The organism is Larkinella harenae (genome assembly GCF_054780515.1).
On sequence record NZ_BAAGWE010000001.1, the window covers coordinates 1786827 to 1843950 of the forward strand.

55 protein-coding genes (2 of these 55 only partly in view) are annotated in these 57124 nt (G+C 52.8%); 22 read left to right on the forward strand and 33 right to left on the reverse strand.

The features are described from left to right. The 18 genes from ACYVH9_RS07195 to ACYVH9_RS07280 form a co-directional block, all read right to left on the reverse strand. Positions 1 to 175: the start of an aldo/keto reductase gene (locus tag ACYVH9_RS07195; protein WP_460635619.1), read on the reverse strand. 764 nt of this gene lie to the left of the window's left edge; 175 of the gene's 939 nt are visible here — the first part of the coding sequence; the start codon lies at positions 173 to 175; its stop codon lies off the left edge, out of view. 8 nt (positions 176 to 183) lie between these two features. Continuing rightward, positions 184 to 1245: a hypothetical protein gene (locus ACYVH9_RS07200; protein WP_460635620.1), complete on the reverse strand. Its 1062-nt coding sequence runs from the start codon at positions 1243 to 1245 to the stop codon at positions 184 to 186. Further along, on the reverse strand, positions 1242 to 2087 hold the full coding sequence (locus ACYVH9_RS07205) for an SMP-30/gluconolactonase/LRE family protein (RefSeq protein ID WP_460635621.1): 846 nt from the start codon (positions 2085 to 2087) through the stop codon (positions 1242 to 1244). Before ACYVH9_RS07205 ends, ACYVH9_RS07200 begins: the two co-directional genes overlap by 4 nt. 62 nt (positions 2088 to 2149) lie before the next feature. Then, entirely contained in the window at positions 2150 to 3622 is a 1473-nt protein-coding gene (locus tag ACYVH9_RS07210; protein ID WP_460635622.1) for a M81 family metallopeptidase, read from the reverse strand. A 1-nt stretch (position 3623) separates the two neighbouring features. Next, positions 3624 to 4013: a RidA family protein gene (locus ACYVH9_RS07215; protein WP_460635623.1), complete on the reverse strand. Its 390-nt coding sequence runs from the start codon at positions 4011 to 4013 to the stop codon at positions 3624 to 3626. Continuing rightward, the gene (locus tag ACYVH9_RS07220; RefSeq protein WP_460635624.1) at positions 4010 to 4654 is read right to left on the reverse strand and encodes an RraA family protein; all 645 of its coding nucleotides are present in this window, start codon (positions 4652 to 4654) and stop codon (positions 4010 to 4012) included. Before ACYVH9_RS07220 ends, ACYVH9_RS07215 begins: the two co-directional genes overlap by 4 nt. Beyond that, on the reverse strand, positions 4651 to 5919 hold the full coding sequence (locus tag ACYVH9_RS07225; protein WP_460635625.1) for an MFS transporter: 1269 nt from the start codon (positions 5917 to 5919) through the stop codon (positions 4651 to 4653). The genes ACYVH9_RS07220 and ACYVH9_RS07225 overlap by 4 nt, the downstream gene beginning before the upstream one ends. 13 nt (positions 5920 to 5932) lie before the next feature. After that, positions 5933 to 7012 carry a pyridoxal-phosphate dependent enzyme gene (locus tag ACYVH9_RS07230; protein WP_460635626.1) on the reverse strand — a complete coding sequence of 360 codons (1080 nt, stop codon included), beginning with the start codon at positions 7010 to 7012 and terminating at the stop codon, positions 5933 to 5935. Continuing rightward, positions 7009 to 7824 carry an SDR family NAD(P)-dependent oxidoreductase gene (locus tag ACYVH9_RS07235; RefSeq protein WP_460635627.1) on the reverse strand — a complete coding sequence of 272 codons (816 nt, stop codon included), beginning with the start codon at positions 7822 to 7824 and terminating at the stop codon, positions 7009 to 7011. Before ACYVH9_RS07235 ends, ACYVH9_RS07230 begins: the two co-directional genes overlap by 4 nt. Continuing rightward, positions 7814 to 8734, reverse strand: a complete 921-nt coding sequence (locus ACYVH9_RS07240) for a succinylglutamate desuccinylase/aspartoacylase family protein (RefSeq protein WP_460635628.1) — start codon at positions 8732 to 8734, stop codon at positions 7814 to 7816. The genes ACYVH9_RS07235 and ACYVH9_RS07240 overlap by 11 nt, the downstream gene beginning before the upstream one ends. 1 nt (position 8735) lies before the next feature. Then, entirely contained in the window at positions 8736 to 9518 is a 783-nt protein-coding gene (locus tag ACYVH9_RS07245; protein ID WP_460635629.1) for an SGNH/GDSL hydrolase family protein, read from the reverse strand. Positions 9519 to 9536: 18 nt separating this feature from the next. Next, positions 9537 to 10643, reverse strand: a complete 1107-nt coding sequence (locus tag ACYVH9_RS07250) for a sialidase family protein (protein ID WP_460635630.1) — start codon at positions 10641 to 10643, stop codon at positions 9537 to 9539. A gap of 60 nt (positions 10644 to 10703) precedes the next feature. After that, positions 10704 to 12494, reverse strand: coding sequence for an exo-alpha-sialidase (locus tag ACYVH9_RS07255; RefSeq protein ID WP_460635631.1), 1791 nt, complete (start codon positions 12492 to 12494; stop codon positions 10704 to 10706). A 21-nt stretch (positions 12495 to 12515) separates the two neighbouring features. Beyond that, the gene (locus tag ACYVH9_RS07260) at positions 12516 to 13658 is read right to left on the reverse strand and encodes a sialidase family protein (RefSeq protein WP_460635632.1); all 1143 of its coding nucleotides are present in this window, start codon (positions 13656 to 13658) and stop codon (positions 12516 to 12518) included. A 29-nt stretch (positions 13659 to 13687) separates the two neighbouring features. After that, complete coding sequence (locus tag ACYVH9_RS07265; protein WP_460635633.1) at positions 13688 to 15436, reverse strand: sialidase family protein; 1749 nt, start codon at positions 15434 to 15436, stop codon at positions 13688 to 13690. A 57-nt stretch (positions 15437 to 15493) separates the two neighbouring features. Then, complete coding sequence (locus ACYVH9_RS07270; RefSeq protein ID WP_460635634.1) at positions 15494 to 16405, reverse strand: dihydrodipicolinate synthase family protein; 912 nt, start codon at positions 16403 to 16405, stop codon at positions 15494 to 15496. A gap of 90 nt (positions 16406 to 16495) precedes the next feature. Beyond that, positions 16496 to 17968, reverse strand: coding sequence for a RagB/SusD family nutrient uptake outer membrane protein (locus ACYVH9_RS07275; protein WP_460635635.1), 1473 nt, complete (start codon positions 17966 to 17968; stop codon positions 16496 to 16498). Positions 17969 to 17981: 13 nt separating this feature from the next. Then, positions 17982 to 21170 carry a SusC/RagA family TonB-linked outer membrane protein gene (locus tag ACYVH9_RS07280; RefSeq protein WP_460635636.1) on the reverse strand — a complete coding sequence of 1063 codons (3189 nt, stop codon included), beginning with the start codon at positions 21168 to 21170 and terminating at the stop codon, positions 17982 to 17984. Between the two features lie 197 nt (positions 21171 to 21367). Here ACYVH9_RS07280 and ACYVH9_RS07285 point away from each other — a divergent pair, with 197 nt between their 5' ends. Continuing rightward, positions 21368 to 22066, forward strand: coding sequence for a FadR/GntR family transcriptional regulator (locus ACYVH9_RS07285; RefSeq protein WP_460635637.1), 699 nt, complete (start codon positions 21368 to 21370; stop codon positions 22064 to 22066). Here ACYVH9_RS07285 and ACYVH9_RS07290 read toward each other — a convergent pair whose 3' ends face one another. Beyond that, a complete protein-coding gene (locus tag ACYVH9_RS07290; protein ID WP_460635638.1) occupies positions 22067 to 22462 on the reverse strand; it encodes a response regulator in 396 nt (131 codons plus the stop codon). A gap of 563 nt (positions 22463 to 23025) precedes the next feature. Here ACYVH9_RS07290 and ACYVH9_RS07295 point away from each other — a divergent pair. Next, positions 23026 to 23175: a hypothetical protein gene (locus tag ACYVH9_RS07295; RefSeq protein WP_460635639.1), complete on the forward strand. Its 150-nt coding sequence runs from the start codon at positions 23026 to 23028 to the stop codon at positions 23173 to 23175. Here the strand turns inward: ACYVH9_RS07295 and ACYVH9_RS07300 are convergent. The 3 genes from ACYVH9_RS07300 to ACYVH9_RS07310 all read right to left on the reverse strand — a co-directional run bounded on the left by ACYVH9_RS07300 (position 23172) and on the right by ACYVH9_RS07310 (position 25847). Further along, positions 23172 to 24158: a 2-hydroxyacid dehydrogenase gene (locus tag ACYVH9_RS07300; RefSeq protein ID WP_460635640.1), complete on the reverse strand. Its 987-nt coding sequence runs from the start codon at positions 24156 to 24158 to the stop codon at positions 23172 to 23174. The genes ACYVH9_RS07295 and ACYVH9_RS07300 overlap by 4 nt on opposite strands. 208 nt (positions 24159 to 24366) lie before the next feature. After that, on the reverse strand, positions 24367 to 24564 hold the full coding sequence (locus ACYVH9_RS07305) for a hypothetical protein (RefSeq protein ID WP_460635641.1): 198 nt from the start codon (positions 24562 to 24564) through the stop codon (positions 24367 to 24369). A 368-nt stretch (positions 24565 to 24932) separates the two neighbouring features. Continuing rightward, the gene (locus ACYVH9_RS07310) at positions 24933 to 25847 is read right to left on the reverse strand and encodes a ClpXP adapter SpxH family protein (RefSeq protein WP_460635642.1); all 915 of its coding nucleotides are present in this window, start codon (positions 25845 to 25847) and stop codon (positions 24933 to 24935) included. 240 nt (positions 25848 to 26087) lie between these two features. Between ACYVH9_RS07310 and ACYVH9_RS07315 the strand changes: the two genes are divergently transcribed. Then, on the forward strand, positions 26088 to 26390 hold the full coding sequence (locus ACYVH9_RS07315; protein ID WP_460635643.1) for a winged helix-turn-helix transcriptional regulator: 303 nt from the start codon (positions 26088 to 26090) through the stop codon (positions 26388 to 26390). A gap of 20 nt (positions 26391 to 26410) precedes the next feature. Here ACYVH9_RS07315 and bla read toward each other — a convergent pair whose 3' ends face one another. Further along, positions 26411 to 27160 carry a subclass B1 metallo-beta-lactamase gene (gene bla / locus ACYVH9_RS07320; protein WP_460635644.1) on the reverse strand — a complete coding sequence of 250 codons (750 nt, stop codon included), beginning with the start codon at positions 27158 to 27160 and terminating at the stop codon, positions 26411 to 26413. Positions 27161 to 27323: 163 nt separating this feature from the next. Between bla and ACYVH9_RS07325 the strand changes: the two genes are divergently transcribed. The 9 genes from ACYVH9_RS07325 (at position 27324) to ACYVH9_RS07365 (ending at position 34280) form a co-directional block, all read left to right on the forward strand. After that, on the forward strand, positions 27324 to 27701 hold the full coding sequence (locus tag ACYVH9_RS07325; RefSeq protein WP_460635645.1) for a hypothetical protein: 378 nt from the start codon (positions 27324 to 27326) through the stop codon (positions 27699 to 27701). Then, positions 27631 to 28563 (forward strand): M20/M25/M40 family metallo-hydrolase, encoded by a 933-nt coding sequence (locus tag ACYVH9_RS07330; RefSeq protein ID WP_460635646.1) that lies wholly within the window; start codon positions 27631 to 27633, stop codon positions 28561 to 28563. Before ACYVH9_RS07325 ends, ACYVH9_RS07330 begins: the two co-directional genes overlap by 71 nt. A gap of 294 nt (positions 28564 to 28857) precedes the next feature. After that, positions 28858 to 29868, forward strand: a complete 1011-nt coding sequence (locus ACYVH9_RS07335) for an aldo/keto reductase (RefSeq protein WP_460635647.1) — start codon at positions 28858 to 28860, stop codon at positions 29866 to 29868. A gap of 71 nt (positions 29869 to 29939) precedes the next feature. Beyond that, positions 29940 to 30860, forward strand: a complete 921-nt coding sequence (locus tag ACYVH9_RS07340; RefSeq protein WP_460635648.1) for a helix-turn-helix domain-containing protein — start codon at positions 29940 to 29942, stop codon at positions 30858 to 30860. A gap of 40 nt (positions 30861 to 30900) precedes the next feature. After that, complete coding sequence (locus tag ACYVH9_RS07345) at positions 30901 to 31749, forward strand: HD domain-containing protein (protein WP_460635649.1); 849 nt, start codon at positions 30901 to 30903, stop codon at positions 31747 to 31749. Between the two features lie 15 nt (positions 31750 to 31764). Further along, on the forward strand, positions 31765 to 32781 hold the full coding sequence (locus ACYVH9_RS07350) for a glycerophosphodiester phosphodiesterase family protein (RefSeq protein ID WP_460635650.1): 1017 nt from the start codon (positions 31765 to 31767) through the stop codon (positions 32779 to 32781). 149 nt (positions 32782 to 32930) lie between these two features. Then, entirely contained in the window at positions 32931 to 33560 is a 630-nt protein-coding gene (locus ACYVH9_RS07355) for a Crp/Fnr family transcriptional regulator (RefSeq protein ID WP_460635651.1), read from the forward strand. 79 nt (positions 33561 to 33639) lie between these two features. Further along, the gene (locus tag ACYVH9_RS07360; protein ID WP_460635652.1) at positions 33640 to 34089 is read left to right on the forward strand and encodes a DsrE family protein; all 450 of its coding nucleotides are present in this window, start codon (positions 33640 to 33642) and stop codon (positions 34087 to 34089) included. Positions 34090 to 34109: 20 nt separating this feature from the next. Next, the gene (locus ACYVH9_RS07365) at positions 34110 to 34280 is read left to right on the forward strand and encodes a DUF1059 domain-containing protein (RefSeq protein ID WP_460635653.1); all 171 of its coding nucleotides are present in this window, start codon (positions 34110 to 34112) and stop codon (positions 34278 to 34280) included. Between the two features lie 60 nt (positions 34281 to 34340). Here the strand turns inward: ACYVH9_RS07365 and ACYVH9_RS07370 are convergent, their stop codons facing one another. After that, on the reverse strand, positions 34341 to 35711 hold the full coding sequence (locus ACYVH9_RS07370) for a Gfo/Idh/MocA family protein (protein ID WP_460635654.1): 1371 nt from the start codon (positions 35709 to 35711) through the stop codon (positions 34341 to 34343). 167 nt (positions 35712 to 35878) lie between these two features. On the opposite strand from ACYVH9_RS07370, the gene ACYVH9_RS07375 reads away from it, so the two are divergent. Next, positions 35879 to 36670: a 3-keto-disaccharide hydrolase gene (locus ACYVH9_RS07375; protein ID WP_460635655.1), complete on the forward strand. Its 792-nt coding sequence runs from the start codon at positions 35879 to 35881 to the stop codon at positions 36668 to 36670. Between the two features lie 30 nt (positions 36671 to 36700). Here the strand turns inward: ACYVH9_RS07375 and ACYVH9_RS07380 are convergent, their stop codons facing one another. The 3 genes from ACYVH9_RS07380 to ACYVH9_RS07390 form a co-directional block, all read right to left on the reverse strand. After that, entirely contained in the window at positions 36701 to 37399 is a 699-nt protein-coding gene (locus ACYVH9_RS07380; RefSeq protein ID WP_460635656.1) for an NAD-dependent epimerase/dehydratase family protein, read from the reverse strand. A gap of 9 nt (positions 37400 to 37408) precedes the next feature. Continuing rightward, complete coding sequence (locus ACYVH9_RS07385; protein ID WP_460635657.1) at positions 37409 to 39871, reverse strand: TonB-dependent receptor; 2463 nt, start codon at positions 39869 to 39871, stop codon at positions 37409 to 37411. A gap of 314 nt (positions 39872 to 40185) precedes the next feature. Further along, positions 40186 to 40644: a lipocalin/fatty acid-binding family protein gene (locus ACYVH9_RS07390; RefSeq protein ID WP_460635658.1), complete on the reverse strand. Its 459-nt coding sequence runs from the start codon at positions 40642 to 40644 to the stop codon at positions 40186 to 40188. A 100-nt stretch (positions 40645 to 40744) separates the two neighbouring features. Here ACYVH9_RS07390 and ACYVH9_RS07395 point away from each other — a divergent pair, with 100 nt between their 5' ends. Continuing rightward, positions 40745 to 41518 (forward strand): TlpA family protein disulfide reductase, encoded by a 774-nt coding sequence (locus ACYVH9_RS07395; protein WP_460635659.1) that lies wholly within the window; start codon positions 40745 to 40747, stop codon positions 41516 to 41518. Positions 41519 to 41541: 23 nt separating this feature from the next. Here ACYVH9_RS07395 and ACYVH9_RS07400 read toward each other — a convergent pair whose 3' ends face one another. Then, entirely contained in the window at positions 41542 to 41979 is a 438-nt protein-coding gene (locus tag ACYVH9_RS07400) for a DUF6526 family protein (RefSeq protein WP_460635660.1), read from the reverse strand. 68 nt (positions 41980 to 42047) lie between these two features. Between ACYVH9_RS07400 and ACYVH9_RS07405 the strand changes: the two genes are divergently transcribed. Continuing rightward, positions 42048 to 43379, forward strand: coding sequence for a DEAD/DEAH box helicase (locus ACYVH9_RS07405; RefSeq protein ID WP_460635661.1), 1332 nt, complete (start codon positions 42048 to 42050; stop codon positions 43377 to 43379). Between the two features lie 11 nt (positions 43380 to 43390). Beyond that, on the forward strand, positions 43391 to 44533 hold the full coding sequence (locus ACYVH9_RS07410) for a DEAD/DEAH box helicase (RefSeq protein WP_460635662.1): 1143 nt from the start codon (positions 43391 to 43393) through the stop codon (positions 44531 to 44533). Between the two features lie 143 nt (positions 44534 to 44676). On the opposite strand, the gene ACYVH9_RS07415 is transcribed toward ACYVH9_RS07410, so the two are convergent. Then, on the reverse strand, positions 44677 to 45168 hold the full coding sequence (locus ACYVH9_RS07415) for a DinB family protein (protein ID WP_460635663.1): 492 nt from the start codon (positions 45166 to 45168) through the stop codon (positions 44677 to 44679). Positions 45169 to 45291: 123 nt separating this feature from the next. Here ACYVH9_RS07415 and ACYVH9_RS07420 point away from each other — a divergent pair, with 123 nt between their 5' ends. Beyond that, entirely contained in the window at positions 45292 to 45693 is a 402-nt protein-coding gene (locus tag ACYVH9_RS07420) for a hypothetical protein (protein WP_460635664.1), read from the forward strand. A 37-nt stretch (positions 45694 to 45730) separates the two neighbouring features. Here ACYVH9_RS07420 and ACYVH9_RS07425 read toward each other — a convergent pair whose 3' ends face one another. After that, positions 45731 to 47872: an alpha-amylase family protein gene (locus tag ACYVH9_RS07425; RefSeq protein ID WP_460635665.1), complete on the reverse strand. Its 2142-nt coding sequence runs from the start codon at positions 47870 to 47872 to the stop codon at positions 45731 to 45733. Between the two features lie 496 nt (positions 47873 to 48368). On the opposite strand from ACYVH9_RS07425, the gene ACYVH9_RS07430 reads away from it, so the two are divergent. Further along, positions 48369 to 48620, forward strand: coding sequence for a hypothetical protein (locus tag ACYVH9_RS07430; RefSeq protein ID WP_460635666.1), 252 nt, complete (start codon positions 48369 to 48371; stop codon positions 48618 to 48620). A 119-nt stretch (positions 48621 to 48739) separates the two neighbouring features. Further along, on the forward strand, positions 48740 to 49495 hold the full coding sequence (locus tag ACYVH9_RS07435) for an SDR family NAD(P)-dependent oxidoreductase (RefSeq protein WP_460635667.1): 756 nt from the start codon (positions 48740 to 48742) through the stop codon (positions 49493 to 49495). 41 nt (positions 49496 to 49536) lie between these two features. Here the strand turns inward: ACYVH9_RS07435 and ACYVH9_RS07440 are convergent, their stop codons facing one another. Together ACYVH9_RS07440 and ACYVH9_RS07445 are read right to left on the reverse strand one after the other, a co-directional pair. Further along, on the reverse strand, positions 49537 to 50883 hold the full coding sequence (locus tag ACYVH9_RS07440; RefSeq protein ID WP_460635668.1) for a hypothetical protein: 1347 nt from the start codon (positions 50881 to 50883) through the stop codon (positions 49537 to 49539). A 76-nt stretch (positions 50884 to 50959) separates the two neighbouring features. Then, entirely contained in the window at positions 50960 to 51145 is a 186-nt protein-coding gene (locus tag ACYVH9_RS07445; protein WP_460635669.1) for a hypothetical protein, read from the reverse strand. A gap of 142 nt (positions 51146 to 51287) precedes the next feature. Here ACYVH9_RS07445 and ACYVH9_RS07450 point away from each other — a divergent pair, with 142 nt between their 5' ends. Then, positions 51288 to 54392, forward strand: a complete 3105-nt coding sequence (locus ACYVH9_RS07450) for a SusC/RagA family TonB-linked outer membrane protein (protein WP_460635670.1) — start codon at positions 51288 to 51290, stop codon at positions 54390 to 54392. A gap of 12 nt (positions 54393 to 54404) precedes the next feature. Then, the gene (locus tag ACYVH9_RS07455; protein ID WP_460635671.1) at positions 54405 to 55853 is read left to right on the forward strand and encodes a RagB/SusD family nutrient uptake outer membrane protein; all 1449 of its coding nucleotides are present in this window, start codon (positions 54405 to 54407) and stop codon (positions 55851 to 55853) included. Positions 55854 to 55963: 110 nt separating this feature from the next. Here ACYVH9_RS07455 and ACYVH9_RS07460 read toward each other — a convergent pair whose 3' ends face one another. Next, positions 55964 to 56353 (reverse strand): hypothetical protein, encoded by a 390-nt coding sequence (locus ACYVH9_RS07460; RefSeq protein ID WP_460635672.1) that lies wholly within the window; start codon positions 56351 to 56353, stop codon positions 55964 to 55966. Positions 56354 to 56855: 502 nt separating this feature from the next. Between ACYVH9_RS07460 and ACYVH9_RS07465 the strand changes: the two genes are divergently transcribed. Then, positions 56856 to 57124, forward strand: the 5' end (the start) of a protein-coding gene (locus tag ACYVH9_RS07465; RefSeq protein WP_460635673.1) for a hypothetical protein. Its footprint extends 307 nt past the window's final position; 269 of the gene's 576 nt are visible here — the first part of the coding sequence; it begins with the start codon at positions 56856 to 56858; the stop codon falls past the right edge of the window.

The window sequence follows — 57124 nt, forward strand, 5'->3', positions numbered from 1 at the left end:
GCCGGGCCGTATCGAGCGTATTAATGCCCGCTTCGGCGGCATACCTCAGCATTCGAAAGCTCTCCTGGGAATCAGGAATACCACCGGAGTTGGAAATACCGTAGTTGAGTCCCAACTGTACCGTTCCCAAGGTAAGTTGCGAAAACCGGTAGCTGCGAAAGGTTGTGTAATTCATGAGTTGGGTTACTTGACACTGATGACAGAAGGGGTTCGAATTCCAGGCTTGATTTCTCCACTGACATACACCCACTGATTGTTCCAGAACACAACCGGTAGCGTAACCCGTGCCGGAATCCGGGTTTGCTGACCGAGGTATTCCCAGCGGTCAGTTTGCGGGAAATAGTACAGCAGACTTTGAATAATTCCGGGATGTGTTGCTGGCGTTTGGTAAGCCGCCGTGACTGCATCAACACCCCCCCAGACCAGAAAGCGGTCGTTGTGCAGCACCGGTAAAACCGTTCCACCCGCCGACAAACCGCGGGGCATGGTGGCTAGCTTTTCCCAGTGGCTGGTCCACTTTCCATCTTCCGATTTGAGTTGTAACCGGTAGGAATCCAGTAAAATAGAGCGGTAAGTAGCGCCTTTGGAATTTGTGGCTACGGTTTCTCCGCCAAACAGGTAGAAATGATTATCATAAACGCTGCAAACCGGAAATAACCGTTCCGGCCCCGGCCAGGCTTCCATTTCCATCCAGCCTTGCGACGGATTTTTTAAATCCAATAAAAAGCACTTTTTCAAGGCGGGGCCGGTGGGAGACGAGCTGCCCCCAGCGATGAGAATAACATCACCCAGCAGCGTGCCAGCCAAGTTAGCCAGCGGAATCGGGAGGTCTGGATAACGGGCTTGCTTTAATCGCTGACCGGTCCACTCGTACCCTACAACGCGACTCAGGTGGCCCTGTTCGTTGCTGCCCCCAATCAGAATCACGGTATGCTGGTACGAAACCGTAACCCCGTACCCCGAAGGTTCCGGCAGTTTTTCGGTGGCTTTTTGCCACGATTTCCCGTCGGCCAGCACGTAAATGTCGTCGTACCATTTCTTTTTTCCCCCTTCCCACGGGAATCGTTCGGGGAAATTGGCTCCGCCCAGGGCCAGCAACGCGCCGTGGCTGGTTCCTGCGTACATGCCAGCCCAACCCTTTCCGCCCGGAAGAGCGGGTAATTCGTTCCATTCCAGCGTCGATTGGGCGACGGTTTTGAGGGCAATTACCATAATGAGTACTAAAAAAGGAATACGTTGTTTCATGATTGTTCGGATGGAAAATAAACCGTTACCAGCACGGCACCACCCGGGCCCGGTTCGCCGGAGCCGCCGGTAACCAGCAGAACTTTTCGGTCGGGGGCATCGGAAACCAGACAGACGTTGCTGGTCAGCGGCAGCGTCGTGTCGATGGAAAAGAGCCAGTGCCCCTGCGCGGAAAGTACCTGGAGCGCTTGCATGCCGTAATGCGCCACCCAGATGCGGCCCTGCTGATCCAGGGCCAAGCCGTCGGGCAGGTTATGGATCGGGTTGGCCAACGAATGGTGGGGAAGATTGACAAAGACCTGCGGTTTCCCCCGTGCCAGTCCCGGTTCGGATAATTCGATAACCAAAATACGGTTTTGGTAACTCTCGGCGACGTACAACCGTTTTTCGTCCGGGGAAAGCACCAGGCCGTTCGCGTAGTCAATGCCGTTGGCCACCAGCCGTTCGGTGCCGTGAGAATCTTTAAAAAATACCTTCCCGTCAACGCGGATTGAATCGGTGAAATACAGATTTTCCTGCGAGTCCAGGAGCAGATCGTTGGGTGATTGAACGATTGCGCCCGCGCAAAACCGGTGAAGGACCGAGCGCTGAAACCGTCCGTTGGTATCAAACTCATGGATGGCGGCCTGTTGTGGGTCACACACCCAATGAAGGCCATCGGACCGGATAAACTGCCCATTGGGGCAACCGTATTTTCCCCAGACCGACTGCTTGCCCTGCGTATCCAGCCGAATAATTTCGCCACCCGTCAATGTCGTTATGTAAAAATTTCCCTCCCGATCCACCGCCGGGCCTTCGGTGTAAAACGGAAAATTAAACAGCTTTTTAACGGTATAGTGCATAGCGTTTACGGTCTTCGGTTTACCGGTGCTGACGCATTTAGCACCGGTAAACCGTAATCCAATTATTCAAATGGAAACAGTGGTTTTCGACGGTCTTGGTACGCAAATAACGTCATGTCGGCTTGCGTGACGCCGGGGGTATCAACCTGCACGATGGACGGGCAAACTGGGGCGTAGGCGGCAATTGGCGCGTTGACACCCTTGGCAACAATCACGGCAAATGATTCCGGATCGAGGACGAACGCCGTCATCTGACGGAGACTGTAGGGCGGGGTGCGCCGGGTGGTCAGCATAATTGTATTTCCGGCCCGGGTTCGTACGATGGCGGTTTTTCCCATGTCGTAATTCACAAATCCGCCGTGTTTGGGGGTCGACTCGGTAAATTTGCCGTTGGAAAGTTGCTGGAGTGTCACCTCGGTTTCGTACGTTTTCCCAGCGGGTCCCATCCCCAACCGAAACCAGTCGCCCGGTTGCTGACTGCTCGCTTCGCTGACGGCCAGCGGATCGTATAAACAGGTAAAAACCGGTGAAACGGATGCTTCTTCCAGAGCCTTCAGCAAGTGAATGCTATTGCCGGGGGCGCCACCGCCGACGTTGTCGCCCATGTCCAGCATCAGCACCGGCTGGGGCAATGTTGCCAGCGTCGGTACTACCGCAGCGATGCTCGTTTTTGACCCGTTGAACGTTTCTTTGCGGTGCAGCATATAGTCGGAAAGCTGCTGGCCTGCTGCCTGAAGACGGTTTCGGACGTCCGCCTTGTTCCGTTCATCCGCCACCAGGATAAAAGCCGATCCCATTTCCGGTACATCGGCATACGGGAAACCCAGCAACACGCTGGCCGACAGCAATGTTTGCGCTTCCCGAACCGTCTGAACCTGCTCATAAAGGCTTCGGCAAGGGTCCTGGGTCGTGTATTGCTGCTCAATGCTGATGGCCAACGGGAGCTGAACCAGTTGCTGTACCGGCCGGATCGTACCCCGAAGGGTTTCCACTAACAGTTCGGCGGCTTTCTGGCCCGTTGCCCGCTGATCGATGTGCGGGTTCGTTGCGTAAGCGACCAGCGCATCGGTTGCCGTTGTCATGGCCGGGCTGACGTTGGCGTGCGGGTCAAGCGTACCAATGAGTGGAATTTCGGGGCCCAGTTTTTCCCGGAGCACATTCAGCCAATGACCGTCCATATCGGGATAGAACTCCGCAACGCCAGCCCCGTGCGGCACCACCACGCAGCCGTCCACCGGCAATACCGCGTCGAGGGCCGTCATCATTTCGTTCAGCAACGCTTCGTAGGTCGCTTTTTGAATGACCCCACCCGGGGTGGCGGCTGCGTACCAGACCGGCACCAGCTCCATATCCGCGCACCGGTCGATGACGTCGATGATCCCGCTGATTTCGTGGTGAGCGCCCTGGTATTCCCGGCGGATGGCTTCTCCCGGCAACCAGTACCCGTTCCGGAAATCGTCCAGCGTAGTGGGCGTTTCGATGAAAGTGTTGGTTTCGTGGTAGATACCCAGCAGGGCAATTCGTTTCTTTATCATTTCAACGGTTTTTGCCGACATAAATAACCGCATCCACCTCAAACTTCAGCAGGTCGCCGAGGCAGCCGATGAGCGTGGTTCGGGCCGGGTAGGGCGCGTTGAAATAGTCGCGGTAAATGGCGTTGAATTCGGCCAAGTATTCCTGTTTGCCCACGTAGTTGCGAACCTGAACGGCGTCATCCAGACTGGCTCCGGCGGCTTCCACAATCCGCTTCAGGTTCCCGAACGACCGGCGGCATTCGCCTTCGAACGTATCGTTAACAATCGCGCCGGTATCATCGACCGAGGCTTGGCCGGACACAAACAGGTAGTCACCCGATACAATGCCGGGAGAAAAGGGGAGGTGACTTTTGGGGAGATTAGCTCCCGAAACAACTTCTTTTTTGCTCATAATACACCAAATTTCTGGTAAGCTTCTTCGGCTTTCATGCCGTTTTTAATGGCATTCCGCGTGATGTTCTCGGCGGAAACTTTCTGTAGCGCAGCGGCAATAACCTGTTCTTCCACCTCTTTGGGAATCACGACAATGCCGTCTTCATCGGCCAAGACCAGATCGCCGGGGCGGAAGGAAACGCCGTCAATTTCGACGGTTACATCCAGATCAATGACCCGCTGACGGTTTTGACTGTCGTAGGGATTGCGCGAGGTAGCAAATACGGGAAATTGCATCGCCCGCATTTTGTCAATATCGCGAACGCCACCGTGGACAATAACGCCCACACAACCGCTGTTGCGGGCAGCTGTCGATAGCAGTTCACCCCAGATACCGGAACGGTTTGAACCGCCCGCTGCCGCAATCAGAACGTCATCGGGTTGGCAGGAGTCGACGGCTTTCAGCTCCAGCTCGTAGGGATTCGGGTCCCGGTCGAACATATCCGCCCATAGCGTCGTTTTGCAGCGTCCAAACAATGTAGGAATACCGGTGTAGGCGTGAAAAGGGATGCGGGTGGCTTGGTTTGTATAACCGAGTTGGTCGAGCACATCCGACAGAACGGCTACGTACAGCTCTTTTTTTAATTCTTCAAAGTTCATTTGACTAACTGTTTATCAGGTAATTCGGTCGATTCAGGGGTGTTCTCTTCGTTGGGTTTGATGGTGTACAACAAACCGGCGGAAATCAGCAGGGTGAGGGCGGCAAACTGAAACATCCGGCTGAGGTTGATGTCGGCATCCCGCAGGATACCACCAGCGTATAATCCAATACCTCCCACAATGCAGGCCACCAGATTCAGCACGCCGTAGCCCGTAGCCCGGTAGCGCGGATCGGCAATCAGGCAGAGAATCGGCATCATGTTGGCGTCGAGGAAGGTGCGGGTAAAGGCGTAAATCATGAAACAACCAATGGCAATCGGGAGAATGCTGGTGCTGCTGGCCAGGAAAATACCCGGCGCGGCTACCACCAGCCCGATGAACGGAACCAGGATGCGGCCACGCGGGTTGGTTCGGCTCCAGCGGTCGGCCAGAAAACCGCCCGTCAGGACGCCCACCAGCGAAGCCGTGTGAAAATAACCGGTGGCATACAACCCCGCTACGGTTTGCGACAGGTTAAACTCTTCCTTGTAATACGTGGGTAGCCAACCGACCACCAGCCAGCTCACAATGCCGCCCAGTCCCCAGAGCATCAGCGCGATCCGGTAGGATTTTCGCCGAAACAGGTCTGTCAGGGCCGCTTTGAAGCTGATCGGTGGTACTGTGGACGTGGATGGTGTCATTTCCGGTTGGTTCGAAGAGGGATCGCGGAGCACCAGCGCCAGCAGCACCGCATAACCGATCCCGATCAGACCAAAAACTCCAAAAGCGTAGCTCCAGCTGTGGTTTTCGGCCAGCCAGCCACCGATGAAGCCCAGGCTTTGACCCACCATGATACCGCCCATGTGGATACCTGTGGCCAGCGAACGGGTGGAACCCCGGTGGTAATCAACAATAAGCGCCAGAGCCGCCGGAATGTAGCACGCTTCACTGATGCCCATCAGGGCGCGGGTCAATAGCAATTCTTCGAACGTCGTGGCCCGGGCCGTAAACCAGGTAACGATGGACCAGACGAACAGACTGCCGATGATGACGCGGCTGCGGTTAAACCGGTCGGCCAGGTAACCCGCCAGGGGACTCAGCAACCCGTAAATCCAGAGAAAAACCGATGTCAGGAGCCCAAATTGCCCGTCGGTCATCGGTATTTCGGCCAGAATGGAGCTGCGCATGGTAGTGATCATCATCCGGTCCAGGTAATTCAGGCAACCAACCACACAGAGCAGTCCGACGACCAGCCAGGGATAAAAAGACGATTTGGGTGCAGGCATAGCGAATACGGTTTTATAAAAACGGCTGAATACGTTCAACCGTCTGGGTTACATCAACGGTGGGCACGGCGGGTAAGCCAAACGTTTGCTCCACGGAAATCATATCTTTAAAACCGCTGCCCGTGACGAGACAAACGACGGTTTGGGTCGGGTCAACTTCGTTCCGGCGAACGGCATCTTCCAATCCGGCCAGGGCCACCGCACCGGCAGGTTCACTAAAAATGCCTTCCTGCTGCGCCAGCGCTTTCTGCCACGCAAAAACCCGTTCGTCCGGCACAACGTAGCCGTTGCCGCCCGTTTTTCGGCAGTTCGCAATGACGTGGTTGCCGTCGATGACGCCAGCCACCTGCAAACCGCTGACGCGGGTGGTGGATTGGGAAACCGCCCGGGCCTGCCCCTGTTGGTTCCGCAAGGCGCTGGCGATGGTGTCGTTTCCTTCGGGCTGGACACAGTTGACTTTGGCCCGCCCGTTTTCGGCCAGAACACCCCGCGTAATAGCCAGCGTTAACCCTCCTCCGCCCGCCGGAGCGAAAATATGATCAATTCTGCCATCCAGCGTTTCCAGAATTTCGGCGGCTATTGTCTGCACGCCCTGCATGGCCGACGGGCAGTACCGATACGCGCTGATTGGCAAGGGAATACCGTGTTGATTACACAGCTTTTCGAGGTCCTTGAATACGGTTTCGGTAACGCCCGGGTCCTTGCCAAAACCGCTGACCATAAAAAGGGTGGCCCCGTACAACTGCATCTGCCGGATTTTGGGCAGGGGAGCGCCGTCGACAATAACCAGAAAACAGGTCATTCCGGCGGCTGCACAATAGGCCGATAAAGCCGCTCCGGTATTGCCGCTGGAGGTGGCCACGCAGACTTTCTGGCCCCTGGCCTGCATTTCACTGACCAGAACGGCCGCAAAACGATCCTTGTACGAGCCGGTCGGGTTGAGGTTTTCCAGTTTGAAATACAGGTTTTTGATACCCAGCGAGGCCCCAATAGTCCGCGATCGGACCAGCGGAGTTTGTCCTTCGCCGAGCAGCACCTGGTGTTCGGGAGGTACCCGTGGTACGTGGTTGTCGTAGGTCCAGATGGTCTTCAAAACTCGTCGGGAAATTGTAAGTTTTTGATGGAATAAGGATTGAAATTGGCTTTGAAACCGCCATCGAGCGTCAGCGTAGTTCCGCTGATGTAGGAAGCCCCCGGGCTGCTCAGCCAGAAAATGGCTTCGGCCACTTCCTGCGCCTGACCACCCCGCGCCAGCGGAATGAAATCGGTGAGCTCGCGCGTCAGGCGGGCGCTGATGTTGGTGCCATCCGGGTTGGTATAATCATTGCTGAGCTCGGTTTCGATGTAGCCCGGTGCTACACCAACTACCCGGATACCGTTGCGACCGTACGTGATCGCTAGCTCCGCCGTCAGGCTTTCCAGGGCTCCTTTGGCCGCAATATAGGCCGGTCCGCAGCCGGAAGGTCGGTCGGCCATGACGCTGGACAGGTTCACCACAACCCCGCCCTGGTCCTGTTTCTCCATAACCCGGGCCACCTGTTGGGTCAGAAAAACCGGTGCGGTCAGGCAGACGCGCAGGGTTTTCTCCCAGGTTTCGAGCGTCATGGTGCGCAGGGTTTCCAGCGTTCGCCAGGCGGCATTGTTCACCAGCACGTCGATCCGTCCCCAGTGCTGAACGGTTTGCCGAATCAGTTCTTCCCAGTAAATAGTTTGCTCCAGATCACCCGCGATGGTCAGGCAATCGATTCCGTAACGGTTTTTCAAGGCGTCGGCCAGCGTGTTCAACGGCTCCCGGGCGATATCGGAGAGCACCAGCCGGGCGTTCGCGCAGGCGAATCGGGTTGCCGTGGCTTGACCGATTCCACCGGCTGCCCCGGTAATGATAACCACGTTGTTAGTCTTCATACAAAATCCGTTTTCCGGCTTTTTCGATGGGCAAAATACCCCCCAGGGCATCGCCTTTGGTTACTTTTACGGTTGTGCGGAGCAGAAAGGCCAGTCCGTTTTCGGTGGCCAGCACCTCGGTTTTTTCGCCCGATAGAGGGTCGGTCACGCTTCCCCAGCGTTCGCCCGCTTTTACCCAGTCACCGGTTTTTACAGCAGCGGCAAAGATTCCGCTGGCGGGCGAGGGCATCTTGGCTTGCAGGTGCCCGCTGTCGGGCCGGTGATCTTCTACCCAAAACCGTTCGGCTACTGGCTGTGTCTGCCCCGGTTCGTCGATCAGGCCCAGGATTTTGAGCAGGTTGATAAAACCGTCCTGATAGGCCGCAACGACCGGTGGCCGAAGGCCGGTTCCGCCCCCGTATTCGAGGTAAATAGCCGGGATATTGGCGTCGCGGGCGACCGAAAGCGTCCTGCCGCCGGGTCGATAATCGGTCCCCCAGATCATCGGCAGGTTGTAGGCCAGTGCCATTTGTTGTTGTTTCTCCAAGATTTCCGGCGATGGATGCAGCATGTAACCTGCCATCGGAAAAATATCGTAAGCCAGTCCGCCAGTATGCATATCGACCAGGTAATCGGCCTGCCGGATGAGCGTGGAAAGACTATCGGCGGTTTGTTCCGAAACCGTACCATCGGCTTTTCCCGGACAGATCCGGGCCAGATCCAGGCCGTCGGCTCCGCAGCGATTAGCCTGCTGATACGCGCTCTCGTTCACCACCGGAACGATGGTTACGGAACCCGAAGAGAGCTGGTTGCCCAGTTCGTGCGCCAACGCGCTGGCGGCCAGAATCGGTTCGTATTCGTCGCCGTGTACGCCCGCAACCAGCAGAACGTGAGGCCCCGGCAACGGACCTTTTAGTTGTTTTACGTTCATTTCAATGTTCTCCTTCGTAATACGGCCCTCCGCAGGTGGGTTCTTTCGGGTCAAAAATTGAAAGCGATTTGAACAGCAGCCGGGCGATTTCCTGGTGGCCCCGTCCGTTGGGATGCAGCGGATCATTCAGCCACTCCCGGTTTACGTTTACATCGGCGACGGTTTGCCAATGGCGGTTGTGATCGACCAGAACGACCTGTTTTTGCTCGGCTATCGTCCGAATGACTGGAATATATGCCGGGAGCGTTTTGCGATCGGGCGCTTTTTCCAACATGATCGGGTTTGGTGTATGCAGAACCGGTACGGCTTTCAGCGCCCGAATCTGTTCAACAATGGTGTTCAGGTTTTGCGCAAAAAGGTCCGGCGTCATCCCGGCCCGTGCGCAGTCGTTGGTGCCAATCATCAGGGAGACCACCGCCGGTTTGAACTGCGCGACCCGCCAGTCAAAATCGCTGAGGATATTCGGAATGGCGTTGCCGCTGATACCGGTGTTGATCACCAGATCGCGCACCCGCTTCAGTTCCCAGCGAATTCGTTCGGCGAAAATTTCCGGGTAGCTACGAAAACCGTGCGTGTGCTTGGCACCGTGCGTGATGCTGTCGCCGGTAAAGAGCCAGACCGCTGGTTCCTTCCTTTTCAGCAACGCCTGAAGCTGTTCCTGATCCGGGCCGGTTGCGGTTTTCGAAAAACCGTTTTCCAACGTAGGTGCCCAAACCGTGGGGAAGGCTGTTCCCAGGCCAGCTGTTTTAAGGAATTTTCTACGGGAAAACGGTTCCTGTTTCATCACCAGACGTTTTTGGGGTTACAAGGATGCCAGACTCAACCGGCGGATGCGCGTTACGGATAAATGCGTTTTCTGCTGCTGACTACCGGCGCAGTATCCCAGTAATACATCCTTTTTGGTGAAATGCATAGCGATGTAACAGTACCAGCCATCGGGGTCGGTTTCGATGTTGCGGATGTTCTGCCAGGTTTTGCCCTCGTCTTTCGAAATGGCAACCGTCAACGGGGTGCGTTTATCTTTGATGGCCGGGTTGCTGCCGTCGTTGTTGTTCCAGACCGCAAGAAGATTTCCCGTTGACGGAATTCGGGCGATGGTGGCCGGAGAGACAGGGGACTTCAGCGTGCTGGGTTCGATGTGGCTCCAGGTCTGGCCTTTGTCCTTCGAATACGAAAGCTGCTGACTTCCTCCGCTGGCACGAATAATCATCAGAATTGTGCCGTTTTTTAGTTCCACCAGGCCGGGTTCCTGCGTAATAACATCCGTATTGTTTGGTACGGCTTCACTGGATTTCCAGGTGGCGCCGTTGTCGTCGGAATAGTAGCTGTATAGGGTCGCTTTGTTCTGCCATTTGCCGTTCAGTGATCGATGCAGCGCCACCGCCATGAGCAGTCGCCCGTTTTTGAGTTGAATCACCCGGTTGTTGTTCAGCACAAAATAACCGGCTTTGTCCGTGATGCAGGGGGTAGGAGCGCTCCAGGTTTTGGCCTCATCCGAGGAAATCCGCATCTGAGGAATGCAGTCTTCTTCGGAATTTTTCTTGAGGTAAAATAGCGCAATTTTGCCGTTTTTGAGCCGCAACAGCGAAACCGACATGACATTCATATCGCCTTCCCGCTGCACAACGATTTGATCCTGCTGGCTCCAGGTTTTGCCGCCATCGCTGGAGTACCGGCTGGCGAGGTAGGCCGGGGCGTGGTCGCTGGTGGAAGTACCGGTGTAGCGGCTATAGATAAACAGAATCCGGCCGTCTTTCAGCGTGATGAAGTCGCCCTCGCTGTTGCGCGGATTATCGGGTCCGGGATTCAATTGCAATGCTACGCCCGCGTCCGACTGCGCCTGAATGGTTTGGGGGATGAGTAACGAAAGGGCAAACAGGCAAAGAAAGCTATAGACGGTTTTGATCATGACGGTAAGGTTAGTTAGTATGGGTTAGAATCGAATCAGTACAGGGTTTATTGGCTCAGGCTATTTTCCATAAATCCAGTTGAGCGACAAACGGGTGACGTTGGTGACCGACAGACCGGTTCCTTTAGGACGGTTTCCGGCGCAATAACTCAGCAGCACGTTCTTTTTATCTACAAAATGAATAGCCGTGTAACAATACCAGCCGTCGGGATCGGCTTCGAGGTTCTTGACGTGCTGCCAGGTCTGTCCTTCATCGTTCGAAACGGCAATGGTCAGCGGAGTTCGTTTGCCCCGGATCGGGTTGTTGTCGGTGTTGTCGTTATTGTTCCAGACCATCAGCAAATCGCCGGTAGACGGAATCCGGGCAATGGTGGCTGGCGAAACCGGAGAAACAATGTTGGTGGCCTGCGCCGGACTCCAGTTCTGTCCCTGATCCGTCGAATACGCAGCATATTGAACGCCCGCATCTGTTCGGATGATCATCATCAGCCGGTTGTCTTTCAGGGCAATCAGGCCCGGTTCCTGTAAGGTAATGGCATCGGGATTGGCAATTTCCTGACTGACTTTCCAGGTCTGGCCGTTGTCGTCGGAATAATACGTAAACAGGCGACCTTTACCGTTGAACTTGCCGCCGGGTGGCGATTCGTGCAGCGCAACGGGCATCAGCAGTCGCCCTGTTTTGAGTTGAATGACCCGGTTGTTGTTCAGCACAAAATAACCGACGCGGTCGGTGATGCAGGAAATCGGTTCGCTCCAGGTCTGGGCTTCGTCGCTCGAAACCCGCATCAGCGGAATGCAGTCGTCCATCGAATTTTTGCGGGCGTAGAATAAGGCGATTTTTCCGTCTTGTAACCGCAGCAGCGAAACCGACATGACGTTCATTCCGCCCTCGTTCCGGACAATCGGATGGTCTGTGGGTGTCCAGGTTTTACCACCGTCGCTGGAATACCGGCCCACCAGCGAAGCGGCTGCAAAGTCACTCGACGAATGGCCCGTAAACCGTGAATACACGAACAGGATGCGGCCATCTTTCAGGGTGACAAAATCGCCCTCGCTATTGCGCGGATTGTCGGGGCCGGGGTTAAGCTGGAGTGTCAGGCTTTTGTTGTCCGGCCGGGGTTTATGCGCCATAACCCGCAAGATTTCGTCGGTCATGGTAGCGGCAATCAGCTCGTGGCCTTTGTCGTTGGGATGGACGCCATCGAGCAGGAGCGAGTCAAACGGTACGCCCGTTTGCTGTTGGTAATCACGAAACGCTTTGTTGTTATCAACCAGGCCGGTGCGGTATTTTCGGGCCAGTTCCCGAACGGTGTTGAGGTACGCTTGCAAGCGTTCATTCTGGTAATCAGGATATTTTTTACCCAGCGGATTCGGAACCGTCAGAATCAATTTGCTGCCCTGCTTTTGGAGCGCTTCGATCATGAACGACAGGTTTTGCCGGTACTTTTCCAACGGAATGCGTGAAGGGCCAGTGGTACCGCCGTTGTCGATGTGGGCGTCGTTGATGCCAAAACCGATGATCACCAGATCGGGCTGGCGGGCCAGTACATCCGACTCGAACCGGTCGAGGGCGTGCCGGATTTTGAAAAGATTATGGTCAGTCTGGCGACCGGTATGACTACCCGGAATGCCCGCGTTAATTACCGTCGCGCTGATGCCTCTCTGCGTCAGCAGGTGTGGCAGGCGCTGGGCAAAAACCTGATTGACGGTTTTTCGGGTGGCCGTAATGGAATTCCCAAACGCCACAATCGTCAGGTTGTTTTTATGCGGCCGCGACGGTTTCTGAGCAAAAACCGCCAAGCTGATGCCAAAACAAAAGACCGTTCGGAGAACTTGTGCTAAAAACCGCATGATTGCTTGGGTGTTAAGGCCTTATTGACGTAGAAAATCCTTCGTATTGAGTTTGACCCGCAGCTCGCCCTGCATGGTGGTGATCCAGAGCAATCCAGGTTTTTCTTCAAACAAGTACGGGTACGAAATCCAGCGCTGCTTGCCGTGATCGGCAATAACCACCGGTTTGCTCCAGGTTTTTCCCTCATCGCCCGAGAAAGCAATCGACAGCTCATCGCGGTGGTTGCTGGCCGGTACTTCCGACCATTGGTTATCGCCCCCGCTCAACGGATAGGTTACTTTACCTTCCGGAAAACGGCGGTTCCAGACGAGCACAAGCTTGCCATCCTGCAACCGTTTGATCAGGCCCGGCGCGGAACTTGCGTCGATGGTCGTCGGATTAAAACCGCTCCACGAAATCCCGTTATCGGTGGAATACGCTTCCCAGAAATTTCCCCAGTTGGTGCGCAGGAGCAGCCACAACCGACCGTCTTTCAGCTGTTCCAGCGTGGCTTCGGTGACTCCGCCGTGGTGGCCCGTGCCGCCCAGGTCGATGATGTTGCTGCGGGTCCAGGTCTTGCCGTCGTTCTTCGAGGTGTAAGTGACCACGGAGTGCCGCCCCGGATGGTGGCGCATCATCATGGAGGTGAAAACGATATGACCGTCTTTGGTTTCGATCATGTCGCGGATGGCGCCTGTCCAGTCATTGTGCAGCTTTTGTGCATCCTGCCAGGTTTTGCCCCCGTCCAAACTCCGAATGGCGTAGGTTGGCAACTGGGCACCCGGCGAATCCGAGATGTCTTTCTGCCAGTTCCAGTTGGCCCGTTCCTTGAGGTTCATGCAGGCCAGAATGATCACATTCCGCTTGGTGCGGATCAACGCCCGTTCGCTGCTGATCAGAAATTTTGCCGTGTCTTTGAAGATGGGGTAGTCCGTCCAGGTTTTACCCTGATCTTTGCTGATCAGGCTTTTGGTTCCCTCCACGGTCAGGATTCCACCGTCGGCGAGCCGCACGAAAGGTCCCATTTTCTGGTCCTTCATTTCCTGCACATGGGCGGCAATCCAGGAACCGGACGCCGTCGTTGTGCCTCCGGTTTTATTCAGTTGGGCGAAAAGCGAAACGCTCGTTAGCAGACTGAAAAGAAACAGGGTGCCGAGTTGCTTTAATGGGATAGGGGCGATCATCATGAATAACAGTTAAGGGTTGGGAATAGTCAGTTTGTTGGGGTTTGGGAGGTAGTCGTTACGGAGTAAAGGCTAATACCGGGAAAGGATACCGGCTTACCCGCTGGACCAATCCGCAGGTAGTTGATTCCGAAAGCTGGTTTTCGGCGCAGCGAGGTTCGATCTGTGAGCCGGTTGTTTATGTATAAAACCGCTTCGTTTTTTTTGCAATCCCACCGGATTTCTACGGGTATAGGATTGTTTTTAGTCCGCTTATCCGGCCGAATCAAGAATGTGACAACGCCATTTCTGGTGGCCAATGAATCTGCGGATACGGAGAAATGATCGGTCAGCGTGAGCAAAACCGTCGTTTGGCTGTCAGGTATTTCCAGGCTGGTTTTGAGCGAACCCCGGGCCGTCGCCGGAAAATTCCAGACGGCTTCGGCTCCGTTGATTTGCAACGCCTTTTGGTTTGAATTCCGTTGGGTTAGTTGAATCAGGCTGTCGGCGTCGTACCCGGTCCATTGAGCCAGCCCTTGCGAGAAATCGTCACTGGCCTGGCGTTGTTCGAGCCAGTCGGGGTTGAACAGAACAATGGATTTGGCTTCGCCCTGACCGGCCACCAGCGCCACGTTGCCATCGGTTGTTTCTACTGCTGATGCGTAGGCTGTGCCGCGGTCATTTTTGGCATGGCGGGCGGTTTTTGCCGAGGGCATGGTCAACACTTCCCGAAAACCGTTCCAGGTTTTGCCCTCATCCCGGCTGATGGCCGCGTGCAATACATCCCGGCCCCCGGCGGCATAGCTGTGCGGGTTGTCCCAGCGCTGATTGCCGTTGAAAAGCAGCAGCAAACGGTTATCGGAAAGCCGCAGCAATTCGGCGGGTGAATCCGACGAAATAAACCGGGTCGGTTGCGCGGTGCTCCAGGTACGTCCGTGATCGCCGGAGTACGATTCGTACAACAAGCCTTTGTTGGTCCGGATCAGCATCCAGAGTTGTCCGTTGGCCAGTTCGACAACAGCCGGTTCGATACCGCCGTACCGAACCGGCATGGTGTTGTCAATTTCAACCCGAATGGCGTTGGCGGATGTTTCCCAGCGCTGGCCGTTGTCGTCCGAGTAGAGCGATACGATTTCGTTCCAGCCTTCATCGGTCTGCCCAGGTGCCGGTTTTTCCATCCGTTCCGGAACGGCCCGGGCGAACGTCATCAGCAGTCGGCCATTTCGGAGCTGCAAAAAACTCCGCATCGAACCCACATAACCGTCCATGATTTTCTGGGGCTGGCTCCAGCGGTTTTCAGAACGCGGTTTGTGGCAATACCAAACGTCCAGATGACGGCCCCGGTAACCGTTGTTGCCGGTTCCCCAGAGGTGAAAAATGGCGTGCAGCGTTCCCTCCGTGTCTTCCAGCACACGGTTTGCGTAGTAGGCTTGTCCGGGTAACCGGAATTCGGTTGCGGGCTGGGTCCATTGTCGCCCGTCCGTGGAAGAAATTGACAATAGGTGGTCGGCATTGCCGGGGCGGTTGATGTAATAGATGGCTAGTTCTCCATTCTTTTTTCGCACCATTGTCGCTTCGTTGCCGGGCGCTGGGGCAACGCGCACGGGTTCCACGATGGACGTGGCCTGCCCGGGGACCGGCCGTAATCGCATTCCAAAGGTTTCAGCCTCGGATGGTGTTGGCTGGGCGTGCGATGAAAATGAAAACATTCCTGCAACCATACTCAGCAGCCCAACCACAAAACCGGCGGTCTTACGGTTTCGGTATACCCGGAATGGATGGTTATGGAATGTTTTCATGGAGTTCCGGCTCTGTAAACCTGTCAGGTTTCGACGGTTCGCTTATTCGTTGAGTAATCAGTTATTTACCAAGCCGCTGACGGCCGAAATCCGGTCGCAGATGTCCAGAATGTCTTTTTCGGACCAAGCCGAATTACCCAGTCCCAACGGCGGATTAGGCAGGCCGATATCGATGCCGTGCTTAAGCAGCATGGCCTGGCGGAAGAACGACCAGATGTTGGGCAAGACCTCAAAAATGATTTCCTGAAACGTGAGCATGAAGCGGTTGCCCAGTTCAAAGTTGCCTTTGATAAACTCTTCGCGTACAAACTTGCATTCTTCACCCCAGAGGTTGAAGAAACTTCCGATGGCACCCACGGTTCCGCAAAGGGTTGCCTGACAGAACAGCTCATCGGCCCCGCTGAACAGCAGCAGTTTGTTGTCGGATAAGAGGTGGATCAGGCTTACTTCGTACAGGTTTTGCGTGGTGAGTTTCATGCCCGCAATGTTGGGCAGCGTCAGAATCTGTTCAATGTACTGCCGGGCATCACCACCGAAAACGCTGTGATTGCCAATGTGATACGGGAAAAACGGAATGTCGATGGATGAGCCGACGGTTTTGTAATGTTCCAATGCGTTCCGGACGCCGGACTGGTAGTAAATCGGTCCGACGGTGGAAATACCGTAAACACCCAGTGCCTGAGCCGCCTGCGCCAGCCGAACCGACTCATGGGTGTTCAGGGCACCGACCTGGGCGATGACGGGCATGGCTCCGTCGACGGTTTCCATGACAGTACGGGTGATTGCCGTTCGCTGTTTTTCCGAAAACAGAAAACCCTGACCGGTCGAACCCAGAATATACAGACCGTCCAGCTTTTGTTTGATGCACAATTGAACAATTTTTTCCAGCTGGTGAAAATCCGGATTGCCGTTTTGATCGACTGGTGTGAACAGGGCAGGCCAAAGGCCGCCAATGGGGGAATGCGTCATGATTTTATGTACTTGGAGTAGTTTATAGTTTTAGCGGTATTCGGTTTAGGGATTATCGTCTACGGTTTTCTACCCGAAAACTGTAAACCGTCATTCATACCCGGGATTTTGCACGAGTTTGGAATTCAGACTCAGGACGGTTTCGGCGATGGGAAAAAGCAACAGATTGTTCTGCCCCTTGCGATCGGCGAGCGAAGGCACCAGATCAAACGCTTTGTTGAAGCGCAGCAGATCCCACCACCGCTTGCCTTCAAACGCCAGCTCGAACAACCGCTCCTTGAGAATAGCGTCATCGTTGGCCGTCTTGGTCGACGAAACAAACCGGTGTTTTTCAAACTGGTCGCCGTAGGCGCGTTGCCGCACCAGATTAATCTCCGCCGTGGGGTCCTGACCCAGGGCGTTTTTGGCTTCGGCAATCATCAGCAAAATATCGGCATAGCGGTAGATAATTACATCGTCGAGAAACCGCCGGCCGTTGGCGTCCACAAAACCGCTGAATTTGGTCATGACGGAGGTGAAGAAAACCGGCTGGCCCTGCGCATTTCGGCTGAATACTTCCACGAAAGATTTGTCCTTGCGTTTGTCGTCCGTGGTAAACTGTTTGCGCATGGTTTCGGAGGGTGCCCACCAGTTCATACCGCCCCCCAGTCCGATCTTCTGAATGGTGGCCGCATCCGTACCCGGTGGCAGGTCGCTGTCGCGGATGTACATATCTCCGCTGTAATTGTTGACGGATTCCAGATCCTGATACCGGACGGCAAACACGATTTCCCGGTTGCCTTTGTTGGTATAGCTGAACACATCGGCAAAGTTGGGCAGCAGCGCCACGTCGGTTTTTTGGACTTCCTGCAGGGCGGTCAGGGCAGTAGTCAGGGCGGCCTCTCCGCCGTTTCGGCGTTTGGCGATCCAGAGATACACCTCACCCTTCAGGGCATTGGCCGCTGGTTTCGACCAGGCGCTCCGGCGGGTTGGGTAGGTGTTGACGGGGAAAAGCTCGAGCCCTTTGTTGAGGTCGGCGGTAATCTGCTGAAAGATTTCATCCTCACTCGCCCGGGGTTTGTAGATTGTGGCCGGGTCGGACGATTCGGTGGGTTCCAGCATCAGGGGTGTGCCGCCCCAGGTGCGCACCAGCACAAAATACAGGTAAGCCCGCATGGTGTAGGCTTCGGCCAGGATGGTGTTTTTGTTCGCTTCGGACGTGAACGCAATTCCGGGTCCGTATTTCAGGATGAGGTTGATGTCGTGAATAACCGTATAGATGGAACTCCAGTCGGGGCCGGGGGCGGTGATTTTGTGCAGCCGGTTCTGGAAATACGGAATCCGGAAATCGGCGTTCAGCAGGCCGGTTCCCATGATCTCGCTGCGCGATTCGCCCAGGTAATACAGGTTGAAGTTGGTGAAGTTCCGAAACCGCACGTACATTCCGTTGCGGGCACCGATTACATCTTCCTGGGTTTTCCAGAACGAAGCCGCCGTAATCTGGCTTTTAGGATTGATCTCCAACTCGCTGGTACAGGCTCCGAGCAGCGCAATGAGCAACAAGACAGTCAGGTTATTTTTCATGATCTCTTTCGGCTTAAAATGATACATTCAGACCAATGATGTAATTGCGGGGAACTGGGTAGCGCCCGTTATCCTGCCCGCCTTCTTCCGGGTTCAGGCCGGAGTATTTCGTGAAATACATGAGGTTGTTGGCGGTCAGATTCAGCCGCAGGTTGCTCAGGCCTATTTTCGACGTTAGGGCCGACGGAAAACCGTAGCCAAGTGTTACCTCGCGTAAAGCCAGGAAGTTACCTTTCTCGAAGTAGTAAGAGTTCTGCCGAAACAGGTTGCTCTGCACCTGCTGGTCGGCGTAGTAATACCGGGCAATATCGGTTTGGTCGCCGGGTTTTTGCCAGGAGCGAAGAATGTCGGTTGATGCGTTGTTTTCGCCCACAAACTGCCCGTTGAGCAACGCCCGGGTGTAGTTGTAAATGGTGTGCCCCAGGGTGTAGTCGGCCCGAACCGTCAGGTCGATGTTCTTGTACGACAGTGACGTAGTGGCTCCTCCCGTAACCGTTGGAAACGGATTGCCCAGGTACACGCGGTCGTAGGAGTTGATCTCGCCGTTGCCATCGACGTCCAGCCAGTTGACATCGCCCCCGAACTTGGTTTTGCTGGCCAGCGGAACGATGATATCGCGGGGGGCCGCGGCAGCTTCTTCGTCAGTGGCAAAGATGCCAATCTGCTGGTAGGCGTAATAATCGCCGATCCGACCGCCTTCCTGCAAGCCACCGCGCCACTCAATCTTACCCGTTTCGGGATCGTAGACCTGTACTCCGCCCACCCGGTTGCGCTCGTTGCCGTTATCGGGTAGCTTCAGAATTTTGTGGTGGTTGGTCGCGATGTTAAAACTGGCGTTCCAGTTGAATCCTGATGGGGAGCTGAGAATGGTTCCCGAAACTTCGAGCTCAAAACCGCGGTTCTGAAGACTGCCATAGTTGGTCAGAACGGACCGGAAACCGGTTTCCAGCGGGAGTTCCAGATTGGTCAGCAGGTTGTCGGTGCGTTTATTGAAATAATCCACCAACACATTGAGTCGCCCGTTGAACAAGCCGATGTCCATACCGAGGTCGTAGGTTTGGGTTTGTTCCCATTTCAGGTTGGAGTTCGGAATAACAGTGTTCTGGATACCGGCTGCGCCATCATAGCGGGTGCCGACACCGTAGGTTCCCTGCGCCTGAAAATCACCCAGTTGACCCAGGTTTCCGTTGACACCGTAGCTTGACCGGAGTTTGAGGTTGTTGACGATGCGTGATAGTCCGAAGTCTTTCCAGAAGTCCTCGTTGTGAATATTCCAGCCCACGGATGCACCGGGGAATAATCCCCATTTGCTATTGGCCCCCAGGTTGGAGGCACCATCGTAGCGGGCGGTTAGCGATAGCAGGTACTTCTGGGCGTAGTTGTAATTGGCTCGTCCGAAAAGACTAATGATGCGTTGCTGGGTGACCGAGCTGCTTACCGCCGTTGGGGTTGCTGATGCGTTGAGGGTCGGAATGATGTCGGTTGAAGCGCCCTGGCCGGTGGCCGACAAGACCGAGAATCGGCGGTCAAAATAGGAGGTCCCCAGCATGAAATCCATCCCGTGTTGCCCAACACTTTTGGTGTACGAAAGGATGGCGTCGACTTGTTGTTGCCAGTGAGTGGATCGTTTGCCGGTTGCAATGCGCGAGTCAATGAAAGACAGGGGGCCGTTCAGGTAGGATTGTTGAAACGAACTGCTATCGCCCTCAACCACGTAGAGGGAAGCCGACGGCTCGAAGGTCAATCCGGGCAAGATGTTCCAGGTTAATCCACCACCCAACGTCAGGCGGTATAGGTTGTTTTCGGCCTTGTAACGATCCAGGTGATACAGCGGATTACCGATGCTCCGGTTAAAACCGGGCGACATGGTTCCGTCTTCAAAGTAAAGCTTGGCGACGGGCGGCAGGGCAACGGCCCGCTGAAAAATCTGATTATCATTGTATACCGACTGGCTACCCGAATTGGCGAAGTTGGTAAAAGCATTGACTTTCAGGTTTTCCCGGATTTTCATGTCACCGCTGAAGTCGAACGTAAACCGTTTGAAATCCGTATTGATCGTGATGCCCTGCGATTTCAGGTAGCCCACGCCCAGGTTATAGCTGCCTTTTTCGGTGCCGCCCATCGCGCTGACGTAGTAATTCTGCGAAACGCCCGTTCGGAAGAGCAGATCTTGCCAGTCGGTACTCTTGAAAATCAGGGTTTTGGTCGGGTCGGCCGGGTCGGCGATGCTTTCCCATCCTTCGTTGAGTTTGTGCTGGTTCTGGGGCGTCAGGTACTGAACCGTTGAGTAGGTGCGGTTTGTCAGGTCATTGCCCGTTCCGAAACTGTTGGCCACGGTCAGCAGGTTCATGCGCTCCGGAATCTTGATCGCCGAATTGAGTACGCCCAACCGGCCGTAGTATACGTAATCGCGGCCCGACATCATGTTGTACCGTTTGGCCAGCTGCGAGAAGGTGGTGTTGTGCCGGAAGCTGATCTGCATTTTCCCGGCTTTTCCTTTTTTGGTGGTGATGATGACCACGCCGTTGGCCCCCCGGGCACCATAGATCGAAGTTGATGACGCATCTTTCAGGACCTGGAGGGTTTCGATATCGTCGGGGTTGATGTCGTTCATGTCGTTCCGAATCACACCGTCGATGATGTATAGTGGAGAAGAACCGTTCGGATTGTTGATCGAAGTTCCCCCGCGAATAATGACCCGGGGGGCGGCTCCCGGCTGCCCGGTGGTGGTCTGTACCCGAACGCCCGGCAAGGTTCCCTGCAAGGCTGATGCCGCATTCGTGTACGGAATATTCTCAAGGACTTTGTTATCGAGTTTGGAGATGGACGTGGTGACGGTTTCGCGCGACTGTGAGCCGTACCCTACTACCACCACTTCATTCAACGTTTTCTGGTCGGCTTCCAGCGCTACGTTTACTTCCGTCTGATTACCGACGCTGAACTCCTGGGTTTTGTAGCCGATGTAGCTGAAAACAAGGGTGCTGCCGCTGGGAGCATTGATGGTGAATTTACCGTTTCCGTCCGTTGTTATCCCGTTCTGGGTGCCTTTGACAACCACGGTTACAAAGGGGAGCGGTGCCTGATCGGTACTTGATGTGACGGTTCCTTTGACCGACTGTCCCTGCGCGCTGGCAACTAAAGCCGTAATTAGCCAGCAACATACGGCGATAAGCTTAAAAACGGTTTTCGGCGGTGTCTTCATGGAGGTAAATAGTTGAAACCATAGAATGATTGAAGGGTATGGGCCAGTTGAGTAAAATATTATTTCAATTTTTATTTGTCCTACAAATGTATTGATAGTATTTTAATTTCAATAAATTTGTATCAAAAAAAGTATAGTCCTTCAAATCAGCCGGAATACCGTCGAATTCCATTACCTTTGTGACAAAGGATCAAAAAATGACTACTAAATTGAGCTCGCTGGAGCCACTGGAAAGCCTGTCAATGACAGATCGTGTGGAGAATATCCTGCGGGAATATTTCAAAGAAAACGCTTTCAAACCCGGTGATCCGCTCCCGAATGAACAGGAAATGGCTCAGAAGCTAAACGTGAGTCGGAATGTGGTGCGGGAAGCGCTGAGTCGCCTGCGGATGCTGGGCATGATTGAAGCCCGTCCCCGGCGCGGAATGGTGATGGCGCAGCCGGACCCACTGGGGGGGATTGAAAAAGTGTTGAATCCGCTGATCCTGAGCCCTAACAACCGGCAGGATATCTTTGAATTACGATTGATTCTGGAAATGGGAATTGCCGAATTCCTCTTTGCCCGGAAAAACCGAAAAAATCTGGAAGAGCTGGAAGCAATTGTGGAGAAACAAAAAGGAATAGTGGAGCTTTCGAAGGAAGACGAAATCGAATTTCACGGAAAGCTGTACGACATGACGGGCAATGAAACCTTCCAACGGTTTCAAAGCCTGCTTTTTCCCGTTTTTGAACATGTCTTTACATCACAATTCAAAAAAGGGACTGTAATAGCCATTGCTGATCCCGTTTCACATTATGATCTGTTCCGGATTTTGAAGGAAGGAACCCCGGAAGAATTTCGAAAAGCCATGCACAAACACCTGGCGGTTTATTACAACACCATTAAGCAACGGTAATTAAGCGTACTCCAAAACGGCGACGGGTTGCAGCAAGGTTTCAATTTGGTGAAACAGATCCTGCATAGCGAGCGGTTTTTTGATAAAAGCGCTGGGTTCTGCCATCAGAACGCCTTCACGGGCAATGGGTCGTTCGGCACCCGATATCAGAATGACAGGAAACTTATAGGATAAGGTTTTTAACCGCTCTAGTACGTCCAGACCGCTGAAACGCGGCATCAACAAATCCAGCAGCATCAGGTCAGGCCGGTGGTGGGGCGACTGAATCCAGCTGAGCGCTTCCAGGCCATCACTCGCAATTAATACCTGATAGCCCGCTTTGGTCAGCTGGTAGGTTAATAACTTCCGGTAAATCACATCGTCGTCTACGACCAGAATGGTTGTCTTTTTGTTCATAATATCATCCGTTACGGTGGTCGATATTTCACCGGGCAAATCTATAGTAGGCAATATCATAAAGCCGCTAGCCGGAAAAAACCGAGTGGCGTTATCGATAGGCAAATTACAGTTGCTGGGAGTGGAGGTGGATACGGTGTATCCTACTTTCTACTAAAGGTAGCGGTTTTGAATAAATAGACAAATAGCAATGCCTGTGGTAGTGATGAAGAGTAATAAAATGTGCTTGAAATAATCATTTTTGGTATATGAATGACATTTACAATCTCATTGGAAGATAAGGAAAAGTTTATTTATCAGACAAAAATATAACATTGCCCTCCGTGCGTGGTTACTCTTCTGAAAGTATATACACTGATAAGAACAGGCCCCGGCAATTGCCGGGGTTGTGTTTTTTATACTCCTTTTTTGGTTAAACGGATTGGCTACGGGTGAAAATATCCTCAAAGAAAGGCCATGCCAAAGATCGGTCCCCTTTATACGAAGGCTGATGGCGTTGGATCTACGGACAGCTCAACGCCTGGCAGATATGCTGGTAACGCAGGCAACCATCCTTTGGCTAAATGTCAAAAACTGCGCCTGAAAAATACCGACTCGATCCTGTCCGGACGTCGTACGCAACCCTCGACGACGCCCGGGAAGGGTCGAAAAGATTCGGTTTGTGTAAACGGGTCTGCCAAAGACCGTCGTTTACACAAACCGTAACGACTTAAACTTCGTTGCCCGAGGGGCGGCCCTGGAAAAACGCCTGAATATTCTGACAGGTGGTTTCGGCAATACCGTGTAATGCGTTGCGGGTGAAAAAAGCCTGATGCCCCGTGATTAGCACGTTGGGGAAGGTGAGCAGGCGCATAAACACATCATCCTGAATGATCGTATCTGACAAGTCTTCAAAAAACAGGTGACTTTCTTCCTCGTAAACGTCCAGACCCAGGTAACCAATTTGCCCGCTTTTCAGGTTTTCGATGGCCGCCTGGGTGTCGATCAGGGCACCGCGACCAGTGTTGATCAGCATAACTCCCTTTTTCATGAGCTGAAGCGTTTTCGAATTGATAATATGGTGCGTCTGTGGAGTGAGCGGACAGTGGAGGGAAATGATGTCGGACTGACTCAGAAGTTCCTGCAACGACACATATTCAATTCCGATTTGGCGGGCTTCTTCGTCTTCGACCACATCGAATCCCAGCAGCCGGCAGCCGAAACCGCGCAGAATCTGGGCCGTTACTTTGCCAATTTTTCCCAATCCGAGCAAACCGACGGTTCGGCCATAGAGGTCAAACCCCATCAGACCGTCCAGGGCAAAGTTGCCTTCTTTGACCCGGTTGTAGGCCCGGTGGGTTTTGCGGTTCAGGCCCAGAATCAGGGCGATGGTGTGTTCGGCTACCGAGTAAGGTGAGTAAGCGGGCACGCGCATCACCTGAATGCCGTGCTGGCGGGCCGCATCCAGATCAACGTTGTTGAACCCGGCGCACCGGAGTGCGAGCAATTTTACACCCTGTTCGGCCAGTTTGCCAATGACGGTGGCGTTGGCCTGATCGTTGACGAAAAGGCAGGCTACGGGCGAATCCGTCACCAGCTCGGCCGTTGTTTCGTCCAGCGGAACTTTCAGAAACCGTAAATTGAAGCCGAAGGCGGCATTGGTTTGCTCAAAAAAAGTAATGTCGTAGGGCTTGGTACTGAATACAGTAACATTCATCGTATCATCGGTTTAGACCCTGTTCAGAGCTACCGCAGATCATTTTTAACGGTATGACAGGGAGTAGGAAAGTAGATTTTGGGCGGCTGTTGCCAAAAAAGATCGGCCAGTTGGCCCGAATGAACCGGGTCATGCCAGTTGGGCTGTTAACCGCAAAGAAAAGGAGAATCGTTGTTTTCGGCCAATCTCAGACCAAAAAGTTACTGTTTTAAGCCGATGTGACGTTGAAAAAAACGGAAAAACCGGTGTGGATTGCTAATTGAATCGATAGACTCTCTTCTGACAGACAAGGCATTGATAACGGCGAATCGGCAGAAAAGGTAAAACCCATTTTAGGAACCAGGGTCTTTTTATTCGCTCCAGGGTGGCGCGCTGGCAGGAAGGACAGGGCTGTAGCATGATTCATGACGTTTCTGAGTAATGGATTCTAGATACTCTTTCTGCCACTGAAAATCAAGGACTTGTTGGATATTCGCAATAAGTCCTTTGGATAATGAAATCAAAAGGCTGGTTTCCTCCCATACGGTCAAAATAGTTACTAAGAAAGATCACCGTCGGTATTGGCGTAGGCTTCGGCGAGCGTCAGCAACCCAGTAGTAGTAGGCCAGCAAAGCTTGCTAAGCCACTGTAAACCATTCCCAAAAAGATTTCGCTGAACGCCAGATTTACAAACGCTTCAATGCACGTCCGAACCATTCCGGTAGTCAAAAAGAGCACCTGATGACACGCGTAAAACGGCCATCAGATGCTCTTTTTCTCTTTTTCAAACAGGGATTACACCCGAACCCACAACACCCCGTTCTTGCTGGTCAGTTTTTCCAGCTTACCCGCGTCGGCGATGTGTTGCAGGTAGCCATCAACCTCCTGGCGATCGCGCCCGGACAGTTCTGCAAACTCGCGGGAGGTCAGGGTTGGGTAGATGGCGAATAGATTCTCCCAGGACGAATCAATGACGGATTTTGTGACCGAGGGCCGTTGCTTATGGAGGGCGTTTTCGTAAGCCGCGTAGGGTTTGGTGCCATACACTCTTTCGTAATTGCCCTGGCTGTCAACGAAAAACATCGTTGGAAAACCCCGAACACCCAATTGTTTGCCCAAAGCCAGATCTTCCCGGAACAGCGCGGTGGCCCGGCCTTCGTAATCGGCTTTAAACTGCTCCGGATCCAGGCCTACTTTTTGGGCAGCGGCTGCTAAATGCTCCCATTTGGCAATGTTCTTTTTATGCAGAAAAACCATTTCGCGTATTTCCCGCAGAAAGGCAATCGCTTTTTGGGAATCCTGAAGCTGAGCGGCTTTGAACGCAATGGAAGCCGGGTAGGAGGAGTCTAGTGGATCTTCCAGCCAGACATCGCCATCGATGGGCATGTCATAATGCAGACTGACTTCGTCCCAGTGCGGAGCTACGTCAGACGGTTTGCTGATGCCGCCACTGTTGTAACTCCAGTCTGGCAACAACCCTCCCATCCGGTATTCGATGGTAATGTGGGGGCCGTATTCGAGTTTTAGCTTCCGCAACGGCGGTTCAATTCCCCAGCAGGACGAGCAGATAGGATCGGTATAGTAAATGATTTTAACGGTTTCCTGAATTGGCGAGACGGCCTGTTCCTGCGTACTTAGGGCCGTATCGGGGATTTCGCACATTCCTGATTCAATATCGCACAGGAGCGGATTGACGGTTTTTGTTTCCATGTATTTTAATGAGTTTACGATCACAATCAGTTCCGGCAGAATTTCTACGTTCTGGGTTTGTTACCCATTTCCGGACGGTGATACAAAGGTCTCTATTCCGGTCGTAGCAGTCAATTAGTCAGATTTTTCTGACCACTCCTGGTACATTTGTGGCCTCAGTTTTGTTCAACTGAATAGGATACCCAAAACCGGTTTCGCTGAAAAGCCAGATTAGGTCAATGATTTGAAGCAACATCACTGATGAAAGAACACCTAGAAGAAAGCAATTGTCCGGCGGAAGGACTCCTGAAACAGCTTTCGGGGAAGTGGAAACCGCAAATCTTCCGACTGGCCGTTGATGGTCCGCTGCGTTTCAATGCGTTGCTTCGTCAGCTGGAAGGCGCTAACAAACAATCCATTGCGGTAGCCCTGAAGGAGTTGGAAGAGCAGGAGCTGATCACCAAAACCGTCGTCAGGCTTAAACCGTTACATATTGAATACACCTTGTCCGGAAAAGGAAAAGCCTTGATCCCCGTTTTTCGGCAAATCGAATATTTATCCTGAAGGCCTGTCGGCTGATCGTTTCAGCGTTGCGAAGCTGCGTGCTTCTCCAACAACCGTAGCGTGTGCTCCAGCGCCTTTGGGTCGCTCCATTCTTCGTGGCCCGGTACGACAATCTTCGCCGTACCAAACTGGCTCATCACACGCCGGATCGAATTCGGCCATTCTTTCAGGTTGGCGTCGCCAACGTAGCCCATGCCGAAAGTCGCTACGCTTTTGACAAAACATCCACCGTGCAGAATCTTCTGATTTGGCAACCAGACCACAATGTTGTCGCTCGTATGTCCTTCGCCCGGGAAATAACACCGAATTGGTTCCTGACCGATCGTGAAGGTCGTATCGTTGGGCAGAATACCGTCGGGAGCTTGGTATCCTTCTTTAACCGATTTTTGGGCCGTCAGCGGAGTGCTCACTACCCGGATACCGGCTTTTCGCAGTTCACCGACACCGCCTACCCGGTCACCGTGGGCGTGGGTGACGATGCAAAGCCGGACGGGTTGGCGCAGGTTATCCTGAATCCACTGAAGCAATTGTTTGGTGTTATCGGTGTCGCCTATGGTATCCCACCCCGTATCCACCAGCACAACGCCGTTCCCGGTTTTGATAATGAGGCCGTTGGACGGAACGCTGGTGTTCTGATAAATTCCGTAGGTGGTATGAACCAGAACCTGATCGGTCAGGGGTGTTACCACCAGTTTGGGCTTTTTCGACGATTGCGCCTGGCCGAAACAGGGGAGAAGAATCGAAAAAAAGAAAGCTGCCAGAATGCGCATGGGCCAAGAAGTAATGGTTGCCGATGAAAAAAAGCGTTGTAAAGCAAAGGTGCAAAATGTTTTTGATTTGGGTAGGATAGAGACAGCAAGTACCGGTTAAAAAGCGTTCAAATTACTACCTTTAAGATTGGTTCGGTATCGGAATCAATCGTTCGGAAACCGTATGGAAAAAGCAGGTACGCGATTCCATGAAAAAAAGCCGTTCTACAAACGCCTGAGCGATAACAAAACCACGCGACTTTCCCGGGCGGCAGTGGCGGGCTGCCAACTGCCAATCGAAAAAAGAAGTGTGCCTGATCATTTACCACAAAAAAACGAGGAAGCGCTGTGTTTTGGCTGGATTGATTCGGTGACACACGAACGGGATAAGCGTATACCAAACTGGCGGTATGACGCAACAGGGCCAAGCAGTCGGGGCGGTGGGGCGTCGAATGGATTTCGGAACCGCCAAAATCCGTTACTTTTGCGGCATGAACTACCGCTTGCTTGCATTCATGCTTTTCCTGACGGTTCCGCTGCTGGCGCAGGAGCCGTCGGCTGATCGCATTCAAAAACACATTCAAAAACTCGCTTCCGACAAAATGAAAGGCCGGGGAACGGGCAGCCGCGAAAATGCCAAAGCGGCTGCTTACATCGTCCGGCATTTTCGAAAATACGGGTTGAAACCGCTGGGCGACGATGGCTATTACCAGCATTTCACGGCCAAAGTCCGGCGCGTGGTGGTGCCCGACAGCGTTCGCAAAGCCGCCAACGTGATTGGTTTTCTGGACAACGGCGCCACCCACACCATTGTGATCGGGGCCCATTATGATCACCTGGGAATGGGCACGCAGGGCAGTTCGCTGGCGGAAAAGCCGCAGGGGCAGATTCACAACGGGGCCGACGACAATGCCTCGGGCGTGGCCGGGTTGCTGGAACTGGCGCAGTATTACGCCAACAATGGCGTGAAAGAACCGTACAACATCCTGTTCATGGGGTTTGGCGCGGAAGAACTGGGCTTGCTGGGTTCGCGGTATTTTCTGAACCACCCAACGCTGCCGCTGGACCGGCTGAATTTCATGATCTGCATGGATATGATTGGCCGGTATGACCCCAGCCGGGGCGTGGGTATCGGGGGCTACGGCACCGCCGACGCCTGGCCGGACGTATTCAAAGACGTCACAGCAGGCATTAAATTCTTCACCGACCGGGCCGGAAACAGCGGGTCCGACAATGCGGCATTTTACGCCAAACAGATTCCCGTGCTGTTTTTCCACACCGGCGGCCATCCGGATTACCACAAGCCGGGCGACGATCCCGAGAAGATAGATGCCAAAGCAGAAGAGGAGATTCTGCGGCTGGAAATCAAGCTGATCGACAACGCCATGAAGCTGCCCAAAATGACATTTACGCCAGTGAAGTAGCCTGCGGAACTGCCCAACGCCCGATAAAAGGCGTTTGACAGATGCCTCCGTCTAAGCCTTTTATGCCTGATTTTCCGTTGATTTGACAATTTGAAACCACTACCGGACAAAACGGAAAAGTTAGTTGAAAAAGAAGCTAATGAGGGTACGGTACAGAGGAAAACCATTCGTTTTTTCCTACCAACAGCCCCCTTTCTCATTTTGGATACAATCCCCGGAGATTTGGCTACTTTTTTCCGGAATAGCCGCCCGACCTTTGTACCGTTCAAACGATAACACACGTAAAAACAAATCATGAACGGTATTCAAACAACAAAATTAGGCAGTCAGGGACTGATTGTTCCGCTGGTTGGGCTGGGCTGCATGGGCATGTCTCCCATCGCCGGGGCGGATATTTACGGAAAAGCTGACGAAGCCGAATCCATCGCTACCATTCACCGCTCGCTCGAATTGGGCGGCAATTTTCTGGACACCGCCGATCTGTACGGCCCCATGCTGAACGAACGGCTGGTGGCCAAAGCCATCAAAGGCAACCGGAGTCAGTACCTTCTTGCCACCAAATTCGGCTTTGAGATTGACGACAACGAACAACTGACCTGGCGGATCAACGGGCGGCCCGATTACGTCAGAAAATCCATCGAACGCTCGTTGAAAAACCTGGGTACGGACTACATCGATCTGTATTACCTGCACCGTCAGGACCCGGATACACCCATTGACGAAACCGTCGGCGCGATGGCCGAGCTGGTCAAAGAAGGAAAAGTCCGGTACATTGGGCTTTCGGAAGTTTCGGCGGAAACCATTCGCAAGGCACACAGCGTTCATCCCATATCGGCCGTGCAGACAGAGTACTCGCTGTTTGAACGCAGCGTGGAAGAAAACGGCGTTGCCGACGCTGTGCAGGAGCTCGGCGTTGGGTTTGTGGCTTATTCGCCGGTGGGCCGTGGGTTTCTGACCGGTGCCATCAAAAGTCCGGACGATTTCCCGGCGGATGACTTTCGGCGGAGTATTCCCCGGTTTCAGGGAGAACGGTTTTACAAAAACATGGAGCTGGTGGACGAAATCAAAAAGCTGGCCGATGAGAAAGGCGTTACGGCCCCGCAGTTGGCCATTGCCTGGGTGATTTCCAAAGGATTTGTGCCCATTCCGGGAACCAAACACGTTAGGTATGTGGAGGAAAACAGCGCGGCAACGACTATTCGCTTAACCCCGAACGAGTTGGCGAAACTGGAAGCCATTGTTCCGCTGGGGCTTTCGGTGGGCGACCGCTACGATGCTACGGGTATGGCCCTGATTAATTTGTAAGCGTTAATAAAACCGACCCGCTAAACCGTTTGGCCAAACGGTTTAGCGGGTTACCAAACCGCGAAATAGGCATGAAAAAAACGGCTCACGCTCCCTATCTGATTCATTCTGTTTCTGAGCTGCACCGCCTGCTGGGCTTACCCAAACCGGCGCATCCGCTGGTTAGCGTTATTGATTTAGGCCAGACGATGTGCTTTCCGGAGGAAGTTATGAAGAGTTACATGTATAACTTTTATTCGGTTTGCATCAAAAAAGACTTCCGGGGTAAAATGAAGTACGGCCAGCATTATTATGATTTCGACCACGGCGTGATGACTTTTTTCTCACCGGGGCAGGTCCTGTCCACGATCACGGAAGATGAGCGATCCTGTGTTGGTTGGTGGCTCGTTTTTCACCCGGATTACATTCGCCATTCTGCTTTGGGTCAGAAACTCAAAAACTACGGTTATTTCTCGTACGCAGTCAATGAAGCGCTGCACGTTTCGGAAAAGGAAGAAGCGCTGATTACCAGCCTAATGCAGCAGATTGACCAAGAATACCGCTCGATTATCGACGGTTTTAGTCAGGATGTCATTATTTCGCACATCGAACTGTTGCTCAACTACTGCAACCGGTTTTACAACCGGCAGTTTATTACCCGAAAAAACGCCAGCAACGATTTGTTAATCAAACTGGAAGCCATGCTGGACGATTATTTCGACAGCGACAAAGTACAGAAGTTGGGCCTGCCGACCGTTCAGTACGTTTCGGAGCAACTGGCGATTTCTCCCAATTATTTAAGCGACATGCTGCGCTCCCTGACCGGCCAGAACACCCAGCAGCACATTCACAACAAGCTCATCGAGAAGGCGCAGCAGATTCTGACAACCACCTCGTTGTCGGTTAGTGAAATTGCCTACCAGCTCGGTTTCGAATACCCGCAGTCGTTTAGTAAGCTGTTCAAAAACAAGGTGCAGGTATCTCCGCTGGAGTTTCGGCAATCGTTTAACTAAACGGAAAAGCTAGCGTGAGACGCAACTCAGTAGAGCAATGATGATTAACGACAAATTGTACGGAACGTTTGCGGTTCAGCCGGTTATTGAAGCATTAATTCAGTCGAAACCGTTTCAGCGGCTGAAGTCGGTGCACCAGGGCGGAGCAATTTTTCTGGTTGATCCTACGCTTAATCACACCCGGTTTGAGCATTCCATAGGCGTATACTATCTGGTCAGAAAGCTGGGCGGATCGGTGGAAGAACAAATTGCCGCGCTGCTGCACGATATTTCCCATACCGCTTTTTCGCACGTAACCGATTACGTTTTTAAAAAAGCTGGCGAAGATTACCACGAAGCCATCTTCGATGAGGTAATTAATCAGTCCGGGATTCCTTCGATTCTGGAGCAGTTCGGATTTAATTCGGCCATTTTATCGAGCGATTCCTACACTTTACTGGAATTGCCGCTGCCGGATTTGTGCGCCGACCGGCTTGATTATACGCTGCGGGATTTGTTTTACGCCAATCGCATTTCCATCGACCAGATTCACCGTTTTCTGGATAATCTTTCTGTTTATCAGCACCAAATGGTGGTCAACTCCGCCGACATGGCGGACTGGATTACGCGGCAATATGAAGTGTTAAACGAGGAGTATTTCCGGAAAAAGGAACACGTTTACGCCAATACGCGGTTTGCGGACTTACTGAGTCTGGCGCTCACGCGAGGAATCATTACCACCGCGGATTTGCTCGGCGATGATTTTCAACTACTCGCCAAACTCCGCACGGATGCGGAACTACGGCGTCGGCTGGAAGCCATTCAAACGCGGGAAGGCATCGAAGCGTTTGTGCCGGATGAAGGTAAAGTTTTCAAGCAGCGAAGTTTAAAACCGACGGTGGTTTCCTAAGGAACGGGATTCCGCTTGCCGAAACAGCCCCTGCACCGTACTTTTGGACTCCTGAATCCGGTTTTCTTAACTGACCCGAACCCGCAACGGTTTATGCTGCGAACGATCTGCTTTTTCGGCTTTCTGCTGATTTCAACTTTAATTAAAGCCCAGCAACCCCTGCACGTGCTGGCGCTCAAGACGCCCAAAGACCTGCACAGCTTTTTCCGGTGGACCGGCAAGGACATTCCCATCGTCAGCGGCCATCGGGGTGGTATGGTAAAGGGTTTCCCGGAAAACTCACTGGCGACATTTGAAAATACCCTGAAACACACCCCGGCGTTTTTCGAGATTGACCCGCGGCTGACGAAAGATAGCGTGATTGTGCTGATGCATGACGCCACCCTCGACCGAACCACTACCGGCACCGGAAAAGTGTCGGACTATACCTGGGCCGAACTGAAAAAACTGAAACTGAAAGACGCCGAAGGAAACGTCACCGAACACCGCATTCCGACGCTGGCCGAAGCCATCGAGTGGGCGCGGGGCAAAACCGTGCTGAACCTGGACAAGAAAGACGTACCCTTTCCGATGATTGCCGCCATCATCCGGGAACACAAAGCCGATGCCTTTATGATGCTGACGGTTCATACGGCTGCCGAAGCTGCGTATTACTACAAAGACAACAAAAACCGCATGTTTTCGGCCTTCGTCAAAACACCGGAAGCCATGAAGGAATACGAAAAAGCGGGCATTCCCTTCTCACAAATGATTGCCTACATCGGGCCGGACATCAAGCCTGAAAACCAGGTGATGTACAAACTGCTGAATGCAAAAGAGGTAATGTGCATGATTTCGGCCGCACCCACCTACGACAAACTCAACACCCCGGCGGAGCGGGCCAACGCTTACCGCAGCATTTTTGCCGACGGGGCCAGCATCCTGGAATCTGACCGACCCATCGAAACCGCCGAAGCGGTTCAGTCGTTGATTCCGAACAAAAGCGCCAAAGCCGTCTACTTCAAAAAAGGGGTTTTCCACGACCGGTTTTAACCGGGGTGAATTCGCGCGGGTTTCCGTTTAGTAAAATCAGGGCGGGGAAGAGTATTTAGGGTCAGGTTTCCAGCGACTTAGAGTTGATTATGTCCATCCTGTTTCGCTATTTTTAGTCTTCTCTACGCTACCTGAAAAGATCCGCTACGATGGAAAAAAACGAATGGCTGACCAAACTGCCCCCGGTATTTACGGAGCCGGCGCTGCGGCAGGAAATGCTGACGTACGGAAAGTTTTTGTCCGTCAACAAAGACGATATGATTGTGCGCGAAGGGCAATACCTCGACTTCTTGCCCATTGTGATCCGGGGTGAAATCCGGGTATTTCAGCAAAAAGAAGACCGGGAAATTCTCCTGTATTACGTGCGGGAAGGACAAACCTGCATGATGTCGCTGTCGGCGGCTTATTTCAGCAACACCAGTACTGCGTACGGAATGGCCACCAAGCCGTCGGAGGTTTTTGTGTTTCCAACCCGGCTCGTCAACGAATGGCAATTGAAATACCCGTCGTGGAACGCGTTTCTGATCCAGACGTTCCGCAGTCGTTACGACGAATTGCTGGGCTCGTTTGAAAGTGTAGCTTTCGATCCGATTGATAAACGGGTTTTGGCGTATCTGAAAAGCCGGTCGGCCAAGGATTCTACGTCGAAGATTGAAATCTCGCATCAACATCTGGCGTATGAACTCGGCACCACGCGCGTTGTCATTTCCCGCATCCTGAAGGACTTTGAGCAGCAGGGAAAAGTCAAGCTGTTTCGCGGGGCCATTCAGCTAAAATAAATTTGTGCTTGTGTATCTTTTGATACCGTCTTTTGGCAGTATTCGGCTATAGATTTGTCCTGATCAACACCCAAACAGGATGAAAACGGTTTTCTACGCCCTGACGGTTTTTCTGCTCTCTTTGTCAGCTGGTTATTCCCAGTCCAAGTCGGTTTCTTTTCCTTTCAAAAAGATGAAATTTCTCATTCACGTAACGCAAAGCGAAGATCATACCCGGGCCGCGCTGGCCTTTCTGGTGGCTAAAACGGCTCTGGAAGAAGGCCATACCGTCAACCTGTTTCTGGCGGGCGATGGGGTCAAACTTTTGCAGGATCAGGTGCTGAACCAGGTCAGCGGTTTGGGGACCGGCCAACTCCGCGAACATTACGATGCCATTGTAAAAGGCAACGGACGGTTTTACTTATCCGGCAATTCGGCAAAAGCGCGTAGCATGACAGAAGAAGATTTGAAAAATAAACCCGCCGAATTTGCGCTGCCAACGGTGTTGGTCCGGCTGGCGACCGAGAGCGACAAAGTTTTTACGTATTAACCTTTAAACTTCATTAGACCATGAAAACACTGCATTGCCGGGAATTGGGCTTTGATTGTGAAGGCGTTGTCAAAGCGGAAACGGAAAACGAAGTGCTGCAACAGGCGGCTCAGCACGCCCAGGCCGTACACGGCGTGACGATTACGCCCGAACTGGCGCAGAAAGCCAAAGCGCTCATAAAGGATGAGTGAAGTGAGTAGCCTGGGGAAGGGCATAAGGAAGTAGAGATCGCCTTATGCCCTTCATTTGTCCTAAAGCCCGGCAATCCGCCAGCCGTCGCGGTAAATGCGGCTGAGGTACTTTTCGGCTTCGGGATGATTCGGAATTTTCAGGCGGGCCGCATCCCATTCCAGCAACTGACCCGGCACCCGAATGGCAACCGTTCCGAGAATAATGGCCTCGGTCATTGGGCCGGATTGCGCGAAATGCGACTCGGTTTTGGGCCCACCCAGACAGGCATCCACGAAATGGTGGTAGTGATTGCGGTCTTCCAGTTCCGGCGTTTTGTAATCCTTGAATTTTTCCTGCGGAAGCAACACCGGCATCTCACCGTGGGGAATCAGCAGCGCGCCTTTCGTTCCAATCAACATGGCCGATTCAGCGGGATAATCGTTTACCGAATAAAGCGCACGAACTTCTTCCGGCGGATAAAACTCTCCATCAAACCACTCCAGCGTCAGGTTGCGGATGGTTAGTTTTGTACCCGGAAACGCCCAGGTAATGTGGTCGCCCTGCGGCCAGGTGTCGCCCCGGCGTTCGGGGGCGTCTTCCCAGGACTTCTGCACCTCGGCAATGACGGTTTTGGGGGCTTTCAGGCCTAGCCCTTTCCAGACCGCATCGAAGATATGGCAGCCAATGTCGCCCGACCAGCCGGTTCCGAAATCCTGCCAGGCCCGCCATTTGGTGGGGTGATAAATCTCCGGCACAAACGGGCGCTGGGGGGCTGTGCCGATCCAAAGATCCCAGTTTAGCGTCGAGGGCGGTTCCTGGCCTTCCGTTGGGCGCGGACCCACGAGTCGATAATCTTTAATAGCTCCGGGACGGTTGGAGCAGAGATAGGCGTGTTTCACTTTGCCAATCGCTCCTTCTTTGATCCACTGCACGGCGGTGCGGTCGCCTTTGCCCGAAGCAATCTGGGTGCCCAACTGGGTTATGACGCCCGCTTTGACGGCGGCTTCGGTCAGTATCCGAACTTCCACCACATCGTGACACATCGGTTTCTGGCAATAAACGTGCTTGCCCGCCCGGATGGCCTGAATGGCAATGGCAAAGTGGTTATGATCGGGCACTGTTACGTTTACCGAGTCGAGGTTGGCGTTTTCTTTTTCGAGCAACTCCCGCCAGTCGGTATAGGTGCGGGCCTGTGGAAAGGCTTCAGCGGCTTTTTTCAGGCGAATTTCGTCCACGTCGCACAGGGCCACCAGGTTCACTTTAGGATGTTTGGCGAAGTTTTGCAGATCCCCCCAGCCCATACCACCGACACCGATGCAGGCATGGTTGAGCTTGTCGTTCGGGCCGAGTTTTCGTTTGGACGCCTTGAGCGCCAGGGGAGGTACCAGCGCCGTGGCCGCAGCCGCCAGCAGAAACTTCCGCCGGGAGACCGAAAAGTGGTTTTCATTCATGAAGGATGCCGGTTTAGGCGATTGCGAAACAGAAATAACCTGTCTTGCGCTCACGTACAGATAGTTGTAAATTAATCGGAGATTCCCGGAAATCCAATCATCACTTTAGGAGAAAGCCGCTTATCTTTAGCCGACCTTACTACATAAACATCCAAATCCGGCTCCTGATGCAACGTTTTACGCGAAAGTTTCAAACGGTTTTTCTTAGTGCGCTCCTGACAATTTTTGGCCTTGTGAATGGGTTGCCCGTCGTTGCGCAGGTAGGTGTTGGCACCAAAGCCCCGAAAGGAGCTGAAGTCCTGTTCGATGGATCACGCGAAATGCTCGATGCCAAATGGACCTATTGGGAGGGGCCGCGCTTTGCCGGAACGTTGCCCATTAAGTGGACGATCGAAAAAGATCCGACGGGTAGCGGGACGGTTTTGAACAGCAACGACCCAACGGCTGCCGGTGGCAAATACGGTTCGGCTGATATTGTCACCAAGAAAGCATTCCGGGATTTTCGGTTGCACGTAGAGTTTTTTATCTCCAAACCGGGTGGAAATTCGGGCGTTTATCTGCAAAACCGCTACGAAATTCAGGTGCTCGACGGCGATACCACGTCGCACGGTATGGGGGCGGTCATCAACGAAACACCCTCGCCGTATCATGCTTACAACGGCGTTGGCAAGTGGAATTCGTACGACATTGTGTTCCGGGCCGCCCGGTTCAAAGACGGTAAACGCACCGAAAAAGCGATGCTTACGATGTATTTTAACGGCAAGAAAGTTCACACTAATCAGCCAATCAACCAGGTGTGGGGCGGAGCCAATTCAGGTATTGACGGCGGAAACGATAAGGGCAAAGGCATCACCGATACGCCGGGCGGGCTGAAACTCCAAGCCGAAGGTCACGATGTCCTCTACCGTAACATTTGGATCAGGGAACTGGATTTGAAGAAGTCAGAAACGGATTTTTAGCCGTAGCGATCGGCGGTTTTGATCAAAAAGTCAGGGAATCCGGAACGTGGATTCCCAGCCCAGTTCCGCTCGTGCTTTTTGACTGGAAACCGTTCCGTCTTCTTCCGCAACGTTGTAAATGCCCCGTTTGCCGTAGGTCAGGGCCAGCCGGGCCGCATTCGCTGCGGCATCGACATGAACCGAACCACCCGCTGCGGGCTGGCTGAAACCGGTTTTGGGTCCGTAAAACCGACCATACCGTAAAACGATTCCTTCCAGCGGAGCCGCTAATACCTGGTTTTCCAGACTGATGACGCCCCGGGATTCCGGGTTGAGCGGAGCTTCTTCGGTATAAGGAAGCGGCCCGGGCGCGTAAGCAAACGCAATGCTCTGGGCAATGATTCGGTGAGCGCCAGCGGCCACCGCAGCCGCTACCAGGTTCCGGGTTCCAACGTCCCGCAACTTGGCATTGCGAACCAGCGCTTCGGGCATTTTCGCCGGGTCCAGGGCCGGTGGAAGATCGGTTAACTGGTGGATAACCACGTCGGGCCGGGCTTCGGTGACGATGCGGATCAGCGCATCGTCGTCAAATACATCAACCACCACCGGTTCGACACCCAGGCTGCGTAGCAAGGCGGTTTTGGAGGTTGAGCGTGTGGTGCCGGTTACGTGCCAGCCATCCCGCACGAGCAAGTGACAAAGCTGTTGCCCAACCGCCCCGCTAGCCCCGGCCAGAAAAATTCGTTTCATATACTGCTCCTAATAATCGCCTTCACCCACGTCCTTGGTCTTTTTCTTGGCTTGCCGCAACCGGTAATTGAACGTCAGGTTAACCTGCCGGAGCCGACCCTGCGAGTTGTTTTCGGTGTAAAAGTTGGGGCCTTCGGTAATGGAACGGAACCGGCGCGAGTTGAACACGTCAAGTACATTGAGCGTCAGCGTCGCGTTGCCTTTCATGATGTCTTTGCTGGCGGCAAAATCCAGGGTGGCAATGGATTTCCGGCGGCCCTGGGGTGTCAGCTGGGGCGCTTCGTAATTACCCCGAAACTGCAAATCGGTATTTTTCCAGACGGTCACCCGGTTATTAGCCCGTACAAACCAGCTGTACGTGTCGCTCTGAAAGTTGGTATTAAGGTTGGCACCGTTGGTGATGGCCCGGAAAAAGTTGACGCTACCGTCGAGCTTCCACCATTTGAAAAGCGAATAAGAGGTCGTGAATTCGGCCCCGTAGGAGTCTTCGGTGGCCAGGTTTTCGGGGCGGGTATTGGCAAAACCGTTTTCGTCGACCCGGCGAATCCGGATGATCTTGCCGGTTGTGTAGCGGTAATACAGCGATGATCCGATGGAGCCTTTGGCGAAATATTTGATGTGGCCCACTTCAAAAGCATCCGTAAATTCCGGGTTCAGGTCGGGGTTGCCGCTGAAAAAGTTACGGTTGTCGCTGAAAGTCATGAATGGGCTCAGGTCGTTGTACGTTGGTCGGCGCACCCGGCGGCTGTAGCTGAGCTGCAACGCATTCTGAAGCGGCAGATCGTACGTAACGTGAACGCTCGGAAACAGGTTGGCGTAACTGCGCGGATTGACGTCGTTGGTTTGCCGGAGCGTTGTTGTTACATCCGTCCACTCGGCCCGTAGCCCGGCCTGGTAGGAGAGTTTATTGGTTTTGTTGCCCAGAATACCGTAGAGCGCGTGGATGTTTTCTTCGTACAGAAAGTCGTTGGTCAGGCCCGGCAGCGGTACCCAGCCACCATCCGAAGTCTGCTGCCGAACCCAGTAGTCGTTGGTCATATCCCGGAAGCTGCTCCGCAAACCGGCTTCAAATTTTCCGTCTTTCGAAAAGGGCTGAACGTAATCGATCTGCACCAGCATTTGCTTTTCGGTTTCATCATTTACCGACCGTTGCAGGGTATTCGGAATGGAAGAAGGCTTGCCATCGGGCAAAACCGTCCGCTGACCGAAATACTGATCCGATTTCTCCCAGTTGTCCAGATACCGAACGTCGGCGGTCAGCTCGTGGCCCTGGCGTTTGAACGAGCGTTTGTAGGTGATGGCGTACTCGGAGTTGGGCTCGGTTTCGGTTTCATCCTGCGTACGGTACGTGGTGCTTAGCGGGTTGCTCAGGCTGTTCAGGTAATCCAGGTAACGGATGTCCGTAAACCGTTTCCCCTTGCTGATCCGCCAGGTGTACGAACCGGTCAGGACGTTTTTATCGTTGAAAAAATAGTCGATTCCGGCGCGGGCGTTGTTGTTCTGGCCCTTGAGTTTGCTGGTCGAATTCTGCTGCGTCAGAAAGGTCGAATCGTTGCGGTATACTTCCTGATATTGCGCACTCCGACCCGGCGTGTTGCGGAATGAAGCCGTGTAGTTTACGAAAAAGTTCAGGTTTTTGCGCCGGTAATTGACGTTGGCGGCCAGGCCGTAATTGGCCGGATTGCCCAGAATGACATCGAACGAGCCGTTAAAACCTTCTTTCCGCTCTTTTTTCAAGACGATGTTGATGACCCCGCCCATGCCTTCTGCTTCGTAGCGGGCCGACGGGTTGGTAATCACCTCGATGCGTTCAATCATGCTGCCTTGCAACTGCTGTAACCCGCTGCCGCCCTTGAAACTGACCAGACCCGACGGTTTTCCGTCGATCAGAATCCGGACGCTGCTGCTGCCCCGCAGGCTGACGTTGCCTTCAACGTCAACGGCCACCGATGGCACGTTGCTCAAAATATCGACGGCGGTTCCGCCCGCGTTGGCGAGGTCTTTGCCGACGTTGAAAATCCGCTTGTCCAGCGAAAACTCCATTGTGCTTTTTTCGCCCTGCACCACCACTTCAGCCAGCGTGCTGGCCGAAGCCGTGAGTTTGATCGTGCCGAGGTCGAGCGGAGCGTTCTCTTTGGTCAGCCGAACGGCGGACTTTTTCAATGATTTATACCCGATAAATTCCAGCAGGGCGTAGTAATTTCCGGCCGAGGCATCGATCGAAAAATCGCCGGTTTCGGTCGTAATCGCACCCGCCACAAAGGAGCTGTCGGTTTGTTTGAAAAGCCGGACACTGGCGAAAATGAGCGGAGCGTTCGTCTGAGCGTCCAATGCTTTTCCCCTCACTTTCAGTTTGCTATCCTGCGCGTAGGCCGATGGCAAAGAAAGCAAGCCGGTGATAAACAGACACAGAAAATACGTCAGGGAGGTTCCGGAAAACCGGCCCGAAACAATCGTAAAGGTTGGGTTCATTCAAATTGATTTCTTGTAGTGTGATAATAAGGCGTGCGAGAGCCTTTTTTACTGCGCGGTTTCGAACCGTCAGCCAGGCCTTTAAGCGCGTGTTGCGATGGTAGAGATGGAGCAGACGGCGGAAAACCGTATGATAAGGCAAAAATAGGATTTTTCTGGAATTAGATGAAAAATAAAATAGTGCCGGAAGCCTACAAAACTGCCGGTAAAATAGAGATGATTGCCGAACTTGGTTTTGAACCAGGAAGGATGAACTGATAGAAGATCGACCCTGTCCTGTCTTAAATATCTTGCAGGGTTCAGTTGGTTGAGCGCTAGAGCGGTTTCAGGCTGGAAAGGTGGTGTTGCAGCACCGGATCTTTGGCCATCAGAAGCCGGATATGCGAAAGAGCATCGGGTGAAAGGTTGGAGTTGCGGCTGATGATATCGACGCCTTCGGGGGTAAAGAGCGTTTTGGAAAACCAGATCACGGCCCATTGGCCGTCGGGGTCAAGGAGTGCAACCTTCCAGTGGCTCTTTGCCAGCCACAGCAAGCCTTTTCCGCGCCAGACAAAAGCCGTCGAGTCGGTTGCATCCGGGTAATCGTAACCGGTAATGGTTTTCGTTTTACCGTTTTTGCTGTAGTTGACTTCATCCAGCAAAACCGTCTTATTATTCTTTTGAACGATAGTGTAGTTGAAGGTCGGGTTGGTTTTGTCGCCCTTCAGCCACATCGGGAAGTTGGTACTGCCAATAAACCAGGTTCCGGCCAGGGTATGAAGGAGCGTTTTCACAAGGAAAAGAGTTGAGGTGGTTTCGGTTTTCCGTAAAAGAATATACTTTCAGGGCATTTCAATTGTTTAAGCAACCGGTAACCTGAGTAAAGCAAAACGCATGATGAAAGGCATAGTGGTTTTAGTTTTCGCGTTGGTTGTGGTATCCTGTACTCCACAACGGCCTTATGGTGAGCCTGTTGTGGAGCCGTCTTTGGCCGTGCAGGATATGGACAGTTTTTTGCGCTATCGTCAAAAGCACGTGAAACTGTACGAAGATTTTGAAGCGTTGGATACGGCATCCAATGCAATTTCGAAGGAACGTTTTCTCCAGCAGATTTCAACCGGGCAGTATTTTCCGGTGCGTTTACGGTCTACTGATTCATCGGTTTATTACCGGTTGTATTCTCTTGGAAAATCGGTTCATGACGACATCAAAACCGTATCTAAATATTGGGGCCTGGAGCAATACGAACACTTCCAGCAGGAAGGGCAATCGCTGCCGAAGTACGACCTGATTGATCTGGATGGAAACCGGTATTCCAACGAATCCACCCGGGGAAAGGTGCTGGTGATTAAGTGCTGGTTTATCAACTGCCTGCCCTGTGTACAGGAAATGCCCGCGCTCAACGCCATCAAACAGCAATACCAGGGTCGGAAGGATGTTCTTTTTGTCAGTGTGTGTCTGGATTCGCGCGATAAAGTTGAAGCGTTTTTAACGAAAAAGAAGTTTGATTATGCCGTTGTGCCCGATCAGGCTAAATTTCTGACCGATCAGCTTCAAATCAATTCGTATCCCACTCATTTTGTCATTAACAAGCAAGGATTAATTGCCAAAAAAGTTGGTGATTATCACGGCATGGTCTACGCCCTGGAAAAAGAATTAAGACAGTGAGATGAACCCTTTGGGGGCGTATCTTATACCCGCATGTGATCGGGTTGCCAGTGGGTGATGGCTTTCTTGATCTCGTCCGGACCCAGGTTTTCGGTCAGCGCACGTTGGACCAAACCCGGCAGCTCCTCATCGGACGCAAACCGCAGGGCGGCAATCTGGCCGAACGAAAGCCGGTTTTCCAGCAATTCAAGCCGTTGATGCGTCAGGACGTAATAACGAAACCGCATTTCCAGCCGGACAATGCGGTTCTGGTTATTGAGGGCGTAGTGTTGCCGGAGCATCAGCGCGAGCCAGGTAATGAGCCCAACCAAAAGTGCAAGAAAGAGCCAGAGCGTGGAATGTTCGTTGTCGTTCACTGTGAAATAAATACTAATGCCGAGCAGAAGGAGGACAACCGGATAAAATACAAAATGGTGAGGTGGATAATAACGAACGTGATTTTCGTAATTTTGCGTTTTCATGGCGGTCGATGGAACGTTGGAGGCAGCTTTCCTTGTAAAGAATAAAACGACCGACATTGTTTACGGATATGACTTTTGAGGATTTAAATCTAAATAAACCGCTCCTGAATGCCCTGCAGGACCTGGGCTATACGGCGCCCACGCCCATTCAGCAGAAGGTATTTTCGGTGGTGATGTCGGGCAAGGATGTGTGCGGGATTGCCCAGACCGGAACGGGAAAAACGTTCGCGTACCTATTGCCGAGTCTGCGGCAACTGCAGTTTTCAAAAGATCGGCTTCCGCAGCTGCTCATCATCGTTCCGACGCGTGAGCTGGTGGTGCAGGTGGTGGAAGCGGTGCAGCAGTTGAGCGCGTACCTCACGCTGACGGTGGTAGGGCTGTACGGCGGGGTCAACATCAAGCCGCAGATTGCCGAAGTCGAGAAGGGGATGGATGTGCTGGTGTCGACGCCAGGTCGGTTGATTGATCTGTCGATCAAAGGGCTGCTGAAAACGAAAGCCATCAAGCGGCTGGTGATCGATGAGGTGGATGAAATGCTGAACCTTGGTTTTCGGACCCAACTGGAAACCATTCTGGATTTACTGCCTGCCAAACGCCAGAACCTGCTGTTTTCGGCTACGCTGACCGAGGAGGTGGAAACGCTGATCGAGACGTATTTCAATAATCCGGTCCGGATCGAAGCCGCGCCGGTGGGAACGCCCCTGGAAAACATTCAGCAGACGGCGTACGAAGTGCCGAATTTTTATACGAAAGTCAACCTGCTGGAAGCCCTGCTGTTCCGCGATGCCGAGATGAACCGGGTGCTGGTGTTTGTGGCCACGAAAGAGCTGGCCAATCACCTCTACAACGAGTTGGTCAAGGAGTTGCCGGAGCAGGTCGGAGTGATTCATTCCAACAAGGAGCAGAATTACCGGTTCAATGCCGTGCGGCAGTTTCAGGATGGAACGTACCGAATTTTGATTGCAACGGATATCATCGCCCGTGGACTGGACATTGCTGAAGTGTCGCACGTGGTCAATTTCGATCTGCCCGAAACACCAGAAAGCTATATTCACCGGATTGGCCGCACGGGCCGCGCCGATAAAAACGGGATTGCGATTGCGTTCGTTACCGAAAAACAGAAAGAGCAGCAAGCGGCCATCGAAGCGCTGATGAATTACAAAATTCCGGTGCTGCCGCTGCCGAAAAGCCTCGAGATTTCGGATGAACTCATTGACGACGAAAAGCCGAAGATCAACATGAAGCTGGCTGTTGAGAAAATTCACAAAAGCGAAACCTTCGGCGGAGCTTTTCACGAAAAGATAGAAAAAAACAAAAAAGTGAACGTCCGCCGGGATCACGCCAAGGAAATGATGAAAAAATACGGCAAGCCAATTAAGAAAACCCGGAAGAACAATTGATGGTTACGAGTATGTCTTTCTCCTCGCTCGGTTTAGCCGAACCCTTGCTGAAAGCCGTTGAGGCCCAGCAGTATATTAATCCGTATCCCATTCAGCAGGAGGCCATTCCGGTTATTCTGAAAGGCCACGATGTGCTGGGAATTGCCAAAACCGGATCGGGCAAAACCGCCAGCTTTGTGCTACCGATTCTGGATCGTTTGCAGCGCCGGAAAACCACGATCAACCGGAGTGTCAAAGCCCTGGTGCTGGTGCCGACCCGCGAATTGGCCGTTCAGGTAACCGAAGTTTTTCAGGCGCTGGGTACGTATTTGCCCCGAAGAATAAAAGCGCTGGCGGTTTACGGTGGGGTGTCGATCAATCCGCAGATGATTGGCGTGCGGGATGCGGAAGTGGTGGTGGCAACGCCGGGCCGTCTGCTCGATCTGGTCGCTTCCAATGCCCTGCACTTGTGGGATGTGGAGGTGCTGGTGCTCGACGAAGCGGATAAAATGCTGGAACTGGGCTTTGCCGACGAGATGAATCAGGTTTTCGAGATGCTGCCCAAAAAACGGCAGACACTGCTGTTTTCGGCAACGTTGAAAGAGAGCATTCAGGAAATCCGGGATCACGTTCTTCACAATCCAATCAAGGTCGAAATCGCCGAAGAACCGCAAAATATCGACCAAATCAAGCAGGTTGCTTACCGCATCGACCTGGAGCGCAAAGGGCCATTGCTACGGTATTTGATCAAAGAGAAACAGATGCAACAGGTACTGGTGTTTGTTTCGTCCACCCGAACGGCGGACAATCTGGTGGTGAAGCTCCGCAAGAACGGTATTCAGGCCGAAGCAATTCACGGCGATAAAAGCCAGGGCGCCCGCACCGAAACGCTACGGAAATTCAAAGCCGGATCGCTGCCGGTGATGGTGGCTACGGACCTGATTTCGCGGGGCATCGACATCCAGTTGCTGCCATTTGTTGTCAATTACGAACTGCCGCGTTCGCCCAAAGATTATGTGCACCGGATTGGCCGCACGGGCCGTGCCGAAGCCGAAGGCGAAGCGATTTCCCTGATCACCCCCGACGACGAACACCATTTCAAGATCATCCAGAAAAAAATGCGCAAGCGCGTCGAGATGATCGAAACCGAAGAGTTGAATTTAAAAGGATATTGACGGGGCAGCAGAATAGCGACAAGCGAGCAGAGACAAGGGAACAATGAAACCGACGCGATAATCGTCTGGTATAGCGTAACGTCTTGTGTCCCTTGTCTCATGTTTTTTAGCGTTCATTTCCTTGTCTCTGCTCTTTTCAATTCTTATTGTTCATCAGCACTGGGGCCGTAACTGCCCGGAATGGGGATGTTTAGCAAACGCAGGTAAACGCCAAGCTGGGCACGGTGGTGAACAATCTGGCTGTACGAAATCCGGATCATTTCGCCTTTTGAGGTATCACTGAAAATAGCATTGCCGTTGCGCAGTACCCAACGCCCTTCCAACTGGTCTTCGGTGGCTTTCGAGAGTTCTTCTTTTCCTTCGGCCAGTGAGCGTTCAAAATAATCCAGGAGTTGGCTGGTTGTGCTGATGGGTACGGTCTGGTACGGTGTGACGGCAAAATCCAGTTCGTCGGTCGTCAGGGTCAGGCTTACCCACGACGGCAATTCGGCAATGTGCGTTGCCAGCGAGCGAACGGTCATGCTTTTCGGGTGCGGCTGCCAGTCGTATTTATCGTCGGGAACACGGCTCAGCATTTTGCGGGTGGTTTGGGCTTCCTGATCCATTTCCTTCAAAAGCGTTTCGATCTGTGACATGGTTGTTGGTTTTTGTTTACGTTACAAAGTAAACGTCACCCTGTGACAGCCCTATGTCAGTAGCTTTTCGCCCGAAAGCGATAAATTTGGCGGATTGTTGTCTACCTATACGAGAACCAAAAAATGACGGAGACTGGACGGAATGTACTGTATGTGCTTGGGAGCGTTGGAATTCTCTACGGACTGCTTTGTTTTATTGTACATTACCTGGACTTTGGATGGAAATTGATAAACGGCACCTGGTTGCACGAAAAGCTACCGATCATTAAAAAAATGCGGTCGGGCCTCTTCCACCGGTTTTTGATTTTCCTGGTGTTGGCCGTGATCTTTTACGGTGGACTCAGGCTGTTTCTGGGGTTTATTCCGGACGATTGGGGCAGAACGGACGCCGACGGGCGATTCCATTCGTACCGGGCTCCTTTCATTAGTATATTGGCGGTGGCAATTGCCGGGATAACCCTATACGGTTTTTACCTGGCCGATGCTCGTTCGGAAGAAGAGCTGGAAAAAAGGCAACCCAACTAAGCAGCCTTTTCTCCGTCGACGCAAAGGACGGCCGCCTTTATTTGTCCATTACTATCCCGTCAAAGGCCCCCAGTTTCCCCAGTTTAAACTCCACAAAACCATCTTTCCAGGTAAATGGGATCGGTTTTTCGTTCACCATCGAAAAAACTTTTGACGGTTTGAAGGCGGATTTAATGCGGAACGTCAGGTCGTAAACCGGCAGCGGTTCGAAGTAGGTATTACCGCTGAAGCCTGTCAGATTAACCAGGTGCAGAATCTGGCCGTCGGTGGTTTTTTTGTTCAGGTTGGCTGGAACGTTCCGGGTATATTCCTGCAAAATCAGTTCGACGCGCTCCGGGGCGTTGGTTTTTACAAGTTGCGTCGCATTTGGAAAAATGTAATCGATGGCGTCCAGCAGAAGGTTTTTATGCTGTTCATAACCGTGCATGTAATACAGTCGGCCCAGATTGACCGGCAGGATGACGGCCTTGCTTTTTGGATGATTTTTGACGCCCATCGCAAAATAACCGGTTGGGTCATGACCGCCGATGATCTCGGGCGGTCCCGGGCGGCCCTTCGCCAGAATGGGCAGAAACGTCTGGTCGGTGCCCTTCAGGTCATACAGACCCAGATTGAATTTCCAGAACAACATTTTCTGCTTCAGAAACCGTTTGAAAACGGTTTTATTTTCCGGATTGAGGTAAAAACCGGCTCCGTCATGGTCTTTATTCACGATTTTGGCGCCGAATAATTCCTGCAAGGTTTCGGGGCTATCAAATAACGTGCGGTTGGTGGCAATCAGGTTTGTGCCCTGCTGGCTGGCTTCTTTCAGCGTCCGGATGGCGTCGGCGCTCAGGTAAGTGATTTCCGGCAGAATCAGGAGTTGGTATTGTTTTACTTTTTCGGCCCGGTTGGCCAGCTGTGCGTCTTCGATGATGTCGAACGGAATGTGCGCTTCTTTCAGCATGAGCTGAATACCACGGTATTCCTGCATGGGTTCGCCACTCGGCCAGGCCCCCGGCGCAACCACGGCTACTTTTGCAACCGATTTATACTTACCAAAATACGGTTCGTGCTTTTTGTGGTGGGCGTAAATCTTCCTGACCACCTCAAAATTGCGCTCGTCTTCGTAACCACGCAGGTCGCCCATGAGGCTGATATCCAGCCCCGAACCATTGGCAATGTTTTCGTACAGCCGAATACCGACTTCTTCCGGCTCCACGGCGTTGTAGCGCGACTGAAACGAAATCTGCTGGATGCTGGCGTTGCTGATGACGTGATCGGGAAAGGAGTTGATGGCATTGCCCACGTTGTCGGACGCCGTGTAGGGCCAGTAAGGAAGGCTGGTGCTCGACTGCGATTCGTGCCGGATGATGTCCACGTATTTATCCATGTACGTGCAAATGGCGATCTGGTTGTTTTTGGACTTTACGAGTTCGTGCAACCGCTTCGACCAGTCTTCCACGGTCGCTTTTTTAAACGCCAGGTATTTCTGAAAAACCGGATCGGCCTTGTTTTCCACGGTTGGCAATGTCATGCCGTTGCTATAGGCCGCAAAGGCTTTCTTATCGAACTCGTTCTGGTCAATGCCGTGGTATTTGCCTTCGTAGGGGTTGTTGACCTGGTAGCCCGGCATGTTCAGAAAAATGCCGTCGATTGGAAACTTGTCGATCACTTCCCCAATGATTTTGAACGCCCGGTCCTGCACGTACGGCGCGTTGATGGACACTACGTACATGTCCGTGTTGATGATTCGCTCCCCTTTGGGCGAGATGTAACACCAGTCGGGATGGGCTTTAAAAATGCTCTCGTGCACCCGGCTAAAGTCGAACCGCACGATGACCCGAATGCCGTGCTGGTGGCATTTCTGAACGACCTCCCCCAGGGTGTTGGGCTTCATATACGGATTGGTATACTGAAAGTCGAGTTGGGTTGGGTAAAACGCCATGATGCCGCCCGCGTTGATCAGCAGCGTGTTAGCCGAGCAGTTCAGCAGATCTTGCAACAAAGAGTCGGGATTCAGGGTAGCTGCTTCGTAGGCAGGAAGGTTGGTTTGGATAACGCGCAGGTTATTTGGTTTCCACCAGGGAAGATTGTCAGGCCATTTAACGACAGCACTCGGCGAAACGGTTTTTTGGGCGATACCGGTATTGGAAAAAAGCAGCAAAAGCAGGAGGGATAGGAACGATATATTCTTCACGGATGAACGGTTCTTAATGAAACGACGGGACTAAAAATAAGGAGAAAGTATTCGTTAACCAACGGTTTGTTCATTCGTTGTCGGCTGGATGACCTGCTTACACCGGGAGCGGCACAACCCCGGGGCTACTTAATCCGAGGGGATTCTGGGCCTGCCGCCCGGCCTGCGTGATCTGGCTGTGCCGGAAACGTCTCATTAACGAACCGCACTGTACCGGTCTGGGGCATTATAGAAACGGTGGCACTGGCCAATTGGGTTAAGAACGTCAACGCAGAGCGTTCGATTTTGATGAAAAAAGCAGTTTATTCGCCGATTTTTAAGGGTGGTACGGCGTCTTCACCCATCCGATCCGGGAACGCGATGAAATCATAAATTCTATTCAAAAGTAGAAAAAACACCACCGGGAAACGACGTTTTTGGAAGCGTACATAGCTTTGTTGACCGAAAACGGTATTCGTTACGACGAAAAATTCGTATCGTTGTAAAAACCGAGGCTATGAAACTTACCTGGACTTTCTACTCCAAAACGGAACCGGCTATCACCCTAACCGTTATCTACGTTTCAACCCTGGATCCGCATCAGCTTGAGCATGGTGGTTTTCTGGACCAGGAATCCAACCGGGCTTACGTTGACTGGGTTACCTTCAAACGCTTCGACGATGCCTCGGTTAAGGTACGGAGAGATGCTTTTGCCCGCTTGAAGCGCATCACCAAAAAAGAAGCGACAAGACTCGAACCACTATCCTGATTTCTGTCAGTTCGTTACGAAAGAAACGTCAGCGTTTGGCCCAGCTACTCGTTATAGATTTGCCTTTGTAGTAGGGTTCCTTAAAGAGCCTGTCGAAAACTCTTAAACGATATTTTCAGATGGACAAAGACTTAGTCGGAAAAACCGCCCTGGTTACCGGAGCCGCTTCGGGCATTGGTAAGGCGGTAGCGATTCTTTATAGCCAGCACGGCGCCAATGTTATGCTATCAGATGTAAACGAAACCCTGGGGCAGCAGGTCGTGGATGAAATTGTGGACGCAGGGGGCCAGGCGCGTTTTTTTAAGGCCGATGTAGGCGACCCGGCCCAGTGCCAGCAACTTGTGAAAGAGACGGTTTCGGCGTTTGGTGGACTGGATATAGCCTGTAACAACGCGGGCATTGGCGGAGAGTCAAATTTAACGGCCGACTATTCGCTGGAAGGCTGGCAACAGATCATCAACATCAACCTCAATAGTGTGTTTTACTGCCTGAAGTACGAACTGGAAGTGATGCTGAACCAAAACCGTCCGGGCGCTATCATCAACATGGCGTCGATTCTGGGGCAGGTCGGTACGGCACAGGCACCGGGCTATGTAGCGGCCAAACACGGCGTGGTGGGGCTCACCAAAACGGCCGCGATGGAATATGCCGCCCGCCGTATTCGCATCAACGCGGTCGGTCCGGCGTATATTGATACCCCGCTCCTGAACGCTATTCCCGAGGAAGGCAAACAACTGCTCATTGGGTTGCACCCCATCGGACGGCTGGGAAAATCGGAGGAAGTGGCCGAACTGGTCATCTGGCTTTCGTCCGATAAAGCGTCGTTCGTGACCGGGTCTTATTACCCGGTGGATGGTGGTTATCTGGCCCGATAAGAAAAGGAGCGGTTCCGAACGTTCGGAACCGCTCCTTTTAGTTAATTCACATCCGGCATCCGGGTGACCGTGAAATACCCTTCGATAGTAGGGCCAATCAGGGATTTAGGAACGCCGATTTTGCTAAGACCGGTGGGGGAGACGGTAAATTTGCCGCTGACGGTTTCGGTGGCTTTTCCAACTTTTGTGATGGTTAACGAGCCCCCGCTATTGAGGAAACCTTCCTTTTCGATCCAGTAGCGAGCTTCGTAATGATTATTTCCTTTCATGTCATTTAGTCCAAAAGCCGTCATATTTTTGGATTGATCGACCATCGACCAACGGTAGGTACCTACTTCGCCTTTCCAGATGATAGAAATGCCAATGTCGTTGATTGCATCGAAGCCCCCCAGTGCATATTCTCCTTTCTGCCGGACCACAAACGTGTCGTGAATGGTTTTCCAGGGACCACCGCCAATGCGATAAACCAGCGCATTCTTGGGCAGCAGTTCAACGTTAGCCACAAACAGAATCTTCCCTTTTTTGGCGTTGAATGCCACCGAGACACCAACGCTTTGCGGGTGCGGAATGAAAGCCGGGGCTTTATAAAGCGCGTGCGACTGGTTGGATTGTGGGTTGATTTCTCCTTCCTCGGCGTCCGGATCTATGCTATGCAGCTCCCAGCTGCCTTCTTTGACGTACTTCGGATCCAGCGGCTGCCCTTCATAGATGACCTTTACTTCAGGCTGCACCAGCGGAGCCAGCAGTTCATCTACTTCCATCATGGTCGCAAATTCTTCGTACGAATTGATTTTAACGTATTGAATGAGTTGAAACTTCTGCTCCTGTTTTTCGGTCAGAGTTACTGAAAAAGGCAGCAGACGGACCGCCGTGGCAATACTCCAGTCGCTAAAATGAGTGGTTGCGACCCGAATGGTGTGTGTTTTCTCGTTGACGGCCCGGCTCATGGCCAGGTTCCAGACGCCTTTCTCATCCTGATAAGCCAGACTCAACGCCTTTGCCGAAGCAATGGAGTCCTTTAAGGCCGCGTACGAAAACTCGATGGTCACGGGTTTGGCAAACTCGACATTGTGGGGCAGCAGCCGAACGCTTTTTCCCAGGCCCGCCGGGCAGGTGGCTTCTACGGTTTGGACGGAAATGACGGTTTCGGTTTTCACCGCTCCCGCCGGAACCGTCAGTTTCAGGCCATTTTCCACCGAGTTGAATTCACCCCCGGCTGGGCCTATGGTAACTGTTTTTAGGGCACCTAACGGTTTTCCAACCGGAAACGATTTGGTCTCTTCAACGGGTGGCTCCACCACCGGATCAACCATAATGGGGTCTTTTTTGCAGGATGTCAGCACAGCCAGGAAAGCCCAGCTTGCCAGCAGGTAGCGTCGTACGTTCATTGGTGTTTCGTAGTTGTTGTTTCGTGCAAAGGTAAAATGGCCACTGTGGCGGCAACTACGAGCGACGGAGCAAAACCTACGCGGACCGGATTAGCGGGGCGGTAAAGAGCACTTTACAGTTTCGGGGAGTAAAAAAGTCCTGCGTATAGGCTAACAGGTCGAAAGGTGAGTTACTTACGTTTAGACTGGCCTGTCCTCTGCGGGCTTTTCGAGCCAGTCCGTTGGCCAGAATCTGGCTGAATTTTTTGGGTTCAATTAACATTTTTGAACCGGTCCTGTTACTCCAGTATACCAATTTTTACAAATCCGGTTCAATTCTACCGAAACCGGAGGGGTGGAGCGCGCAAAGAAGAGCTACGGAATCGTATCGTTTATCTAATTAGAAGTTTAAGTGTATGAAAAACATGCTACACTCGCATGGGCCCATTCGTCGGCTCGTGCCTATTCTTTTTCTATCCGTTTTTTGGATTCAGGTTGCTGGAAATAGTGTATTGGCCCAAACCGTATCGGGCAAAGTGACCAGCGATAACGGCGAATCGTTGCCCGGCGTCAGCATCTTGCTAAAGGGGACTACAATGGGAACAACTACTGATGTCAACGGTTCTTACTCGTTGTCTTTACCGGCTGCCGATGGGGTGCTGGTATTTAGTTACATTGGTTTTCAGTCGCAGGAAATTCCGGTCAATGGTCGTAGCACCATCAATGTTACCTTAAGTACGGATGTGCAAGCGCTTTCGGAGGTGGTTGTGGTGGGTTATGGCACGCAACGACGGCAGGAACTGACCACGGCAGTAACGTCGGTTGGGTCACAAGCGATTGAACGTCAGCCGGTAGCTGGGTTTGATCAGGCGTTGCAGGGACAGGCACCCGGTATTCAGGTAACGGCTCCGTCGGGCGCACCGGGCGCGGGGATCAACATCCGGATTCGGGGTAATAACTCCATCAGCCTCACCAATTCACCGTTGTACGTTATTGACGGCGTACCGGTTTTGCCAACATATGATCAGGAGCTCGGCATCGGAAATCAACGCCCCAATCCGCTCAATACGCTGAACCCGAACGATATTGAGTCCATCGATGTCCTGAAAGACGGGGCGGCTGCGGCCATTTACGGCTTACGGGCTTCCAACGGGGTTGTGGTGATTACCACCAAGCGGGGCAAAAGCGGAAAACCCCAGGTCAGCCTGAACATGTACTACGGCAGTCAGCAGTTGCGGAGAAAAATTGATATGCTCAATGCCCGCCAGTTTGCCGACTATTTTAACGAAGCGGAAGCCGCAGCGGGTAATCCGCCCGCATTTACCAACTTGGACAACCTGCCGTATAACACGGATTGGCAGGATGCCGTTTACCGAACCGGCCCCATTCAGAACTACCAGATTAGCCTCAGCGGAGGTACCGACAAAACCAAGTACTACGTTTCCGGCGGGTACTTTAAGCAGAACGGTATTTTGCTTAACTCGGGTTTTGATCGGTATAATTTTAAGCTCAACCTCGACCAGCAGATGGGCGACCGGTTTCGGATGGGCGCTAGCCTGAACCTGAGCCGTACCAACAACAACACCAGTGTGCGGAGTGAACTGGGTCTGCAAAATTCCGGTACGGTTTTGGGTGCCTTGGCGCAAATTCCGACCATTCCAATTCGAAACCCCAACGGCAGCTACGGCATAAACCCGTTTCAGCAGCTGGATAACCCGGTCGGTAACCTGCTCGAAACCAACAACCGGGCCATTATTTATCAGGTAGTTGGTAACGTGTTTGGCGAGTTGGATATTCTGGACAACCTGGCGTTGCGGAGTTCGTTGGGAATCGATTACCGGACGCAGCTGGAAAACCAGTTTATCAGCCGCGATTATCCTGGTACGCAGAACGCTAGCCCGGCCACGCGCGGAAGCGCCAGTACGGCCACCAACCAGCAGGTGGTCTGGTTGTGGGAAAACACGCTGACGTATGACCCGAACCTGGGCAATGATCATAAACTGACGCTCCTGGCCGGGCAATCCGTTCAGGCGTCGGACCGGTTTACATCCGGAGCGTCGGTTACTGGTTTCCCGTCGAATGCGGTTCCTTATCTGAGTGCCGGGACGCAATTTACGGCTCCCTCCAGTTACCAGGATCAGTGGGGTTTGCTGAGCTTTTTTGCCCGCGCTATTTATAATTACCAGGAGCGCTACCTGGCCACCCTCAGTTTGCGGGCCGATGGCTCGAGCCGGTTTGCGCCGGGCAATCGCTTTGGGTACTTCCCGGCTCTGTCGCTCGGCTGGCGGATCTCCCGGGAAGAATTCTTTCCGCAGTCCGGAGCCGTCAATGACCTGAAATTGCGGTTGAGCTACGGCGCCAACGGAAACCAGGAAATTGCGGCCTATCAACGGTTTAGCACGTATGCGTCGGGCTTCAACTACGCCGGACCCGGCGGTATTCAGGGCGGGATTGCTCCGCAGCAGATCGGAAATGCCGACCTCAGCTGGGAAACCACCAAGCAATTCAACGCGGGGGTAGATATCGGTTTGTTCAACAACCGGCTTACGGCCACGGTGGATGCTTATTTAAAACGAACAACCAATCTGCTGACGAATGTGCCGTTGCCCTTTAATACGGGCGCACAAAATCCGCAGATCATTCAGAACATCGGCGATATTCAGAACAAAGGAATTGAATTGGCCATCAACAGCACCAACATCGAAAGCCAGAACAACGGACTGAACTGGACGACCAATTTCAACATCAGCTTGAACCGCAGCGAGGTGCTGGACATCGGTACGCTGCGCAACGAACAGGGGGAAGAGGTAAACCGGGAAATTATCGGGGCTTACACCATCACCCGTAAGGGAGATCCACTGGGGGCTTTTTACGGGTTTGTTGCGCAGGGAATTTTTCAAAGCACGGATGAAATTGCGCAGGCCGCTACGCAGCCCAATAATCCGCAACCGGGCGATATCCGGTTTGCCGACCTGAACGGTGATGGAGTGATCGACGCCAACGACCGAACCGTTATCGGAGATCCTAACCCAAAATTCTTTGCGGGATTGACGAATACACTCACCTACAAAGGTTTTGAACTCAGCGTTTTGTTTCAGGGCAGTTTTGGGAACGATATCTACAACCAGAACCGGGTAAGCATCGAAGGCATGGCTGATCCGTTTAACCAGACGGCGCGGGTGCTGGATCGCTGGCGGCCCGGCAACACCAGTACGGATATGCCCCGGGCGGTGCGCTACGACCCAAACCAGAACAATCGGTTTTCGACGCGATTCGTGGAAAGTGGGACCTATACCCGCCTGAAAAACTTGACTGTAGCGTATAATATTCCCGCCAAACCGTTGCAGCGCGCCAAAATCAGCGGGGTTCGGGTGTACCTGACGGGGCAAAACCTGCTCACGTTTACCAATTATACCGGCTACGACCCCGAAGTGAGCGCCGATCCGTTCTCGTCTGTTGGTTTTGGACGTGATTTCGGGGTTTATCCGCAGGCCCGGACCTACACCGCGGGGGTTACCGTCACGTTTTAATTGTACACTGTCATGAAAAAAATTGCTTTATCCTTTCTTTCTGTTTTGCTGATGGCGGGGTGTCAGGTGCTGGATAAAACACCGTTGCCCAGTATTACTCCCGAAAACTTTTTCCAGAATGCCGACGATGCCGAGTCTGCGCTGACGGCGACTTACGACGCTCTGCAACAAACCGGTGCGTACGGCCAGGACCTGAATGTTGTGGGCGAGATGCCGTCTGACAATGTGACGAGTACCAATGGCGATGTTAACGCCTTGAATCGTATTCTCTGGACTCCGCTGACTGGTCAGGTTGGCAGTGTTTTTCAGGCGGCTTATATCGGAATCAATCGGTCGAATGCGGTTTTGCAGTACGTTCCCGGGATTTCGATGGATACTACGCGCCGGAATCAGATTCTGGGCGAAGCCAGCTTTCTGCGGGCTCTGCATTATTTCAACCTCGTACGGTTATACGGTGGGGTGCCGCTGCGGCTCGAAGCAACGGAGTCGGGGCAGAACAGCGTTGTCAACCTGGCAAGATCGTCGCCGGAGCAAGTATATGCCCAAATTGCGAGCGACCTGCAACGGGCCGAGTCGTGGGTGGCTACCGGGTCAAGCCCGATTCGGGTTACCAAAACCGCCGTCAATGCGTTGCAGGCCCGCGTCTTCCTGACGCAGCGGCAGTGGGCGCAGGCGGCTACGGCGGCTAATAAAGTGATGACGAGCGGCTTGTACCAGTTGCTGCCGAGCTTCAATGCCTTATTTCCACCCGAAAACAAAGCGGAGTCAATCTTTGAAGTACAGTTTGCGGGTACTGCCGACGGAGGCTTTATTCTGCCCGATCTACTACTGCCTTCTCCACCGGCTACCTACTCATTTCCAAAATTCAACATTCCGACCAACGAGTTGATTCAATACGCTGATACTACGCGGGATATGCGTTGGAAATTTACGGGTGAAGTCGTTCAGGCGGGCCGGAACTACGCCAGTTTCGTGCTGGCCCGCTCGTCGAACGCCAACGATAACGGTTATTTTGTCTATAAATGGCGCAGCAATCCGAACGCTTTCAACAGCCCGGATAATTATTACGTTTTGCGGTTGGCAGACGTGATGCTGATGTACGCCGAAGCCAGCAACGAACAGAATGGACCGAGTCAGGCCGCATTGACACCGCTCAATGCGGTTCGGGCGCGGGCGGGTTTGCCCGCGCTGACGCTGGCGGAAGTGTCTTCACAACAGGCGTTTCGCAATGAAGTGGATCGGCAACGGCGGCTGGAGTTGGCCTTTGAGGGCGAACGCTGGTTTGATTTACTGCGGTATGCCCGGCACGAGCAGGCATCGCAAGGGGTAAATCATGCGGTTACGGCGCTGGATGTTATTCAGCAACAGCTTGGGTCATCCAATGTAAATTACCTGCTGTTTCCGTTTCCGCAAACCGAAATCAACAACAACGCTCTGTTGCAGCAAAATCCAGGGTATTGAGTTCGTAAGCCCCTAAATGCACCGGCCCGGACTTTTAAAAGTCCGGGCCGGTATGTAATATGAACACGTAGTTGACGGCGCTGTTGATCCTACTTGATATAGTAAATGGTTTAAGACGCGATCTGCAATTGCTGTTCCCAGTTGAAGTGAGAAGTGCTAGCGTCTCCCCATTTGCGCACCGGAATCTGAATGCCTTTCGACGAATCGGCCGTAATCCGGCGCATCAGTACGGGGATTGACCGCAGTCGCTCGTGAGCCTTTATTTCGCGCAGGAAATGTAAGCCGCAATCCGGGGATTTTGAAAGATCGACCACAATAACAGTGGGTAACACGGTAGTCGGTCGCAGGAGTTTTTCCAGCAGCAGTTTTGCAGAATTATACACTACAACAGGATACCCCGAAAAATTAGTTTCTAGCCCGGGCACAACCGATATACGATGATCTATAACCCGGGTGATCATCGCCAGATAACCGGTAGTAATTTCTACGGAGGAAGTCACAACTATTTTGAATTAGGATTGAGTAAGTACTTAGAGAACTTTACATAGTTGAAATAGTTATGATTTTTTCATTCATTGAGCGTACGGACCCGACACCTTTTTGATGTTGATTGATAGGCGCTGAATATTAGCGAGTTGTAGCTTTTTAGCAGTTTGGCTAAACATCCTCCGGAAGTGGCTTGTCTGACTAGTGAGAGTGCCGGTGACAACTGATGCATTTAAGGTGAAAAGTGGATTTGGCAATATTTTTGACCGTATTGATTTGTCGATTTGCTATCAGGCCAAAGGACAGCGAGGAGACGGTTTTTAAGAAACACAACGACTGGGTGCTGGCCCGGTGTTTGGGTACTACCTGATCCATTTTGCAGCAGGCCGTCGAACGGTTTTCTACTCATTTGTTGGCAACTTGCTTTGAAACGTGGCAATTTTTAGCTAGTATAGATTGAGTTGCCACCTCGTATCGCTGTATTAATTAGAGCTGCCTCATTGATATTTTATAACTATGACCAGAAATGTTGCTAGTGTATTGATAAGTCTGGTGCTGTTGTTAGCCGGTTGTCGGAACCGGGAACGGGAACAACAATTGATTCTACGGGAACAGACTTTACTGGAAAAAGAGAAGCAGTTTGCGCTGAGAGAAGCTGACTATCAGGCCCTGACTAAAATGCGGGATAGTTTGATCGCCATGCAGGATACCGTAGTGATGGTGGCAGCCTGGCCAGAAACAATAGCGGGGCAGTGGAGCAGCAAGGTGATTTGTACCGAATCGAA

Coding starts and splice junctions, on each gene's coding strand:
- bla (WP_460635644.1), bottom strand. CDS start 27,160: ATGCGCATTCTGGCAGCTTTCTTTTTTTCGATTCTTCTCCCCTGTTTC.
- ACYVH9_RS07355 (WP_460635651.1), top strand. CDS start 32,931: ATGGAAAAAAACGAATGGCTGACCAAACTGCCCCCGGTATTTACGGAG.
- ACYVH9_RS07275 (WP_460635635.1), bottom strand. CDS start 17,968: ATGAAAAATAACCTGACTGTCTTGTTGCTCATTGCGCTGCTCGGAGCC.
- ACYVH9_RS07245 (WP_460635629.1), bottom strand. CDS start 9,518: ATGAAACAGGAACCGTTTTCCCGTAGAAAATTCCTTAAAACAGCTGGC.
- ACYVH9_RS07435 (WP_460635667.1), top strand. CDS start 48,740: ATGGACAAAGACTTAGTCGGAAAAACCGCCCTGGTTACCGGAGCCGCT.
- ACYVH9_RS07440 (WP_460635668.1), bottom strand. CDS start 50,883: ATGAACGTACGACGCTACCTGCTGGCAAGCTGGGCTTTCCTGGCTGTG.
- ACYVH9_RS07310 (WP_460635642.1), bottom strand. CDS start 25,847: ATGGAAACAAAAACCGTCAATCCGCTCCTGTGCGATATTGAATCAGGA.
- ACYVH9_RS07300 (WP_460635640.1), bottom strand. CDS start 24,158: ATGAATGTTACTGTATTCAGTACCAAGCCCTACGACATTACTTTTTTT.
- ACYVH9_RS07330 (WP_460635646.1), top strand. CDS start 27,631: ATGAACTACCGCTTGCTTGCATTCATGCTTTTCCTGACGGTTCCGCTG.
- ACYVH9_RS07385 (WP_460635657.1), bottom strand. CDS start 39,871: ATGAACCCAACCTTTACGATTGTTTCGGGCCGGTTTTCCGGAACCTCC.
- ACYVH9_RS07345 (WP_460635649.1), top strand. CDS start 30,901: ATGATTAACGACAAATTGTACGGAACGTTTGCGGTTCAGCCGGTTATT.
- ACYVH9_RS07360 (WP_460635652.1), top strand. CDS start 33,640: ATGAAAACGGTTTTCTACGCCCTGACGGTTTTTCTGCTCTCTTTGTCA.
- ACYVH9_RS07215 (WP_460635623.1), bottom strand. CDS start 4,013: ATGAGCAAAAAAGAAGTTGTTTCGGGAGCTAATCTCCCCAAAAGTCAC.
- ACYVH9_RS07255 (WP_460635631.1), bottom strand. CDS start 12,494: ATGCGGTTTTTAGCACAAGTTCTCCGAACGGTCTTTTGTTTTGGCATC.
- ACYVH9_RS07400 (WP_460635660.1), bottom strand. CDS start 41,979: ATGAAAACGCAAAATTACGAAAATCACGTTCGTTATTATCCACCTCAC.
- ACYVH9_RS07220 (WP_460635624.1), bottom strand. CDS start 4,654: ATGAACTTTGAAGAATTAAAAAAAGAGCTGTACGTAGCCGTTCTGTCG.
- ACYVH9_RS07280 (WP_460635636.1), bottom strand. CDS start 21,170: ATGAAGACACCGCCGAAAACCGTTTTTAAGCTTATCGCCGTATGTTGC.
- ACYVH9_RS07265 (WP_460635633.1), bottom strand. CDS start 15,436: ATGAAAACATTCCATAACCATCCATTCCGGGTATACCGAAACCGTAAG.
- ACYVH9_RS07370 (WP_460635654.1), bottom strand. CDS start 35,711: ATGAATGAAAACCACTTTTCGGTCTCCCGGCGGAAGTTTCTGCTGGCG.
- ACYVH9_RS07210 (WP_460635622.1), bottom strand. CDS start 3,622: ATGATAAAGAAACGAATTGCCCTGCTGGGTATCTACCACGAAACCAAC.
- ACYVH9_RS07290 (WP_460635638.1), bottom strand. CDS start 22,462: ATGAACAAAAAGACAACCATTCTGGTCGTAGACGACGATGTGATTTAC.
- ACYVH9_RS07365 (WP_460635653.1), top strand. CDS start 34,110: ATGAAAACACTGCATTGCCGGGAATTGGGCTTTGATTGTGAAGGCGTT.
- ACYVH9_RS07405 (WP_460635661.1), top strand. CDS start 42,048: ATGACTTTTGAGGATTTAAATCTAAATAAACCGCTCCTGAATGCCCTG.
- ACYVH9_RS07285 (WP_460635637.1), top strand. CDS start 21,368: ATGACTACTAAATTGAGCTCGCTGGAGCCACTGGAAAGCCTGTCAATG.
- ACYVH9_RS07380 (WP_460635656.1), bottom strand. CDS start 37,399: ATGAAACGAATTTTTCTGGCCGGGGCTAGCGGGGCGGTTGGGCAACAG.
- ACYVH9_RS07270 (WP_460635634.1), bottom strand. CDS start 16,405: ATGACGCATTCCCCCATTGGCGGCCTTTGGCCTGCCCTGTTCACACCA.
- ACYVH9_RS07200 (WP_460635620.1), bottom strand. CDS start 1,245: ATGAAACAACGTATTCCTTTTTTAGTACTCATTATGGTAATTGCCCTC.
- ACYVH9_RS07240 (WP_460635628.1), bottom strand. CDS start 8,734: ATGAACGTAAAACAACTAAAAGGTCCGTTGCCGGGGCCTCACGTTCTG.
- ACYVH9_RS07335 (WP_460635647.1), top strand. CDS start 28,858: ATGAACGGTATTCAAACAACAAAATTAGGCAGTCAGGGACTGATTGTT.
- ACYVH9_RS07395 (WP_460635659.1), top strand. CDS start 40,745: ATGATGAAAGGCATAGTGGTTTTAGTTTTCGCGTTGGTTGTGGTATCC.
- ACYVH9_RS07455 (WP_460635671.1), top strand. CDS start 54,405: ATGAAAAAAATTGCTTTATCCTTTCTTTCTGTTTTGCTGATGGCGGGG.
- ACYVH9_RS07340 (WP_460635648.1), top strand. CDS start 29,940: ATGAAAAAAACGGCTCACGCTCCCTATCTGATTCATTCTGTTTCTGAG.
- ACYVH9_RS07315 (WP_460635643.1), top strand. CDS start 26,088: ATGAAAGAACACCTAGAAGAAAGCAATTGTCCGGCGGAAGGACTCCTG.
- ACYVH9_RS07445 (WP_460635669.1), bottom strand. CDS start 51,145: ATGTTAATTGAACCCAAAAAATTCAGCCAGATTCTGGCCAACGGACTG.
- ACYVH9_RS07235 (WP_460635627.1), bottom strand. CDS start 7,824: ATGAAGACTAACAACGTGGTTATCATTACCGGGGCAGCCGGTGGAATC.
- ACYVH9_RS07260 (WP_460635632.1), bottom strand. CDS start 13,658: ATGATCGCCCCTATCCCATTAAAGCAACTCGGCACCCTGTTTCTTTTC.
- ACYVH9_RS07375 (WP_460635655.1), top strand. CDS start 35,879: ATGCAACGTTTTACGCGAAAGTTTCAAACGGTTTTTCTTAGTGCGCTC.
- ACYVH9_RS07325 (WP_460635645.1), top strand. CDS start 27,324: ATGGAAAAAGCAGGTACGCGATTCCATGAAAAAAAGCCGTTCTACAAA.
- ACYVH9_RS07205 (WP_460635621.1), bottom strand. CDS start 2,087: ATGCACTATACCGTTAAAAAGCTGTTTAATTTTCCGTTTTACACCGAA.
- ACYVH9_RS07430 (WP_460635666.1), top strand. CDS start 48,369: ATGAAACTTACCTGGACTTTCTACTCCAAAACGGAACCGGCTATCACC.
- ACYVH9_RS07410 (WP_460635662.1), top strand. CDS start 43,391: ATGTCTTTCTCCTCGCTCGGTTTAGCCGAACCCTTGCTGAAAGCCGTT.
- ACYVH9_RS07295 (WP_460635639.1), top strand. CDS start 23,026: ATGTCAAAAACTGCGCCTGAAAAATACCGACTCGATCCTGTCCGGACG.
- ACYVH9_RS07415 (WP_460635663.1), bottom strand. CDS start 45,168: ATGTCACAGATCGAAACGCTTTTGAAGGAAATGGATCAGGAAGCCCAA.
- ACYVH9_RS07450 (WP_460635670.1), top strand. CDS start 51,288: ATGCTACACTCGCATGGGCCCATTCGTCGGCTCGTGCCTATTCTTTTT.
- ACYVH9_RS07225 (WP_460635625.1), bottom strand. CDS start 5,919: ATGCCTGCACCCAAATCGTCTTTTTATCCCTGGCTGGTCGTCGGACTG.
- ACYVH9_RS07420 (WP_460635664.1), top strand. CDS start 45,292: ATGACGGAGACTGGACGGAATGTACTGTATGTGCTTGGGAGCGTTGGA.
- ACYVH9_RS07305 (WP_460635641.1), bottom strand. CDS start 24,564: ATGAATCATGCTACAGCCCTGTCCTTCCTGCCAGCGCGCCACCCTGGA.
- ACYVH9_RS07250 (WP_460635630.1), bottom strand. CDS start 10,643: ATGATCAAAACCGTCTATAGCTTTCTTTGCCTGTTTGCCCTTTCGTTA.